This window comes from Levilactobacillus enshiensis, assembly GCF_007115095.1.
Taxonomy (GTDB): domain Bacteria; phylum Bacillota; class Bacilli; order Lactobacillales; family Lactobacillaceae; genus Levilactobacillus; species Levilactobacillus enshiensis.
The window spans coordinates 57,672-115,342 of the sequence record NZ_SULH01000009.1 but is presented as its reverse complement, the minus strand read 5'-3'; the positions used below and the strand labels follow the sequence as shown (position 1 = coordinate 115,342).

56 protein-coding genes and 2 other annotated features (2 of these 58 cut by a window edge) are annotated in these 57,671 nt (G+C 45.3%); of the genes, 52 read left to right on the top strand and 4 right to left on the bottom strand.

From position 1 onward, the window contains the following. The 26 genes from FAY32_RS10290 to FAY32_RS10160 all read left to right on the top strand — a co-directional run. Positions 1-223: the final stretch of a major capsid protein gene (locus tag FAY32_RS10290; protein ID WP_143463352.1), read on the top strand. Its footprint begins 893 nt before the window's first position; only the last 223 of its 1,116 coding nucleotides appear in the window; the start codon falls outside the window, past its left edge; its stop codon occupies positions 221-223. Positions 224-392: 169 nt separating this feature from the next. Further along, the gene (locus FAY32_RS10280) at positions 393-746 is read left to right on the top strand and encodes a DUF4054 domain-containing protein (RefSeq protein ID WP_143463351.1); all 354 of its coding nucleotides are present in this window, start codon (positions 393-395) and stop codon (positions 744-746) included. A gap of 56 nt (positions 747-802) precedes the next feature. Further along, the gene (locus FAY32_RS10275; RefSeq protein WP_143463350.1) at positions 803-1,252 is read left to right on the top strand and encodes a hypothetical protein; all 450 of its coding nucleotides are present in this window, start codon (positions 803-805) and stop codon (positions 1,250-1,252) included. A gap of 14 nt (positions 1,253-1,266) precedes the next feature. Beyond that, positions 1,267-1,563: a hypothetical protein gene (locus tag FAY32_RS10270; protein WP_143463349.1), complete on the top strand. Its 297-nt coding sequence runs from the start codon at positions 1,267-1,269 to the stop codon at positions 1,561-1,563. Positions 1,564-1,577: 14 nt separating this feature from the next. After that, positions 1,578-1,958 (top strand): hypothetical protein, encoded by a 381-nt coding sequence (locus tag FAY32_RS10265; RefSeq protein ID WP_143463348.1) that lies wholly within the window; start codon positions 1,578-1,580, stop codon positions 1,956-1,958. Beyond that, positions 1,942-2,448 (top strand): phage neck terminator protein, encoded by a 507-nt coding sequence (locus FAY32_RS10260; protein ID WP_143463347.1) that lies wholly within the window; start codon positions 1,942-1,944, stop codon positions 2,446-2,448. Before FAY32_RS10265 ends, FAY32_RS10260 begins: the two co-directional genes overlap by 17 nt. Beyond that, complete coding sequence (locus FAY32_RS10255; RefSeq protein WP_143463346.1) at positions 2,449-3,603, top strand: DUF3383 domain-containing protein; 1,155 nt, start codon at positions 2,449-2,451, stop codon at positions 3,601-3,603. It abuts the gene before it with no gap. A 16-nt stretch (positions 3,604-3,619) separates the two neighbouring features. Further along, positions 3,620-4,102, top strand: a complete 483-nt coding sequence (locus FAY32_RS10250; protein WP_143463345.1) for a hypothetical protein — start codon at positions 3,620-3,622, stop codon at positions 4,100-4,102. Between the two features lie 125 nt (positions 4,103-4,227). Beyond that, positions 4,228-4,851: a hypothetical protein gene (locus tag FAY32_RS10245; RefSeq protein ID WP_143463344.1), complete on the top strand. Its 624-nt coding sequence runs from the start codon at positions 4,228-4,230 to the stop codon at positions 4,849-4,851. A gap of 237 nt (positions 4,852-5,088) precedes the next feature. Further along, positions 5,089-10,812: a phage tail tape measure protein gene (locus FAY32_RS10240; protein WP_143463343.1), complete on the top strand. Its 5,724-nt coding sequence runs from the start codon at positions 5,089-5,091 to the stop codon at positions 10,810-10,812. Between the two features lie 11 nt (positions 10,813-10,823). Beyond that, positions 10,824-12,131, top strand: a complete 1,308-nt coding sequence (locus FAY32_RS10235; protein WP_143463342.1) for a LysM peptidoglycan-binding domain-containing protein — start codon at positions 10,824-10,826, stop codon at positions 12,129-12,131. 14 nt (positions 12,132-12,145) lie between these two features. Continuing rightward, positions 12,146-12,535, top strand: a complete 390-nt coding sequence (locus FAY32_RS10230) for a phage baseplate plug family protein (RefSeq protein WP_143463341.1) — start codon at positions 12,146-12,148, stop codon at positions 12,533-12,535. Further along, positions 12,468-13,496, top strand: coding sequence for a phage protein (locus FAY32_RS10225; protein ID WP_158727580.1), 1,029 nt, complete (start codon positions 12,468-12,470; stop codon positions 13,494-13,496). Before FAY32_RS10230 ends, FAY32_RS10225 begins: the two co-directional genes overlap by 68 nt. Further along, a complete protein-coding gene (locus tag FAY32_RS10220) occupies positions 13,493-13,867 on the top strand; it encodes a Gp138 family membrane-puncturing spike protein (RefSeq protein WP_143463339.1) in 375 nt (124 codons plus the stop codon). Before FAY32_RS10225 ends, FAY32_RS10220 begins: the two co-directional genes overlap by 4 nt. Further along, entirely contained in the window at positions 13,864-14,241 is a 378-nt protein-coding gene (locus FAY32_RS10215; protein WP_143463338.1) for a GPW/gp25 family protein, read from the top strand. Before FAY32_RS10220 ends, FAY32_RS10215 begins: the two co-directional genes overlap by 4 nt. Next, positions 14,241-15,401 carry a baseplate J/gp47 family protein gene (locus FAY32_RS10210; RefSeq protein WP_143463337.1) on the top strand — a complete coding sequence of 387 codons (1,161 nt, stop codon included), beginning with the start codon at positions 14,241-14,243 and terminating at the stop codon, positions 15,399-15,401. The genes FAY32_RS10215 and FAY32_RS10210 overlap by 1 nt, the downstream gene beginning before the upstream one ends. Continuing rightward, positions 15,391-15,996, top strand: a complete 606-nt coding sequence (locus FAY32_RS10205; RefSeq protein WP_143463336.1) for a DUF2612 domain-containing protein — start codon at positions 15,391-15,393, stop codon at positions 15,994-15,996. The genes FAY32_RS10210 and FAY32_RS10205 overlap by 11 nt, the downstream gene beginning before the upstream one ends. A gap of 1 nt (position 15,997) precedes the next feature. Beyond that, on the top strand, positions 15,998-18,055 hold the full coding sequence (locus FAY32_RS10200) for a hypothetical protein (protein WP_143463335.1): 2,058 nt from the start codon (positions 15,998-16,000) through the stop codon (positions 18,053-18,055). A 4-nt stretch (positions 18,056-18,059) separates the two neighbouring features. Further along, positions 18,060-18,713 (top strand): hypothetical protein, encoded by a 654-nt coding sequence (locus tag FAY32_RS10195; RefSeq protein WP_143463334.1) that lies wholly within the window; start codon positions 18,060-18,062, stop codon positions 18,711-18,713. Positions 18,714-18,808: 95 nt separating this feature from the next. Continuing rightward, positions 18,809-19,777 (top strand): outer membrane protein assembly factor BamB family protein, encoded by a 969-nt coding sequence (locus tag FAY32_RS10190; protein WP_143463333.1) that lies wholly within the window; start codon positions 18,809-18,811, stop codon positions 19,775-19,777. A 12-nt stretch (positions 19,778-19,789) separates the two neighbouring features. Further along, a complete protein-coding gene (locus FAY32_RS10185; protein WP_143463332.1) occupies positions 19,790-20,275 on the top strand; it encodes a hypothetical protein in 486 nt (161 codons plus the stop codon). Next, positions 20,275-20,451 (top strand): XkdX family protein, encoded by a 177-nt coding sequence (locus FAY32_RS10180; RefSeq protein ID WP_143463331.1) that lies wholly within the window; start codon positions 20,275-20,277, stop codon positions 20,449-20,451. Before FAY32_RS10185 ends, FAY32_RS10180 begins: the two co-directional genes overlap by 1 nt. A gap of 36 nt (positions 20,452-20,487) precedes the next feature. Then, entirely contained in the window at positions 20,488-20,925 is a 438-nt protein-coding gene (locus FAY32_RS10175) for a hypothetical protein (RefSeq protein WP_225428335.1), read from the top strand. Further along, positions 20,915-21,298, top strand: a complete 384-nt coding sequence (locus FAY32_RS10170; RefSeq protein WP_143463330.1) for a hypothetical protein — start codon at positions 20,915-20,917, stop codon at positions 21,296-21,298. The genes FAY32_RS10175 and FAY32_RS10170 overlap by 11 nt, the downstream gene beginning before the upstream one ends. A gap of 9 nt (positions 21,299-21,307) precedes the next feature. Beyond that, a complete protein-coding gene (locus FAY32_RS10165) occupies positions 21,308-21,823 on the top strand; it encodes a hypothetical protein (RefSeq protein ID WP_143463329.1) in 516 nt (171 codons plus the stop codon). Then, positions 21,823-22,875: a GH25 family lysozyme gene (locus FAY32_RS10160; protein WP_143463328.1), complete on the top strand. Its 1,053-nt coding sequence runs from the start codon at positions 21,823-21,825 to the stop codon at positions 22,873-22,875. The genes FAY32_RS10165 and FAY32_RS10160 overlap by 1 nt, the downstream gene beginning before the upstream one ends. A 335-nt stretch (positions 22,876-23,210) precedes the next feature. On the opposite strand, the gene rpsD is transcribed toward FAY32_RS10160, so the two are convergent. Beyond that, positions 23,211-23,816 (bottom strand): 30S ribosomal protein S4, encoded by a 606-nt coding sequence (rpsD, locus tag FAY32_RS10155; protein WP_143463327.1) that lies wholly within the window; start codon positions 23,814-23,816, stop codon positions 23,211-23,213. A gap of 198 nt (positions 23,817-24,014) precedes the next feature. Then, a complete protein-coding gene (locus tag FAY32_RS10150) occupies positions 24,015-24,482 on the bottom strand; it encodes a GAF domain-containing protein (protein ID WP_143463326.1) in 468 nt (155 codons plus the stop codon). Positions 24,483-24,668: 186 nt separating this feature from the next. Between FAY32_RS10150 and ezrA the strand changes: the two genes are divergently transcribed. The 3 genes from ezrA (at position 24,669) to thiI (ending at position 28,996) form a co-directional block, all read left to right on the top strand. Continuing rightward, entirely contained in the window at positions 24,669-26,396 is a 1,728-nt protein-coding gene (gene ezrA, locus FAY32_RS10145) for a septation ring formation regulator EzrA (RefSeq protein WP_143463325.1), read from the top strand. 206 nt (positions 26,397-26,602) lie between these two features. Continuing rightward, positions 26,603-27,748, top strand: coding sequence for a cysteine desulfurase family protein (locus FAY32_RS10140; protein WP_143463324.1), 1,146 nt, complete (start codon positions 26,603-26,605; stop codon positions 27,746-27,748). 30 nt (positions 27,749-27,778) lie between these two features. Beyond that, entirely contained in the window at positions 27,779-28,996 is a 1,218-nt protein-coding gene (gene thiI / locus FAY32_RS10135) for a tRNA uracil 4-sulfurtransferase ThiI (RefSeq protein ID WP_143463323.1), read from the top strand. 75 nt (positions 28,997-29,071) lie between these two features. On the opposite strand, the gene FAY32_RS10130 is transcribed toward thiI, so the two are convergent. Both FAY32_RS10130 and FAY32_RS10125 read right to left on the bottom strand, forming a co-directional pair. Continuing rightward, complete coding sequence (locus FAY32_RS10130; RefSeq protein ID WP_143463322.1) at positions 29,072-30,058, bottom strand: D-2-hydroxyacid dehydrogenase; 987 nt, start codon at positions 30,056-30,058, stop codon at positions 29,072-29,074. Positions 30,059-30,506: 448 nt separating this feature from the next. Continuing rightward, positions 30,507-32,135, bottom strand: a complete 1,629-nt coding sequence (locus FAY32_RS10125) for a helix-turn-helix domain-containing protein (RefSeq protein ID WP_143463321.1) — start codon at positions 32,133-32,135, stop codon at positions 30,507-30,509. 195 nt (positions 32,136-32,330) lie between these two features. Between FAY32_RS10125 and argF the strand changes: the two genes are divergently transcribed. The 23 genes from argF to FAY32_RS10010 form a co-directional block, all read left to right on the top strand. Next, a complete protein-coding gene (gene argF / locus FAY32_RS10120; RefSeq protein WP_143463320.1) occupies positions 32,331-33,269 on the top strand; it encodes an ornithine carbamoyltransferase in 939 nt (312 codons plus the stop codon). A gap of 33 nt (positions 33,270-33,302) precedes the next feature. Further along, on the top strand, positions 33,303-34,814 hold the full coding sequence (locus FAY32_RS10115; RefSeq protein WP_191988176.1) for a YfcC family protein: 1,512 nt from the start codon (positions 33,303-33,305) through the stop codon (positions 34,812-34,814). 20 nt (positions 34,815-34,834) lie between these two features. Next, positions 34,835-35,692: a dimethylarginine dimethylaminohydrolase family protein gene (locus FAY32_RS10110; RefSeq protein WP_143463318.1), complete on the top strand. Its 858-nt coding sequence runs from the start codon at positions 34,835-34,837 to the stop codon at positions 35,690-35,692. A gap of 51 nt (positions 35,693-35,743) precedes the next feature. Then, complete coding sequence (locus tag FAY32_RS10105) at positions 35,744-36,751, top strand: NAD(P)-dependent oxidoreductase (protein ID WP_143463317.1); 1,008 nt, start codon at positions 35,744-35,746, stop codon at positions 36,749-36,751. Between the two features lie 116 nt (positions 36,752-36,867). Continuing rightward, complete coding sequence (gene arcC, locus FAY32_RS10100; protein WP_143463316.1) at positions 36,868-37,833, top strand: carbamate kinase; 966 nt, start codon at positions 36,868-36,870, stop codon at positions 37,831-37,833. Positions 37,834-38,046: 213 nt separating this feature from the next. Continuing rightward, positions 38,047-39,105 carry a PTS sugar transporter subunit IIC gene (locus FAY32_RS10095; RefSeq protein WP_143463315.1) on the top strand — a complete coding sequence of 353 codons (1,059 nt, stop codon included), beginning with the start codon at positions 38,047-38,049 and terminating at the stop codon, positions 39,103-39,105. A gap of 480 nt (positions 39,106-39,585) precedes the next feature. Continuing rightward, positions 39,586-40,095: a thiol peroxidase gene (gene tpx / locus FAY32_RS10090; protein ID WP_143463314.1), complete on the top strand. Its 510-nt coding sequence runs from the start codon at positions 39,586-39,588 to the stop codon at positions 40,093-40,095. Between the two features lie 23 nt (positions 40,096-40,118). Continuing rightward, positions 40,119-40,334 (top strand) — a binding site (T-box leader). Positions 40,335-40,403: 69 nt separating this feature from the next. Then, positions 40,404-43,070 carry a valine--tRNA ligase gene (locus FAY32_RS10085; protein WP_143463313.1) on the top strand — a complete coding sequence of 889 codons (2,667 nt, stop codon included), beginning with the start codon at positions 40,404-40,406 and terminating at the stop codon, positions 43,068-43,070. Positions 43,071-43,264: 194 nt separating this feature from the next. Then, the gene (locus FAY32_RS10080; protein WP_143463312.1) at positions 43,265-44,587 is read left to right on the top strand and encodes a bifunctional folylpolyglutamate synthase/dihydrofolate synthase; all 1,323 of its coding nucleotides are present in this window, start codon (positions 43,265-43,267) and stop codon (positions 44,585-44,587) included. A gap of 41 nt (positions 44,588-44,628) precedes the next feature. Continuing rightward, entirely contained in the window at positions 44,629-45,294 is a 666-nt protein-coding gene (locus tag FAY32_RS10075; protein ID WP_143463311.1) for a JAB domain-containing protein, read from the top strand. A gap of 151 nt (positions 45,295-45,445) precedes the next feature. Next, on the top strand, positions 45,446-46,450 hold the full coding sequence (locus FAY32_RS10070; protein ID WP_048732126.1) for a rod shape-determining protein: 1,005 nt from the start codon (positions 45,446-45,448) through the stop codon (positions 46,448-46,450). 89 nt (positions 46,451-46,539) lie between these two features. Further along, positions 46,540-47,391, top strand: a complete 852-nt coding sequence (gene mreC, locus FAY32_RS10065) for a rod shape-determining protein MreC (protein ID WP_143463310.1) — start codon at positions 46,540-46,542, stop codon at positions 47,389-47,391. A gap of 12 nt (positions 47,392-47,403) precedes the next feature. Beyond that, on the top strand, positions 47,404-47,937 hold the full coding sequence (mreD, locus tag FAY32_RS10060; RefSeq protein ID WP_143463309.1) for a rod shape-determining protein MreD: 534 nt from the start codon (positions 47,404-47,406) through the stop codon (positions 47,935-47,937). Between the two features lie 18 nt (positions 47,938-47,955). Beyond that, positions 47,956-48,624 carry a septum site-determining protein MinC gene (locus FAY32_RS10055; RefSeq protein WP_143463308.1) on the top strand — a complete coding sequence of 223 codons (669 nt, stop codon included), beginning with the start codon at positions 47,956-47,958 and terminating at the stop codon, positions 48,622-48,624. 2 nt (positions 48,625-48,626) lie between these two features. After that, the gene (gene minD / locus FAY32_RS10050; protein WP_143463307.1) at positions 48,627-49,433 is read left to right on the top strand and encodes a septum site-determining protein MinD; all 807 of its coding nucleotides are present in this window, start codon (positions 48,627-48,629) and stop codon (positions 49,431-49,433) included. Between the two features lie 265 nt (positions 49,434-49,698). After that, positions 49,699-49,926 (top strand) — a binding site (T-box leader). Between the two features lie 211 nt (positions 49,927-50,137). After that, the gene (locus FAY32_RS10045; RefSeq protein WP_143463306.1) at positions 50,138-50,779 is read left to right on the top strand and encodes an amino acid ABC transporter permease; all 642 of its coding nucleotides are present in this window, start codon (positions 50,138-50,140) and stop codon (positions 50,777-50,779) included. A gap of 18 nt (positions 50,780-50,797) precedes the next feature. After that, positions 50,798-51,433 carry an amino acid ABC transporter ATP-binding protein gene (locus FAY32_RS10040; RefSeq protein ID WP_143463305.1) on the top strand — a complete coding sequence of 212 codons (636 nt, stop codon included), beginning with the start codon at positions 50,798-50,800 and terminating at the stop codon, positions 51,431-51,433. A gap of 12 nt (positions 51,434-51,445) precedes the next feature. Next, positions 51,446-52,294, top strand: a complete 849-nt coding sequence (locus tag FAY32_RS10035; RefSeq protein ID WP_143463304.1) for an amino acid ABC transporter substrate-binding protein — start codon at positions 51,446-51,448, stop codon at positions 52,292-52,294. A 362-nt stretch (positions 52,295-52,656) separates the two neighbouring features. Further along, a complete protein-coding gene (gene yfmF / locus FAY32_RS10030) occupies positions 52,657-53,937 on the top strand; it encodes an EF-P 5-aminopentanol modification-associated protein YfmF (RefSeq protein WP_143463303.1) in 1,281 nt (426 codons plus the stop codon). Then, entirely contained in the window at positions 53,930-55,216 is a 1,287-nt protein-coding gene (gene yfmH / locus FAY32_RS10025) for an EF-P 5-aminopentanol modification-associated protein YfmH (RefSeq protein ID WP_191988180.1), read from the top strand. The genes yfmF and yfmH overlap by 8 nt, the downstream gene beginning before the upstream one ends. A gap of 116 nt (positions 55,217-55,332) precedes the next feature. Continuing rightward, on the top strand, positions 55,333-56,271 hold the full coding sequence (locus tag FAY32_RS10020; protein WP_143463301.1) for a helix-turn-helix domain-containing protein: 939 nt from the start codon (positions 55,333-55,335) through the stop codon (positions 56,269-56,271). Positions 56,272-56,343: 72 nt separating this feature from the next. Beyond that, on the top strand, positions 56,344-56,931 hold the full coding sequence (gene pgsA / locus FAY32_RS10015) for a CDP-diacylglycerol--glycerol-3-phosphate 3-phosphatidyltransferase (protein ID WP_143463366.1): 588 nt from the start codon (positions 56,344-56,346) through the stop codon (positions 56,929-56,931). A 249-nt stretch (positions 56,932-57,180) separates the two neighbouring features. After that, positions 57,181-57,671 carry the 5' end (the start) of a competence/damage-inducible protein A gene (locus FAY32_RS10010; protein WP_143463300.1) on the top strand. 760 nt of this gene lie beyond the right edge of the window, so the window shows 491 of its 1,251 coding nt (coding positions 1-491); the start codon lies at positions 57,181-57,183; the stop codon falls past the right edge of the window.

Genomic DNA, 57,671 nt, shown 5'->3' with positions numbered 1-57,671 from the left:
AGCGACTGATGTTTCTATTGTTGATGAAGGTGTTGCAATTACGTCAACCATGACTAACGACCCCGTTAATAAGAAGATTAATGTTTCTCAAATGGTATTGCCTTCCTTTGAACAAATCGATGGCGTATATATCTTAGACACTGCTGGTGTGGCTGCAAAGGATCCAACCGATTTGGCTACTTCTGCTACGGTAACTACACCAACAGCTGACCCAAAAGCCTAGCCCCATCGGCTGATAATGGGGCTGATACGAGTGCGGGGGATGAAGCAGCCAAACCTACCTCTGCCAACACTATCGACCAAATCAAGGCTTATCTGGACGCTGAGGGTGTCAGTTACAGTGGCGTAACCGCCAAGGCCGACTTGCTAGCCTTAGTAAAGTAGGTGAGTAGATGACCAGTATTGAGGTATCTACCGTACAAGGAATGGACCAAAAATTCGCCAAATTGGAACCAGATATTATTCAGAACTGGATTGATCTAGCTAAGCCGGTAATCGATGTTTCTGGCTTACCTGAACAACCTGACAATGTGATTCCGCATGGTTGGGCATTGATGGCGGCCCATATTGGGACTCAAATTATGCGTCAGGGCAATAACAAAAGTAGCCAAACAATGGGCCCTCTAACCGAGAGTTTTTTTGACGTGGCTAACTTGGGACCTGACGTGTTCTTAAAGCTTTACAATGACTTGCTTAAAGCTAATGGTTTAGCTCCTATTGGCAGAAATCAGGTGCATTTCTATTGATAGATGAATTCAATTACATAGATAAAATTGAACATGAAATCACCGTGTTTAATTCAATGCAAATTGAAGTCGGCGTGCTTAAAGATGACTACTTACAGATGATTGCCGTGGTCAATAACGACGGTGCGGTTATTCGTGCTAAGAATGTACCCTACCTGGTAATCCCATACCGTAAGGATGGCGTTATGACGTACATCAAGAAGAAGTCTGTTAGCATACCTGCACGTCGGTTTATGGAACGTACTGTTTCGCGTCATGAGGGACGATGGCAGACCGTTGCCGAACAACAGCTGGCAAAGCTCATGAACGGGGATGGCTCCGCCATGATGGCACTAGAGATGATTGGGCACTTGGCTGTGGAGGCTATGAAGTCCGAAATAATCCGTTTTAAGGTGCCACATAACGCGGCACTAACCATTGCCAATAAGGGCTTTGACGACCCGTTAATTGATACCGGTGCCCTGAGAGACGCTATTGACTATCGGATTGTGCCTAAGTCTATTTGAGAGGAGGTGACAATATGGCAGATACGAGTTCTTTAACTCTGAATGTATATAAGAAGGACGATTTAAAGACGGTTGTAGCTTCTGGCGACGATGCCAAGGGGGCAGTTATTGCGAAGCTAGCTGCTGGTACGGTGGTGGCTGCTGGCGATTATGTGGCAACTCATACTAACCCAACTGGTACTTTGACCGAATCTGATCCAGCCAATGTACCTGGTTTCACGGTCCCAAAACAGAAGGCACCGGCTCCGACTAACTTGGTGGCAACGCCAACGGCTGACGGTGCAACTATCACCGCTAGTGATAATGCTTAGAGGAGGGATGACTAATGTTTGACTTCGATGACATGATAGACGAGTGGGGGATTCCTCTCGAAATTAAATTAAAGAGTGGCAACGACTCGGGCCATTATGAAGCCGGTGAGTGGGTCCCTGACGAAGGGGTACCACTTAAAGTCAAAGAACCATTACTCCCGCCTGGGACGAATGCTAGCCCTGGTACTTACTATGTAGGCAATCGGGGTGGCGAGGTCGAAGCATGGGATATGGACTGGTACTCTAAACAACCTAATATCCCTGACAATACTGTCGTTAACGATATCGAACGGAATATTAGTTTTAAGGTTGCAAAAAAGAGTGACTATCAACCCTATGCTGGTATCACAATCTATAATCTGGAGGCGGTGACTACTAATGGACAAGCCGTATGATTTTAAAGCGTTAATGATTAAAATCATTGCGTTAATTAAACAAGAAACGGGTATCGATTGCTTTATTGAGGGTGGAATGGGACCTCAGCAACCATACCCGTTTTTTACATATCAGGTTAAACCATATATTCCGATTGATATCACGGACAACGTGGATTATGAAGAATTTGAAGCTGAAATCAACTTTACGGCCCATTCGAAGAGCGCTAACGAGTCATACACCTTTGGTAACCAACTGAGAAAAATATTTGAAACTCAGTCCATGGATTACCTAGGGGATGAAAATGACTTTGGCGTTGTTGGAACCAGTGAAGTTGAGTCTTCGGATAATGTGATCACCATTCAGGTTGAACGGCGAACTGAGTTTACCGTGCGTCTCCGACTATTAGACACGTTTCAGGACAAAATTAATACGATTGATGACGTTGGTATCAACGGGACCAATCTATCCGAGAAAGACGATTATAAAAAAAGAATAGGAGGGATTTAATTGCCTGTAATTCCAAAGATTACTGACGCGTTCGTCACGATTGATGTAACGCACCCCCAACCAACCGTTGGTCTTAAAAACTCCAACGTGTTCGTCAAGGGTGACAAAGAATCCTATAAAGAATACACATATTTAGATGCTGTTGAAGCCGATTGGAATGCTGATACGAGTGTCTACAAGATTGCCGAACAGCAATTTGCTCAGAACCCTGCGCCTGAATTAGTTGCTGTAACTACCTTTACTGGTAATTCTGCTGTAACGACGGCACAAGCACCTGCTCCATCTGGGGTAACAGCTGACGCTACTAACGATGGGGCAACTGTTAAGGCTGAACCGGTTACCATCAATGAACCTGGTGATGATGTTCCTACCCAAGGTATTGCGAAGGCGGCCTTTGACTACTTCTACAACAACTGGGAATTTGCCTTGCTTGCCGACTACAACAAGGATGACGCGCTCGCTTTGTCCAATTTGATTGAGCACGGTGGCTACGACGCAAAGGGGTATCACATTCTATTCCTGCAATTCAATGCAGACAATAAGGATGATGCAACCGAATTTGCTAGTAACACGCGTACCTGGTGTTTCTACCACACTGACACGGATGAACTCTATGCAGCTGCATTAGCCGCTGCTGGGGCTCAACCAACTATCGGCCAAGTATCCTGGAAGTTTGTCAGCGATTTAGCAAACGTGACGCCAGAAACTCTTCCAGCTAGCGATATTATGGTTCTGGAAAAGAAAGGACTTATTTGCTACTTCACGAAAGGTAACCATTCTAATCAGACCGATGATATGAATGCAGCCGGCTTTTATATCGATGAAGTCCACGGACGGGATCAGGTCAAGGCAACCATTGAAACTAACCTGCAAAATACGTTGAATACAGCTGGAAAAACGCCGTTTGACGCAATTGGTTTAGGCATGATTGCAGCAAGCTTAGAGAGCTCACTGAGTTTATCTTATAACGCCGGAATTATTGCTACTGACCCTGATACGGGTAAGCCAATGTATACGACTCACGTTCCTTCAATCAAGGAAGTGGGCCGTTTTGCTATTGCTAGCCGTGTACTGAAGAACACCACGTTTGGGTACACACCGTCTAGCGCAATTAATAAAGTCTATGTTCGTGGCAACGAACAAATGTGGGCTTAGAAAGGGGGATACATAAATGGCAGTAGGAAATGCAGTTGACGATTTTACTGGTCGCAATTCAATCGATATTGGTGAAGGCCGGACACTTAACCTGTACAAGGCGAAGAATGTGTCTATTACCATTACTCGTCAAAGCGGAGATACAATTATTCTTCGTAACTTCCAAGATGGCGATATGGTGACGCCACAAAAGACCAACAACAAGGTTGACGCTATGTCTGATCCACAAGCGTCTTCGGCGGCCTCGGTTACATACGATGCTTTAGGGACGATGCAAACCACCGTGCAGCAAGGTTCTCCAACGAACAACTTACTATCTGAACTGTACAACGGGGATGAAGTTTTTGGCTTCCACGTCGCTTACGGGGATGAACGTGTCGGTGGTGACCATTGCATGATTCAAAAGGCGCCGGATGCACCTTATGGCAAGAACGTACCAACCCGTGCTTGGACGGCCGAAGTATTCGACTACAAGTATGATGGTGACGCTAACGCTTAGATAAATGCATAGATTTGAGTGAAGACTGCCGGTGCGGTCTATTTTTTTACTCAAATTTAGGTGATGGTGGGTGGTCCAACTCCGCTCGTCATCGTTATCCAAAAAATAAAAGGAGAGATTTACTTATGACTGAAAATAATGAAACACAAACGAACGAAACGGCAACTAAAACAACGACTCGTAAAAAGGCAACACCTAAGAAGAACTATTCAAAAACGATGAAGCAAGAAGTCTTTACGTCGAAGGCTGGCAATAAATATCGTTTTACCTATCCAGGTACCTTTTTCGTCCAACAAAATGTTATTGACGCTTCCATGGCCGCTGGCTATCAGTCTAAGCCGTTACTCTATGAAGCTTTAATGAAAAATATTCTCGAAGGTGACTATGACTGGGATTACTTTGACAAGCAAATCAAGGATGAAGACAAGACGAATACGGCTACTGCCAAAGACCATGATGGAACCAAGATTGAGTATACATACACTTACCCAGGCTTAAAGCGTCAATACCAAATGGTCGAAGAATCCAAAACGGTCAATGGAAGTATCTCTATGGCCGAATTCAACAAACAACTCATGCAACGCGTTATCACTAGTCCGCAAATTAAGTTTGATTACTGGGATCACCATGATGGTTACAACCCAATCATGACAGAAGGTAACTATTTCTTAGGCACTGTCGGTGGCGAGAGTGAATTTGAGGAGGTAATGAACGCCGCCAGCGATTTTGTAAATCGCATGTTTCGATAATCACTACGAACATAAGGAAGAAATTATAAAGCAAAAGGCACAATGCCTTCTGCAATACTATCGTCCTTCTATCTATGGAATTGCCACGGTTGATGAGGCCAAACGTATGACTACCGATGAATTGGCTGTTGCTAATGCAGTGGCTGATGAAATTGAGAATCAGCGTGAAATACGAGTATCCAATGCGATTGGCAGAGCATTCGACCCAGGTGAGTCCTAGAAGGGAGGTATACATAAATGGCTTTGAGAAAAAGCTTTATTGAAATTGGATATAAGGTTAATAAGTCAGGTTTAACAGCGGCAAATAGTGCTGTTGACCAGCTGATTAGAAAACAAGAACGTCTTCTAAATAACTTAGATGAGTATTCTCGTCGAACAAAGGCTGTTACTAATGGTCAGCGAGAGTCTAATGATGAATTAAGTAAAACTACAGCACTGCAATCCAAAGCTACTCAGGGAGCAACTGAAAACGCTCGTGCGCAGGGTAGGGTTACTGATTCCGTCGCCAAGACAAAAAACGAGCAGGAGAAACTAGCTACCTCTCAAGGTAAAACACGGCGTAAAGCTGTTGAGACTAGTGATGAGATTGTTCGCAGTAATGAGAAAAGTACAAAGGCTATTGATCGGACTCGCCACAGTACGGAAAGAACAACTAGTTCTTTTGACCGTTTACATGGTGCTGGTAACCGACTCATTAACATGGGTACCGGTATTTCAATGGCAATGTTGCCTGTTGCGGCTGCGTTTAAACAATCAGCTGAAGAGGCTACTAACCTAGAGAACAAATACACCACTATTCGAAATCTTTTACATACCGGTGGCGAGTCGGCTGCTGCTTCCGCCATGGAAACCCGTGATATGGAGCGAGAGAACAATAAATTTGCTTTGCAATACGGTGTTTCTCCTGTTGATATGTCAAAAGGTGGAGAAGAACTTATCCGTCGTGGGTATTCTGGTAATCAGGAACTTGCGTCGCATAAATATTTCTTACAAGCGGCACGGGCTTCTGGCGATGATTATGGCTCAGTAGTTGGCTATGGTGCTCCGGCGCTAGAACAATTTGGGTATAAGACTAAGGCTGGCGACAGTCAGAAGAAGATGGCCGCCTACACTAAGACAGTTCTTAACCAGATGGCTTATGGTGCCGACCTCAGTGCTACTGACTTCACCGGAATTGGGAATTCGCTTCGTTATGCAGGGGCCACAGCCCATTCAGCTAATCAGTCACTTGCTGGTACGATTGGTGCTATCGGTGTCCTTAGTAACAATGGACAAGACGGCACTGTTAGTGGGACCGGTCTTCGTAAGGATATTAACTCACTTTTAAATCCTACCAGTGGTCCTAAAGGACAAGGGGTTGCGGCGCTTAAATCGATTGGGTTAAAACCCGATGATTTACGTGATTCCAAAGACAATTTGCTCACACTAGACAAGGCATTTGAACTTCTGAATAATCACATGAAAGGCATGAATGACACCGAACGTGCCTCTGTCTTCCATGGACTATTTGGTACAACCGGGCAAGAGTCAGCATTGATTCTCGCAAAGAACGTTGACCAGATGAAGTCATTGACGGCCCAGGTTCAAAATGCTGAGAAAAAGGGCAACGGTCAAGGGTATATCGCTGATCTAGCCCAGAAGAACATGAAGTCTTGGAAAAACCAGATTGATGTCTTCAAGCAATACATAAATATTATGGGTCTTGGATTTACTAAGACAATCCTACCCGGATTCACACATATGCTTTCTGACACAAACAGTGTTCTGAAAGTCTTAATTAAGCTCCCACAACCGGCCAAAGAACTGACTGGACATATTGTTGCCCTTGGCAGTGCCATGGCCGTTGCCTATGCCGGGTCTAAGTTGTTACGTAAAGGCTTAGATTGGATGGGAACAAGTGGCTCTCGAAAGGTTAAGGGTCAAACCGCTCTAGTTAGAGACGTGGTTCAAAATAGTATCCCAGCTACCAATGCTCCAGTTGAAGCTGTTCCGGCGAATAGATCTGGTTCCACTCACTTTGTAACAGCTGCTGAAACACTTGGTTCTCGTTCAGGTTCAACTCATTATGCAGGCGGATTAGGCGCCGTTCGTAATGTTTGGGGTGGCATGTCAGGTTTAAGCAAGTTAGCTGTTGCGGGTGTCGGTATCGATGTTGGCTCACAAGCTGTCAACGCCTTTAAGCAGGGGATTAATACTAAATCCGGTGGGCAAAAGCTATGGGAGTCCGCCGGTACAGCTACTGGTGCCGCTATTGGCGGAGTATTAACTGGTGGCAATCCAGTTGGCATTATGATTGGTCAACAAATTGGCAAGTCATTTGCTAAAACGGTAAAGGCATCAGACTTCCTTAAGCCTGATAAGAATAATGACCAGAAGCATAACGCACATAAGGATGTTGATCCTAATCACACTCCTTCGTTACATGACGGTGGAGAAAATAGTTGGCAAGCTGATTCAGACCTTGTTGGATCATTATTTGGTCCCCAAAGCAGTTCTAAGAATAAATCGCGAAGCAGCAATAACAGGTCAAAGCCAGAAAAAAAGGTTAATCCTTTCGATTCCTTACCCAAGGATGCACGTAAGGCAACACAAACTGCTACTAAATTAGTTGGTACTGCTAATGAAAATTGGGCACGAACTGCTGCTGATTTTAGTATGAAGCAGACAAAGAGAATTACTTCTGATGAAAATCTACTAATGTCGAAGAATTCTTCAAAGTATGTCAAGGCTTATAATTCGCTATCAGATTATGTTAACAAGTCGACTAGTAAGAGTTCCAAAGCTGCTAGTTTACTTCAAAAGGTTGGTGCTCTTAGCGCAAGTGGAGCACAGTCTGCTCTGAGTTCCCAGAACTCTTATAATCAGCGCCGTTTATCATTAGTTAAACAAGACTATTCTGCGATTGAACGAGACGAACGTAACGGCGGCAAGAACCGGGTAGCGCTGATTCAGAAACTTAATAATGATATTCTGAGACTTACAGACAAAGGAAATCAACAGCAGTCGGCTCTTATCAAAAATTTGAATTTGCGTACTACTAGACTAACTTCTAGTCAATACAAATCAGTCATTTCTCAGTCTGATAAGGCATACAGTTTAACTAAGGCTAATGCTAAGAAGTCGTATAATTCAAGTGTTTCTGCTGCCGAAAAACAGTATAACCAGACATTAAAGGCTGCTAAACAGTTGTATGGTGTTCATAGCTCAGAGTACAAGCAGATTAAGAAATATGCCGATAAACAGTATGTAAGTACCACTAATAGGGCTTATGACCAATATCAAGGAACTCTGAAATGGGCTAAGAAGCAACATACTGACGTAGTTGCTGAGGCAAAAGCTGAAGCTAAAGAAGCGGCTGATGCTTGGTCTGATTCAGCTAAATCCGTAATTGATAGTATTCCGACGCTGTTTAAACAGAATAAATCAGCTGGTACCGGTACACAGCCAGCCAAGATGAAAAAGCATGGATTAGACAAGTCTTTGGCGCAAAAGAACAATGCGTTAAACACCACTAATACTGCAAATTCGTCATCTAAAGTTTCTGACAAAAAAGTAGGAATGCCATCTGTTTTTGGGGGTCATGCCACTGGTGGTCCTATCCGTGCTACTCAAATGGCAGCGGTCAATGAGGCTGGTACCGAAGTTGCTTATAATCCACGTACCGGTCGGTTCCGTCTGTTAGGCAATGGACCTGCTTTCGCCAAGCTGTATGCTGGTGAACATATCATCAATGCAAAGGATACTCGCAAGTTATTTGCTGGTGGTCTTGGCAAAGGTAAGACACTTAAGGGCTATGCAACAGGTACTACCTCACTTGGTAATTCTAGTATTGGTGGAACGATTAAGACTAAGGGTTTTGGTGATCCGTTAGCTAAGGCTACTAAGTCAACTAAAAAGTCGATGGCAACTATCTCTAAGACGGTTACTAGCGGCTATGACAAGTCGACGAAAAAGTCTAACCAATTAGTGTCTAAATTTAATACCAAGTCGAACCGTAACTGGAAAGGAATCCAGACTGATACGGGCCGTTTCACTGACAGAATTCAAAAGAACACTGTTGGCGATTACGACCAAATGCAAAAAGGTGCCGATAAGCAGCTTCTTCAAATGAAGGGGTCACAGCTTGCTACTATGAGTAAGATTCATAGTGGTATGAATTCGGAAACTAAGGCTATTGAGAGCGACTTTGACTCTATCATGGGTAAGTTACCGGGTGACGCCAAAAGTGCCATGAAAGGTGCTATTTCTTCACTTAACGGCGGGTTTACTGGCATTAACTCAACTCTTAGTCAATTTGGTGGTAACAAGAATGTTCTCAAACCAATCCATTATGCACAAGGTTCCCGTGGTCCAATTGACAGTGACCAACTAGCCGTCCTGAATGACGCAAACTTTGGTTCTCGTCAAGAATTGGTTGGACGTGGTACCCAGCTGCTAAAACCAGTCGGCGATAATGTCGCGGTTCATCTCCGAAAAGGGGATGAAGTCTTTAATGGTGACCAAGTCGAACGTGCTAAACCGTACCTTCCGCACTTTGCAAAGGGCACTGGTGCTAGTGATGACAAGCTTCGTAGTTTAGCTAGTGGAAATTCTGGTAATCCATCAAAGGCGTTTAGCCATGACTTCACTTCAAATGTGAAGGCTACTGGTGCTCCTTTACAACGAGGTGTAACCAATACGGCTAAGGCTGGAGCAAAGACAGTCGGTGTTCCTTGGACTGGTGCAATGTACGGGTACATCGAATCACTTATCAATTCTGGCGGTGGTGGCCCAGTCCTGAGCGCTCCAGGTCCAGGATGGTCAATTACTTCTGGTTTTGGTAATCGTGGCGCTGTGTCTGGCGGTTTTAGTTCTCATGATGGGAACGACTACAGTGGCGCTAAATTAGTCCGGTCTATGCAGGATTCTGTCGTCACAGGAATTGGTACCAAAGCTGGTTGGGAAGGCAATAATGGTATCGGTCAATACGTAAGTACTAAGGGCGGCAGTTTGTCTCTGATTTATCAAGAACTAAATGGTAAGGCGGGGTCCGGTGCTCAGATTCTGGTACACGTTGGTGATCATGTTAAGCAAGGACAGTCACTCGCTAAGCTTGGACCAGCTGGTACTCACGTCCATGTGGGTGCGTCGACGGAAGGGCTTTGGTCTCATGGCGGTGGGTCAACTAAAGGTTGGCTTGATGTCACGAAGCTAAAGGGGAACTTTGGTAACCCTGAATCCAAGAAGAAAAAGGCTACTCCAGCTTTAACCAAATTGGTTAAGTCTCAGCTTGGCTCAACAGCCATCAAGTGGATTGAAAATAATCTGCAAGATGCTGTTGGTGGCGGACAAGTCGGCGGCACTGTATCTACTAGTATGATTGAAAAAGCTGCTAAGGCTATGCACGTCAACCTAAGCGGTAGTGAACTATCCACTATCAAGGCAGTGATTCAGCATGAATCTGGCGGATCTTCTACAGCCGTCAATAACTGGGATGTGAATGCTAAAAACGGAACGCCTTCAAAAGGTATTCTGCAATTCATTGACCCCACTTTTAAAAATTATGCTGTAAAAGGTCATGAACAGATTCTCTCTGCTTATGACCAGTTACTAGCTATGTTTAATGACTCCGGTTGGCGGCATGACGTCCACACAGGAGGATGGGGGCCAACAGGTTCTCGTCGTTTTGCCACTGGTGGTCGTCCTAATGTGGGCGAATCCGTTGTTGTTGGTGAAAAGGGACCAGAGCTAGTTGATTTTGACCGTCCAGCTACAGTTCGTTCTGCTGATGCAACTCGTCAATTGATGAGTCGTGCGGGTGGTACAAAAGTTAAACCTAATATCACCAACACGTTTCATATCGATATTCACGTTGACGCTAAGGGTGGCGACGTTGATGAGATTGTGAAGAAGGTTGGAGCAAAACTTCGTGATGAACTTGATGAAATTGTTCATGCTGAAATGGATAATTTAGCGTACTAGGGGGAGTGTAAATGACCGTGTACACGAAAACGTGGAAGAAGAAAAAGGCTGCTGTTAAGTCGTCAGAGCACGTCTACAACAGTCTTTCTTCTACTCAAAAGAAACAAATTTCTCAAGCTAAAAGCTACAAGGCCACAGTTACTGCGGCTCAAAGTAGCATTGACGCGATCAACGATTCGCTTACTTATTACTATAAAAATGAGAAGACCAAAGCCAAGGGTAAAGATGGCAAGACTAAGACTAAAAAGGTTAAGGTCAAGCGTAAAACGCCAGCCAAACCCAGTAAAGTTCAACAGAAGCAGCTAAACGACTACAAGTCACAGATTACGTCTGCTAATAAGAAGTTGAATTCGTTAACTAGCTCGTCTTCCTATAAAAAATCGTCTAGTAAGCTGAAAAAGGCTAAGGAAAGTAAGAAGGACGCTACAGCCAAGTACAATGCGTATATGGCCAAGCGTCACAAAACGGCACTTAGTCGAATTGCTAAGCAACGCCAAGAAAATAAGAATAGATTTATGGCACCTCATGCCAGTCTTCATGCGACCAACTCGCTGACTGGACTTGAGGTGTTTTTGTTTGCAACGGATGAATCAGAAACTAATGATTCGAACGCGAATACATATTCAATCGACAAAGATGATCCCGTAGTTGACCACGTTCAACGGTCAGCCAAAACGATTACTGTCAATGGCTACTTGTACGACCAGAAGGCTGGTAAGCGTCTATGGCCTGGTGCTGAAAATGACGTTAGCGGTGCGGGCCTTCCCAAGAAGAGTTGTCGACAGCAGTATAACAACTTGAAGAAATGGCAATTCGATGGCACGGAGTTAGTCTATAAGTCCAATGCTGCTAATGATATTGGTGGTCACGTCATGAATAAGATCTACTATAAGCACCTATTTATGACGAATTTGACTAAAACCTTAGACGCACCACTGCTTGGTATGATGAAAATCTCTATGACATTTCAGTTTGCCTATAAGGCTAAGGTCACAACAACCTCAAAGGGAACTAAGAACAACAAAGGTAAGAAAACTACTGGTGGTAGCTATATTGGTGCTAAATACATAACTGTCAAAAAGGGTATGACTTACTGGGGTCTTGCCAAGAAATACGGAACGACTGTTGTGCAACTTCGTAAATGGAATGGTTCCGAAAAGGTAACCATGTATCCAGGTAAAAATGGCAAGTACCCGGTTAAACTGCGCGTTACGCAGGGAATGTCTACCACTGCTATGTCTAACTCACTAATTAAGAACAAAGCGTCGATAAAGGCTAACTCAACGCTGAATAAGATTGCTAAACAACTGAGTAAGTAAAGGAGGGATGAGACGTGCCAGTTAGACCATACATAGATTTTGATGTAGATGACTTGCCAGAGACCTTTGAACAGGTTTTAGATGGTACGACATATCTTATCTCCCTTGCTTACAACGATGAGGGGGATTTTTTTGTAATCACCCTGATGGACGATTACGAAACGGTTTTGGCTCATGAAAAGCTGATTTTAAATCAACCATTATTTCAATCTTTGCCAGCTGATGATCGATTGCCATCAACACCGCTAGTTCCTATGGACGAATCTGGGAAAGCCAAACGAGTCTCAATTGACAATTTCATGATAACCGTATTTCTAGTTGAGGATGTTCTTCCTGATGATGGAACTGATATTGGGGTACTTCCAATCAACGGAGACTGGACAGGAGGCGTTGACGATGGCTAGTGCCAAGTATCTCTATGGTCGTCGAGTCAAGCTGGTCCTGACAACACCACATGAGTCTGTGACACTGCTTTACTGGCAGACGTTAACGCACTCTCTAGGAATCCATTACAACGTTCCCTTTAGCGATTCAAGCACGCCACCGACTTGTACGGTGACTATCATGAATCTGGCTGAAAAGCATCGAAAATTGTTTAAAAAAGGATATGAAATCAAGCTCTATTCCGGGTATGCAGAAGACGGGGTAGGGCTTCTTTCTGCTGGAGTCATTCGACGAATCAGCCCGTTTACGTCAGACGGTACGAACAATACTTTCAGCTTCACATATCGTGAAGGGCAAGATTACTCGAAACTGCTCTCGTCTGCTGAACGAGCAAATAAAAAGCTGGAAGATGCTCGTAAAAAGAAGACCAAAGTGATTGGCAAAAAGGCAGCTGCTAACCTCCCTAAGATTAAGAAGCATAGTGCCTTGTCTTTCGGCAAAGGTGTTTCTGCTTCAACGATTATTCGCCGTGTAGCCAGTGACGCTGGTATTAAGCTAGACAAGGTCTACTTGGCTAAACCTAAAATCTATAAAAAGGGATATACGGCGCATGGCAAGCCTATTACTGTGATTAAAGAGATTGCTAAGGCGTGCGGTAGCAGAGTTTACTACCGTCGTGGTGCCATCATCATTGATGATTTATCCAAAATTAAGGGACATAACGAACACATTCTGATAACGGAACATGTAAAGGGACGGCATGGGGGTACTGGCCTTATCCAATATCCAACAACCGATTCTGATAACGAAGATGCCAAACATCAAACTTGGACAATAACAAGCTTGCTACGATATCAAGTGTCTACGGGTTCAGTGGTCACGGTTAAGAACCGATTCTTGAATGGGACTTTCCGCGTTAAATCTGGTGAGCACGTCTGTGATGATTCTACCTTTACAACAACGATGGAGGTGTATGTATGACAAAAAAAGGAAAACTGCAAGAAGACTTCCATAATTTGACCCAAGCCATGATGGGGAAATCTAGCTATGAAACCAATGTCAGTAATTTTTTTGAAGTCGTTAGTTATAACGCTTCTACACATATGGCCGACATTCAACCACAGATAGATGATGAAGGCGGTCAGGACGAAGTGGGAATTATCCATGAATGCCCGGTTTTGATGACTTGCTATGCGTTCGATGATGGTAAATCTATGCATAAGGGATCTATTGTCTTTGCAATTTATAACGATCGAGATTTGGACAACTTCGATGGCGGTAAGTATACAAAAGCTAGCGACCGAACACATAGTGTCAACGACGCAGTAGTAGTGGGGGTGTATAAAGCTTGAAAAGAGACTTTGAATTGAACTCTAATGGCGATGTCGTCATTGCAGACGGAGACATTTCGACTGTCAGTGCAAGTGATGAAATGAATCAACGTATCAGAACAACCCTACAAACCCGATTAGATGAATTCGAACCAGAGGATGGGCCAATGGGTTTAACACGCGAGAATGCGTTAGGAAAAGCATATAACGAAGACTTCTTACGTGAAGACATCGAAGACGTTATTACGGAACAAGTGGATGAACGAATCGATATTCGTGAGATTAATTTTGACAAAGACGAAGCCTTACGTACCTTAACCGTTGAAATAAAATACGTTCTCCCTAACGACGATGATGTTCAAACGGTAAGTACGAATTTGGGAGATGATGGCTAATGGAATTAGATAAAACAGGGCTGTCAATTCTTGATTTTCAGCAATTGTTAGACCAGCTTATTGCCAAGTCGCAAGAACTATTTGGCGACGATATCAATACGGAACAAAATTCTGTTCTAGGTATGTACCTCCGTGTGATTGCTTGGTTGCAGAATATCGTCAACCAAGATTTGGAAGCTGTCTACTATGCCAACTATGTTGACCAGGCGGAAGGAATCAATTTAGATCACCTTGGCAACAACTATTCCGTTAGTCGGAATCCAGCACAAGCGGCGACGGTCACTCTGGATTTTACTGGTACTGCTGGAACACTTATTCCAGAAGAAGCAGTGTATTCTACTGATTCTGGTGTTGAATTTGAGATGATTGACACAGTGACATTAACCGATAATGGAACTGGTTCAGGGCTTGCGGTTTGCACGGCTCAAGATGAAACAGGCAATGTGCTAGCAGGAACGATTGTTAATCAGGTTGAAAGCATTAGTGGCATTGAATCTGTAACTAACCCCAGAGCCGCAAGCGGTGGTGCTGAAGTTGAAGATGATGAAAGCTATCGTCAGCGTATCTATTTGTCAATGCAAGCACAGCCTGGTCCAACCTACTACGGACTATATACGGCGCTGTATTCGTTAGCTGGAGTTGAGCAAGTGCAAATTGTTCCTAACCTCACTATGGAAACAGATAAGTATGGTAATCCGCCCAAAACACTTCATTTCTACGTTCGTGGTGGACGTGAACAAGATATCGGTCAAGCAATTCTGGACAGTATAGCTGCTGGAATTCAGACGACAGGGTCAATTAAAACAACAGTAAAAGACATCGGCGGTCATTCGCACGATGTCTTTTTTGATACAGCAACGGTTGCTCCTATTTACGTCAAGATGACACTTAAGACTAATTCTGACTTCAATCCAGAAACTAGTCCGGCTGTAATCACACAAGCAATCAAGACGTATCTGAATAGCTTAATCATGGGTGACAAGGTGGTCTTCACACGCTTGTATCAGGCTATTTATAACGCTGACGGTGTTGAGTACGCACAGGTTACCATGGGACGTGATAAATCGTCTATGGGGATGAGTGATATTCAGCTGGACCAATTTGAATCGGCGATTATTGCAAATGATAGTGACGTGGAGGTGACTGTTGATGGCGACTAAGTATGAGCCGGAATATAGCCTAACGGATTTGCTGAATGAATTACCCGTGTCTCTCGACTACAGTGAAGGTTCAAATAACGCCAAGCTACTCTCTTTTTACTCAGACGGTATGGAGGATACGCTTAAAACCTTCCAAAAAATTAACGACTGGCGTGATATCAACAATGCGGAAGGGGCCGCTTTGGACTTAGCTGGAGCCGAGTGGGGCGTTTCACGGAATGGGCTTGACGACAATTTTTATCGATTTTTGATTAAAACAAAGCAACTTGCTCGTCAAACGGATGGCTCCTGTGACAGTTTAATTCGATTGGTTGCTGAGTCACTTGGCGCTAGCTACTCAGATATCAATATTTCACTGGTTGAAGGGGAACCGAATGCCATCGAGTTTACTAATCTTCCGGCTGAATACATAGATTCACAACGCAAAGAAACAATGGTTTTAGAACGTATCCGTGGCTCGGTTGTTGCTGGAGTTCGGGTAGTAAAAATTCAATTCCAGAAGATTGTAAAAACGAAAGTTTACTATGCGATGCATACACAAATTAGTCATGTCATTCAAACGACAATGACTGTACCGCAGAAAAAGGAGGTATAAGATGGCAGATAATTCAAGAACGATTATGACGGATGCTGGTTTCACACTAGAAGCACAGCTTCGCGCTAACAAGACAAATATGCAATTTACGCGGGCTTCAATCAGTACAAAAAATTACTTTGAAGTTGACGATGAAGTCTTAGCTAAACTTTCGACTTTAGATGATGTTCAACAAGACGGACAAGTAACAGAAGTCCAAGTTGTCGATGATTCAACTGTACATGTACAAGTTAATGTCGATCAGACACAGTCACCAAACGACTATCAAATGCTGTCAGCGGGATTGTATGCCAAGGATTCTGATGGAAACGAAATTCTATATGGTGTCACGGCTTTGCAAGACCCCGTTTTTGTCCATAAGGACGATGCTGGTTCTTACTTGGGATTCGGAATTGATACCAAGGTAGGTCGTGCTGCCAACGTCACTATAGTGGTCAATCCGGCCAATATGGTGACCAAGCAGGTCTTCGACACCGCTATGCAGAACTACTACACAAAAGCTGAGATGGATGCCAAGCTTCAAGACTTAGACGACTATGCCGGTTTGAGTGAAGCCAATAACTTCGAAAAGCAGCAGACGTTCTCCCAAGGTGCGGTAGACGGCGCGGGCAACGCGTACATCACGGCACCGGACGCACAGAAACAGGCGGACGCGGCACAGGTGGCGGCAAACAAACACACTGACGACGCGGTGGCACCGATGGTCAAGTCGGCTGACACTAGCAGCTGGCAAAAAAATAAAATCACCAACGATAATGGAGCGGCCGTCCTGAGTATCATGGCCGATGGTAAAACTGATACTAACTCAGTCTTACTAGGACTTAATCCTGGTGTCTATAGCACTTACATCCAATACGGAGCTATCAATTTCCCTGGAAAATCCTCTGCAAGGGGGCTTGTAATTGCAACTGGTGGTGGGTTCGGAAACGGAACATTCTTTACAAATCGAGATGATAAGTATTATGGCTATACTTTCGTAATGGACGGCGATGTAATTAAATGGAAACGGCTTAGTGACGATTCCGTGCCCTCCGGATTGAACTTGGTCTACAACTCGCGCTATACCAACAATGCTGCTGGCTGGAACATGCTTAGTGGGACGGGCTATCTATCAACGGTTCCATCTTCAATGCAAAATGGGCATCCAGGATTCGGCGTAAATATCTCAGGAAAGTCAACAATTGACACTACCATGTTTGGTTCCTCCAAGCCTATGCCAGTGCCGAGCACGAGTGTGGACTCTGTAGCCAATGCCTATTCTATACGGGCAGAAGCACTGCTTTATGCTGATTCGGCTGTCGAAGCCAAAATCATTGCCACAATGGCGTTCTTGGACAGTTCAGGTAATCGCGTTGGCTACAAGGAGAACTATGTTGACCAATCACATAAGGACGTGTTTGTACCAATCACAGCCGAGAACTACCCACTCCCTGCGGGTGCGACCCAAGTTCAGGTTCAGTACTATGCTTATGGATCACACGTCCACGGCGTGGTTATCGAGCCAATGATTGTCTGCGGACCGGTGGCACCATCTTACACGCCGGACACTATCGGAGAAGCAGAAGTTGCACCATTACTACAGGGTGCTCTCCACGATGGGGCTGATTTGAACAATGAGAAAACTGCTGGTTCATACTCCAACTCGACAACGTGGATAAAAAATGGGCCTTTTAAAGACGCCACGTATGTCGGTTGGGATGTTACTGTCTCTAACGGCGGCCGTGTAATCCATCAGCATGCGTATAGACAGTCGGGTGAGTCTGCGTACCGTACATTTTGGGATGGTGCGGGTTGGGGTGAATGGCAAATCACTACACCTAGTCGTTTTGCACTTGACGCCAACACTCTGCACCGCAATCCCGCCACAGGTGAAGTAGTCGAAAAACTGTATGCACCGGGTGGTATCACCCTTGCAAATGGCCACGTCTTGAATATCTCGAACACCGACGGGTTAACGATTGACGGTAAGCCACTCTTTATCAAGGTAGCTGATGAAACTACGGCTAAATCCAATTCGAACACCGACAAGCTTCACTACTACTACACGGAAGAGAGCTGATCTGATGGCAATCTTTAAGAGTAATTCAAAGCAAGTGAACATTGCTAGTCGGGGAGCAAAAGCAGAGCTGATTTCTGATAGCAACGCCATCATCTATCGCGACAAATGGGCAACGGGCACTGTCTTATATACTGAACGTAATCCAACGAGATATTTTGATAAGACGAGCTACCAGTACAATAACGCCACGATTCCAATGGATTTACCGCTGACTAAGGCGAAGAACGGAATCAAGATATATCTTTCCCAGATTGCCAACATGTCAGCACCGTACGGTTGGGGGTATATTCCGGTCCGTTCCGGAAGTTCTAAGTTTACTAATGCTAATCCAATTGTGATTCCAATCGCTAACCTGGTGGCAGGGTATACAACTCAAATCTCGGTTGATCTCAGCGATTACCACAATTTTGAGTGGTATTTTCAGTTTCCAACAACTTTCAAAGCGGATAGCAACGGGAACTTAGTTGTGTCAAATAATTCAACACTATCGTATCAAATTTCAACAATCATGGATGGAAACGGCACGCAGTTTAGCAGCGTGCCACAGAAGGGATTAACTATTGGCATGTTTCAATGGCTAGATATCGATAATGCTGGGCATACTGCACAGTTGGCTGGAACAGCTAATGCCATGATTGACCACATTGAAGCGTATTAGGAGGAATGAAAATGATTAACCCTATTTACGATTGGGGGGGGGGCAAAACCCCACCTAAACCACCGGTCTAAAGCACTTAAGGCAGGTGGTCAGTAATGGCTATCTATCATGGTGGTAAAGTCGCTAGTATTACTGGCACGGATAAGCGAAAGCTGTCGATGTTTGGCAAAAATGAGCGTATGTATGAGTTGATGCTGAGAAAGGTACAGGTATCGTGGACCGCTGAAGATGTTGCTAGTGATATGATTTCGACCGATATTAACTCACAGGGATTTGTGGTATCTGGAAATCAGAAAAACACGGTCTTTTGCTATGACAGTGCTGGCAAGCAACTCTGGAAGCATGAATTCCTTGATGAAATTCAGAAGCCTATCTTTGCTTTAAAAATTAGCGATGGTTTTGTCTACGGTACGCGGACGATGTATGCTTTCAAACTAAACTTGAAAACAGGTGCTCTGGTCTGGGACAAAAACATTGAGTCTTCTCCCTATGAGGATGGCAAGAACCTAGTCATGATGGAGGGATACCTATACATCGGGACGATATCCGCTTTGACAAAGATAGACACCAACGGCAACACAATTTGGGAAAAGACATTATCAAATTATGGTGCAGCGGCGATGTACACACACAACTCGTTGGTTTACTCAACAAATTCTATCGGTCGTACGTCTTGGCACGATGTTGACGGCAATCTGGTTGGTTCGATGAGATCTCTGCCCTACTATGGGCTGTCTTTAGCCGTCAGCAGGCTAAGTGATGTGATTGTCGGAAGTGCTCAAGGAACACTTGTCGTCTACAAGTCAGATGGTACCGTTAGATGGAAGTATGATATGGGGCAAGTACCGGTTCGAGCAGTTTCGATTGACTATAATGGCAACATTTATGCGGGATCAGATGCCAAAAAACTGTATAAATTTGACAAATCAGGGAATCTGATTTGGGCCGTGGATACTAGCACCCTAGCAACGCAAGGAATCGTCACCGACATCTCCATTCTAGGTGAGCAAGGTATAGCTTATGTCGATAACTATGGGAGCACCGTAATGTTGAAGCAAATTTAAAGGAGGGGTCACATGGAAACATATACACGCTACACGTACTATCTAAAGAAGGGCGACGACAATTTTGTCGCTGAGCAACCGGCAACGGAGGCGGCAGACGGCTTAGTTGCCGTTACACTGTATGGCTATGAGGCTGGGTATCTGTTGGAAAACTGGAAGAAATACTATTGGGACGCCAGTGGAGACTTCAGAGCTCCAGAAGGCCTGCCATCGCACTCTGAGGCCGTCTTGCGTATGAAGGTGGCTGACCAAGCTGGCACCATCAAGGACCAGCAAGACACCATCGACCAGCAGGATAAGACGATTGAGGGCTTACAGACGACTGCTGCTGTTGTTCCACAGCTACAGCAAATGCTTATTCAGGCTAGTCAGGCACAGGCTCAGTCGGCTTCCGACCAAACACAAATGAAACAAATGCTGGTTCAAATCTCGCAAGTTATGGCACAGAACCAAGCTAGTCAAGTCACATCCACAACTGATGCTAAGGAGGGAAAATAATGTTCTATCCAAATTTTGATGTGTTAAAGATGCAATATAGCTGGGGGAAATTGTTCATGACAGATTCATTCTTAGCCACCTACGTTCCACTAGGGACCATTACCGCTGATCAGTATAAGGAAATTACTGGCAAGGATTACGAAGCACCAACTACCGCGACAGATGCCGCCAAGTAGCAGGTGCTTTTAATTTGAAATGAAAGGGGTGATAAGATGCTGAAATTTCCTGATGATAGTAATCCTTGGCAAGAAATAACGAGACACTGGAATCATTTCTTCTTTGGGCTATTTTCACTCATCGGTGGGCTATACGTTTGGTTTCACCAAGGTTATCTTGATGATCCGAGGGTGACGCCGCCACCTCCACCACCACATCTGGAGCAAGTCATTTTTGGTTTTGCAGACGACTGGTGGTTTGCCTTGTGGTTGATTGGTTGCGGGGTAATCATCCTTTACGGCACGATGTTCTGTCATCGTAAGTTAAGAGATTGGGGAATGGTGGCTCTTTCTCCAGCATTCGGAGCCATTACAGTGGCGTTCTCAGTTCGGGGACTGTTTGATTCACGGTTCAACTTGACCTGGATTTTTGCACTTCTAACTTTGGTGCTTCTTTTCAGCACTTTGATGCGAGGTGACCATCGTGAGCGCTAGTAATTGGGTCGGATTTCTAGGTGCGATTGGTGCCTTGATTGTGGCTGTATTTTCCGCCATTCACGGACAACGGGTAGACAATCGAGAGGCTGGCAAAACTCAGCAGCAACTTGAAGCTTACATTATGGAACAAGTCAAGCAAGACAACGAGCAACTTCGTAGTGATCGGGAAGCCGACCGAAAAAAGTTCAGCGATGATTTAGCAGTACTTGGTGCGAAAAAGGATGCCATGGAGCAAGAACTCAATCAACAGATTGCTTTGAAGGTTCGTGAGAACGAACAGCTCAAACAACAGAACGAGCAACTTAATCAACGGAATGCAGCACTGGAAAAAGAAAATGAGGCTTATCGAAAACGGTATGGCCGCTTATAGGAGGAAAACATGAATAATTGGGTTAAAATTTTTAACTTATTGAATGACACTGGTCTGCTGGGAATTATCATTGTGGCATTCATTGGATGGTTCACTCGAATTAATCCCGCGTTGAAGCATAAGATCGAACTGCAAAAGACTTCTCGTCAACGTGAAGTATTGCTTTTACTCGATCAGTTGGCTATGAATGCAGTGTCAGAACTGTCTACAAAGTATGAGTTGCCAAATGACGAAAAACGCCAACGAGCTATTTCACAAGTGACTGGTCAGCTAGAAGTGTTTGGTCATGATATTGATCCTAATTTAGTTTCAGCTGGAATTGAAAAAGCTTATCAGCTGTTAAGCACTAAAAATACCGTCGCACAAGAAAAACAGGCTAAATATGATGATGCTCTGACGTCTACAGAAGAAGCGTTCGCCCAAAAGCAGGTACAGTTGGCCGCAAATGAATCTGAGAAGGGCGATAATCCAGCGCCTCTTGATGTTCCGGATACGACTATTCCAGTGGAGGGAGGTAACGCTTAATGCCACGTCTTGATATGGTCGACATTTCCAATAACAATGGGTATATGACTGTAGCCAACTACAAGTCAATGATAAAGTATGGTGTTAAGGCAATTGTTCAGAAAACATCTGAAGGTACCTACTTTACAGATAAAACTGCGAAGACCAACGTTGCAAATGCTGTTAAGGCCGGACTACACGTAAACGGATATCACTTTGCTCGGTTTACGACAGTAGCGGGTGCACGGGCAGAGGCTCAAATGGCAACTCGTTGTGCCTTGATGGCAGGACTAGGGAAGGATAGCGTAATCGTTTTGGATTTTGAATCCAATAACAAGGGTTGGGCAACTAACGCAGCCATTATCCATGCATGGGTAAAAGAGGTTAAGCGAATGGGCTATCCGAAGACCGATGTTTATACGATGGGAAGCTGGACGAATTCAATGCCACTAAATAATTCTGGCAGAGGCGGTTGGATTGCCAATTATCCCAGTAATCCTAGCGGTATGAATATGTACAAGTCCTATAATGGCTGGCAGTGGAGTTCTACACACAAGTTCCCCGGAGTCTATGGTGGAATTGATGTTAGCCAAATGTATTCAGATTATTACTATGGATCAGCTGCAAAAGTAGCTAAGCCAAAAAAGGCTGTCTATTATGACTACAATCCTAAAGTTATTTATGCTCGAACTGAGATTAAGCGGTATAAGGACAAAGAATTTAAACATCCAGTAGACAATTGGCCAGCGCACACCGTATTTGAAGTTGCATCACTGATTAAGTATGGAAAGGTGACACGGTTCAAACTTGCAAATGGTCTGTACATTACTGCAAATGAGGCCTACGTAAATCGTCTTTATTATGTTGCCGGTGGAAAAACGAAGCGAGTTAAGTCCGTTCGCGGCACACATCGGTATAAAGACAAGTCATTACATCATGTAGTCGACTGGTGGCCAGCAGGAACGACTTTTGATGTTCAAAAAGTTGTAAAGGATGGTAATGCTACACGAATCAAGTTAAGCAATGGCATGTACATCAGCGGAAACAAGTTGATTAACAGTTTTGTTAAGTAGAATAGAGACAACTTGGGTCACCTCGCGATTGTGCGGGGTGGCCCTTTTTATGTTGTCATTTTTTCGAGAAAAAGGCAAACTATTAACATCGCATGGGGGTGTTTACACTTTGTTGAAAAAGGTGTATTTCCGTCGATTTCTTTCTGAAGACAATAAAAAAGCACCTCCCGAAGGAGATGCTTTTTACTTCTATATATTTAGCACTGCCCTAAACTTACCACAAACTTACCACAGAATGGTGGAAAACAATGGAAATCGTGGGATTGACTAAATTTAAGAATGCCGTAATGACGCCGTTTGTAGACATCATAGGAAGAGGCAAAACCTCACCTTTTTTAACGGTTGTAGTATTCAACGATAAGAGAATCGTCGAGTTCTGCATCTAATTCTTCACGTTGTGGTAAGCGGGTAAGGGAACCTTCCAGCTTGTCAGCGTCGAATTGGACGTATTGTGGACGACCAACAACAGCTTCAACAGCGCCCTTGATGACAGTCATGTCCTTGGACTTTTCACGAACTGAGACAACTTGGCCAACTTCAACTTCGTATGAAGGAATGTCGACACGCTTGCCATCAACAGTGATGTGACCATGGTTAACCAATTGACGAGCTTGACGACGAGTCGTTGCCAAACCTAAACGGTAAACCACGTTGTCCAGACGACGTTCGAGTAAGATCATGAAGTTAGTACCATGGGTACCTTCCTTGATCTTGCCGGCACGCTTGAACAAGTTGTAGAATTGACGTTCAGTCATGCCGTAAGTGAACCGGAGCTTTTGCTTTTCACGCAATTGCGTACCGTATTCAGAAAGCTTCTTTTGACGACCTTGACCATGATCACCAGGTGCGTAAGGACGACGGTTTAATTCTTTACCAGTGCCGGAAAGGGATACCCCTAAACGACGGGAAATACGCCAGCTTGGGCCAGTGTAACGAGACATAGATAGTTCCTCCAATAAAATATTATTTGGAGTAAAATAAGCTGTATATAAGTTTAGTATTCGTGCAGGTTGCTTTGCAGGTTTCACCGTATGCAGCCGCAGGTTACTTCCTGAACCAATTGAACGGCAACAATCTGTTGACGAGCTTACCACTTATCGCTGCATTATTTTACACAAACACTAGTGTAACCTGAATGGCTAGTCTTTGTCAATGTGTTTCAACAAAACGCGGGCAAATTCCTCTAAAACGGCCTGGTCATCCGCCGAGAAACGGTCTTTGCTAGGGGAGTCGATATCCATGACCCCAAATTTACCAGTCGCCGTCGTTAAGGGGACGACTACCTCTGCATTACTGGCGGAGTCACACGCGATGTGGCCGGCAAACTGATGGACATCGGCTACGCGTTGGGTCTCTTGTGTGGCCAGAGCCGTGCCACAGACACCACGATTGTTTTCAATGTGCATGCAGGCAACATTACCTTGGAAGGGGCCTAAGATCAGATCATTAGTTTCCGGTTGGTACAAATAAAAGCCAGCCCAATTGACATCATCCAGGGTTTGTTTCAACAATGCTGATGCATTTGACAAGTTGGCAATGACGTTGGTTTCTCCGTGTAAGAGCGCGTCAAGTTGTTCGGTGATTAAAGGATTAATTGAATCACTCATTTAAAAAGACCTCCTGTGGATGATTTTAGTAATTGAATATAGGAAAAAAGGTTAAGGTAATCATGAAAACCTAGTGAAGCGTACGTGTGACTTATGCTATAATCGAAATTAGATTAAATTGTAAAATGAACCGAGTTATTTTGCAACTCGTTAAACGTTTAAAAGCGGATGAAGGATGGGGTCAAAATGTTAGGTGTTCTAATCGGAGTCGTCGTCGTGGCGATTATCATCTACGTCGGCGTACTCGTTTACCAGCAACGAATACGACAACAAGTGGCGGCGTTAACCGCTAAAAAAGAAACGATGGTGGCAATTCCACTAGCTGACGAGGTTAAGCTCGTCGGTCAATTAAGTCTGACCGGACAATCGTTGGAACAATACGAACAGTTGCAGGCGGACTTTACGGACATCACTGAGAACCGGTTTACCCGGATCGACCAGCAGTTGGCAAAGCTGACTGAAGATTCGCGGGGACTTAATTTGGTGGGCCTACGTCGTGACCTCAATAAGGTAGTTGAATTGGTTAACCAAACGGATGAACGTGTGCAAGCTGTTCAGGAAAAATTAGCTGCCTTACAAGAGGTCGACAAGCAACACCGGCAAGCGGTGCACGACCTGGAGCAAAAATACCAGGACCTGCGGAAGACGCTGTTGGCGAAGAACTTTGCGTTTGGCCCTAGCATTGATGGCCTCGAAGAGCGACTCAGTCAATTAGAAGATAACTTCGACACGTTTACGCGGTTGACCCAATCAGGGGACCACGAACGGGCCGCAGATGTGTTGAGCCAATTACAGGATGATACGGCCGATCTTGAAGACCTCATCAAGGCCATCCCGCCCCTGTACAAAGATTTGACCGTCATTTATCCCGATCAAGTTAAGGAATTAAAGGGTGGCTATCAACAGTTGACGGCTGATCACTATCAATTTGGTGATGAAAATATTCCCGAAATGATCCAACAGGTGGCCGACCACATCAGTGAAAACTTAGAAACGCTAAGCAAATTACGACCAGACGATGCAAAGGTCGTCAATGACCGAATTTCCGCCCAAATTGACCAGCTCTATGATCTGATGCAAACAGAGATTGATGCGAAGGATCCCGTCGAAGCGAATCTGGACGGCGTGGCTAAGTTTATTGCGCACGCGCAAAACCAGAGCCACACGTTGCTCAGTGAGTTAGATCGCCTTAGTCAAAATTATACGTTGGATCATCAAGAACTGGAGACAGCGCGTGAACTGAATGAACAGTTACGGGCTATCGATGGTATTTATCAACGTGATGTGCAAGACCTGACTGGGAAGACGGCGACTTACTCGCACGTTTTAGACCATCAAAAGCAACAGGAAAAAGACCTGAAACAAATTGAAGAACAACAAGCACAGATCTTAAACAGTGTGGCGGGGTTGGCTGATGAAGAACGCCAAGCACGTGATACCCTGCAACAATTCGATTTCAATCTACATAGTTTACGACGCCAAGTGGAGAATTTAAACCTTCCTGGGATTCCTCAGGATTACTTGGATTACTTCTTTGTGGTTCGCGATGAGGTGGCGCAACTAGCGACCGACATGGACCAACCACAGATTGATATGGAACGAATCACCAAGCAATTATTGATTATCCAAACGGATCTGGACACCTTGCAGGAAAAAACGGATGATTTGATGGACAGTGCGCAATTGGCAGAGCAACTGCTCCAGTACGCGAACCGCTACCAGACCAGCCACGAGAATGTTGCCGAGGCCAGCAAAAAGGCTGCGGATCTATTTGAAAAGGATCATCAGTATGCGCAGGCACTGGAAACCATCGCCACGGTTCTGGATGACGTCGAACCGGGTTCCTACAAACGGCTAGAAGATGCCTACTACCAACGCAAGGGCACGGCTAAACCCAAACGAGACGATGACTAGATTGAATTAAAAGTGAACACGGGCGTTACGTTAGGCAACTAGTCGCCTAACGTAACGCCCGTCTTAGTTTTTGAATGCAGGTGAAAATACGCCAGAAAACCATGAGATTTAGGTCGCGCCACTTGTGGTTCGTAAAGTTTGTGTTTATAATGAGAAAGAATTTCTATCGGAGTCGAACCAATAGAAAAGAGATAAGAGGGTTCTGTATGATTTATTTTGATAACAGTGCAACGACCAAGGCTGCGCCGGAAGTCGTTGATACTTATGCAAAGGTCAGTGCGAATTACTGGGGTAACCCTTCAAGCTTACATAAGTTTGGAGAACAAGCTTTTAACTTGCTTGAACAGTCTCGGCAACAGATCGCTGATTTATTAGGCGTCAAGCTCAGTGAAATCCTATTTACGAGTGGTGGTACTGAGGGTGACAACTGGGCCATCAAGGGAACGGCCATGGCTAAGCGGGAATTTGGCAATCACTTGATCACGACTGAAGTCGAACATCCGGCGGTCCACAATTCCATGGAGCAACTCAAGCAACTGGGATTTGAAGTCACTTATTTACCAGTTGATGAGAACGGCCGAGTTTCCGCAGAAGATTTGCGAGCTGCCATCAAACCATCGACGATTTTAGTATCCACGATGGCTGTGAATAACGAAATTGGCGCCGTTCAGCCACTTGATGAGATTGCGGCTGTTTTGCGTGACTACCCGCGGATTCATTGGCATATTGATGCTGTTCAGGGAATCGGCAAGGGATTAGCAGACAAGATTTTTAACGATCGGGTCGATTTTGTCACGTTCTCTGGTCACAAGTTCCACGCACCTCGGGGAATCGGTTTTATGTATAAACGTCAGGGGCGCAAGTTGGACCCACTGATGGCTGGTGGGGGTCAAGAGCGTAATCTCCGTTCCGGAACTGAAAACCTACCGGCCATTGCTGCGATGGCCAAGGCCTTACGCCTGTTGCTTGATAATGAAGCAGCCAAGGTCAACCGGCAACGTGAGATTCGCTTGGCGATTTTACATCACGTCGAAAAGTTTCCGAACGTTACGATTTTCTCCAAGGACTTACCGGTCTTTGCACCGCACATTCTGTGCTTTGCCATCGCTGGTGTCCGGGGAGAAACTATCGTGCACGCCTTTGAGGAACACGATATTTACATTTCTACAACGAGTGCTTGTTCCTCGAAGAAACATGTGGAATCCAGCACGTTACAAGCGATGAAAATCGATGATGGTATCGCCACGAGTGCCGTGCGCATCTCCTTAGATGAACACAATACCATGGCTGAAGCCGAAGAATTCAACCGCGTGTTTGACGAGTTATACACGCAATTTGCAAAATTAAACTAAAAGTAACTAGCAAACGAAAGGGGTCGCGCAATGGAATACAGCGAAATTATGGTCCGTTACGGCGAGCTGTCGACGAAGGGTAAGAATAAGAAAGACTTCATCAAGCAGTTGGGCCAAAACGTCCGCAAGGCGCTCAGTACTTTTGAGGGTATTGAAGTCAAAGCACAACACGACCGCTTACATGTGACATTAAATGGGGCAGATTCTGAAGCCGTTATGAACCGGTTGAAGGGTGTCTTTGGTATCGAAAACTTCTCGCCTTCGGTCAAGGTCGAAAAGGATATCGATGCAATCAAGGAAACGGCCGTGGCCATGGTCAAGGAAGCTTTCAAACCAGGTATGACCTTTAAAATCAACACGCGGCGACAAGACAAGGAATTCGAATATGACACTTACCAGATGAATGAAATCTTGGGAAGTACCCTACTCGAAAACATTCCTGAACTGACCGTTAAGATGAAGCATCCCAACTTGGAATTACGGGTCGAAGTGCGGATGAACGGAGTCTTCTTATCCGGTGAAACGGTTCAAGGTGCCGGCGGGTTACCCGTTGGGACTGGTGGCAAGGCAGTAATGATGCTCTCTGGTGGAATCGACTCACCGGTTGCGTCTTACTATGCTTTACGACGGGGCGTTAAAATTGATATGGTCCACTTCTTTAGTCCGCCATATACGTCTGAACAGGCGTTGGCCAAGGCGAAGGAATTGACCGCGCGTTTAGCCGGTTATTCCGGTGGGATTCAATTCATTCAAGTGCCATTCACTAAGATTCAGGAAACCATTAAGGAAAAAGTTCCCGAAGGCTACCTGATGACGGTGCAACGCCGCTTGATGCTACGGCTGACGGCAGCGATTGCGGAGAAGCGACATGCCAAAGGAATCTTCAACGGCGAATCACTGGGCCAAGTGGCATCACAAACGTTGGAGAGTATGGCGGCCATCAATGATGTGACGTCTATGCCAATTCTGCGGCCACTTTTGTCGATGGATAAGACGGAAATTATCAAAGTTGCCGAAAATATCGACACCTATGACTTGTCCATCTTGCCATACGAAGACTGTTGTACGATTTTCACGCCACCAGCACCCAAGACGCATCCAGACTTGGAAAAGTCGCGGAAGTATGAAGGTTACATTGATGTTGACGGGTTGATGAAGGAAGCACTCGATGGGATTACCATTACTGAAATCCGACCTGGGGACAACTACCTGAACCAAAATGAAGATGTGTTTGCAGAGTTGCTGTAGGTTATGACGGCAATAATCTAAATTACGAAAAAGGCCTGTGCAAAATTTTGCACAGGCCTTTTTGCATACTGAAATTTAGTTAACCGCGTGACGACTATGACCACCGTCAATGATGGTCTTGGCATCGTTAAGCGCAATTTCCAGGCCATTCTTGACGGCCAGCTTGGTAAAGAAGGCCACGTGAGGCGTGATGATCACGTTAGGCATGGCGTTTAGTTCTTGGAAGTCTTTCGGTGTTTCGGCATATGGTTTATTGCGATCAAAGAAGCCAACTTCATCAGCCAGCGTATCTAGTCTAGCACCGGCAATTTCCTTTGATTTGAGGGCATCGATGAGGGCCTGCGTGTCGATCAATTCACCACGAGCCATGTTAATTAGGATGGCGTTTGACTTCATCTTCTTCAGCGCAGCAGCATCAATGATGTTTTTAGTTGAAGGCAAGAGTGGGGTGTGCAGCGAAATAATGTCAGCTTCCTGCAGAATCGTGTCCAAGTCAGTATAGGTCGTATAAGGTTCCAAAGCCGCATCGTAGAAGGGGTCGTAGGTTAAAACCTTGGCGCCCAGTGCACTGTAAATTTGTGCGGTAGCCCCGCCAATGTGCCCGGCACCAATCAGCCCAACCGTGCAGTTGAAGATTTCAGTGCTAACGGTAGAGGCGTCCCAGGTAAAGTTGCCGGCGGTCATGCGCGTTTGATACTCACCAATGTGGCGCAACAGGTACATGGCTTGCGTCAACCCCATTTCGGCAATGGCGCGTGGGGAATAGGAGGCCACGTTGGTCAGTGTAATCCCGTGCTTGCTGGCAGCCTTGAGGTCTTGATTATCGACACCGACCTGACGAATGGCCAGTTGTTTAATGCCAAATTTTTCAAAGGTGGCGTAGGCCTCCTCAGTGACTGGTGAGATACCTTTGGAGGAGACACCGTCATACCCCTTCGCTAGGCCGGCAGTCGCTGCGGTGAGTGCTTCACTGGTAGTCCCGACTTCGACGTTATTGGCCTTACCCCAGGCCTTGGCATAGGGTTCCTCAACATTGATGACACCATAACAAAATAGTTTCAAAATAAAAGCCTCCTATTTAAAATTAAACCGCTTTCTTAACTTCAATTGAACTACAGGAGGGAGGAAAAACGCAAGTCACAAGGTAGATTTTGGTTAAATTCATTACTATCAGGCGTTATTAAGTCGGTTAATAGCCATAAGTGTGCGGACGTTCAGTCGGTGACAAGAAAACAAGCAGACGTTAGCGTTGCAATTGCTAAGGCAGTTGCGGCTGGATAAAGGATAACGTAAAAGCGGGGTCGGCAGTGGTTGGCGACCTCGCTTTTGATATTTGGATAGAAATTTCAATTTTGGTTAGAGAAATGGGCGTTAAGTATCAGTGATGAAATCTAAAGCTTGTGGGGGACAGAAAATATGGTATAACAGGAACTTTAAGCTGGTAGTTATTCTTTGGGTAGAACTTTCCAAGCTAATAATTAGTCGGTACAAGACTTGTATCATAGTATTTTTATTTTATGTTGATTCGTGATATTAATGCTGTTTCGCCAAGCCCCTGTTGGTATAAGCGATAGCTGATCTGAAGGTTTAACCAAAAATCGTCATGATTGCTACCAATTAATTCTTTGATTTTATTAATTCGGTTGCGTAGCGTATTTTTATGAATAAATAACTCAGCGCTAGTCTTAGTGAGTGAAAAATCATTGTTGATATAACAATCTAAGGTTTTTAGTAATTCAGAATGAAACTTAATATCATGCTGATGTAGTGGCTGAATGAACGTGCGAATCATGTTATTGACATAATATTCATTAAGCTGATAATCGTCATCTAAAAACAGTTGGTCAATACCTAATTCTGAGTAGTGCTTAATATCAGAGCGAAAATGATTGTTTTTTAAGTATTGTAATGCACCAACAGCTTCTTTAAAGCACCGATTTAAATTATTGGCTCTGTATTGCTGAGAGACACCGGCTTGAAAGCGGTACTTAGAATAACTTTGATCTAAATTTTTCAGTAATTTTGGCAATTGTGCCATCAACACACTTTTGGTTGCATCAGTAATAATAAACCAAGATTTATTACTGTAAGCTGTAATACCAGTGAACTGCTGGCTAATAGTATGATTGATTGCAGCTTGAATTTTAATAGCGTTATCATCCCAAATTGATTTTCGAGAAATATTGTTACTTAAAACAATAACTCGAAGTTCGTTACCAAGTCTATTGCCAGATAAGTATTGTAGTGCCGCCAAGCCTTCGGGATTTTCAAAATTATCATTGCGTAAATTTTGAAATAGTTCGTTCAATCGAAGTAGATGTTCAGAAAGTAGGTCCTGTTGTAATTCAGTTTTTTCGATAATAATTTTAGTTAGAATTTTTAATTTAGTAGCTATGGACTTAGAGATACGGTCGGTCTCCTTAGGGAGTATCAATAATACATAGTAAATCAGATGTTGTTTATAGAATAACGGATTAATCCAGACATCTTTTCTACTGGGCAATTCTGCTATGTGTTGAAGATACATCTGCTTATTGATGCCGTTCTCACTAATGAAGTTATGTTCGTTTAGTTTTTGAATAATTAGAGTCCAGTCAGTATCGGCAGACGCACTAATTAGGTTGCCGGCAGGATCAACGATAGCCAGTGAAGCACCCGTATCTTTTTGAAACATCGTGGCGACACCTAACTCAGATTTGTTGAACGATGTAATCACTTTTGCATGGAATTTTTCTTGGTCGTTTCTTTCTCGATTGTAAAGTTTAAATTGGGAATCTTGAAAGGCTTTGATAATGGCACTCCAAGCATAATTATCGGTTACGAAGATGAGTGGAATATCGTATTTATGAAATTGCTGAATGACTCTTTCCGTAAAATTTTTTTTGAATTTCTTTTTTGAAATTAGACAGGAAATTTCTCGAGTATGTAGTTTTTCGATAAAGTCGTCCGTTAAACAAGTATTGGTACGTTCGCCGACAATTACAGCTTCATTGGGATTTAACCAGTTCGCAATATTACCGATATCCATGATGGTACAAGTACTTATTTCACGTTGACCACCCGGTCGGGTAAGGTAAGTATCTGCATAGTTAAATACAGGATGGCGTAAAAAGAAGCTGACGTTAATGTTGTAGTTCACTAGAAATACCTCACTTATAGTTCTTAACAGGTTATGTGTCGCTTAAAACCGTGAAGATTATTTTTATAGATAGCAACTGTATTGTATCACAATGTAAGCGCTTGAATAGTGTGCTCAAGTACAGTACCTTGAAATGCCATTCCTTAGTATTATCTACTTGTAAGTTAAACAACCAATTCAAAAGGAGTGTTAGTTATGCGCAATCAGTTCAAAGGAAAAGATTTCTTAGCCTTTAAAGATCTAAACCGTGAAGAAATCGAATTTTTAACCGATTCATCGCTCAACTTCAAGCAGAAGTTCATTAATCGTGAACCTCATGACTATTTCAGAGGCCAGGTATGGGCAGCATTGTTCGAAAAGAACAGTACACGTACGCGGAATGCATTTCAACGCGCCGCGGCCGATTTAGGAATTACCGTTACTTATCTACGCCCAGATGAGCTTCAAATGAGCCGCGGCGAACCTTTAAAGGATACCTGTCGGGTTTTAGATCGTATGTATGATGGCTTGTTCATTCGAACCTTTGGACATGAGATTGTCGAAGAGTGCTCAAAGTGGATGAAAGCCCCAGTTATTAATGGCTTAACTGATATTGCTCACCCGACGCAAGGGATTGCCGATATGATGACGATCAAAGAGAAGTTTGGAAAATATGAGGGCTTAAAACTAACTTACGTTGGTAATCTTTACAACGTTTGCTACACGACTATGATTTTTGCAGCTACTTTGGGCATGGATATGTCTGTTGTTTGTCCAGCAGGTATTGAGCCTAATCAAATGATGGTCGATGAAGCTCAGAAGCGAGCAAAGGTCACCGGGGCACACATTGAAATTACACAAGACTTCGAAAGTGCCATGAAGGGCGCCGATATCGTTTATGGTAATGCCGAGTACAGTATGGGCCAAACTGATGAGGAGATTGCAACACTTAAAGCCGCTTTTAAACCATATCAGGTTAATACCGAAGCAATGAAATTAGCTAAACCAACAGCTATCTACATGCACTGTTTGCCAGCTCATCGTGGTGAAGAGGTAACTGATGAAGTACTTGAAAGCAAACAGTCTGTCATTTTTGATGAAGCTGAAAACCGTATGCACTCAATTAAGGGGATCATTGCAGCCTACGCGAACTGATTTCATTAATCTGTGTGAGATAGGAGCATGGACATGGATTCAGTAAAAAAAAGAAAAAAGTTTCAAATGCCCAACACATATGTGATTATCTTTCTGGTTTTAGTTTTTGTGGCAATCTTAACTTGGATCATTCCTGGTGGCGCCTATAAGCTTGATTCTTCTGGGAATGCTATTGCGCACACGTACCATGCTGTGAAGGCCAATCATCAAGGAATTTGGGACATTGTCGAAGCACCAATTATTGGAATGGTTGGTAATGCTAAAGTCACGGGAGCCATTACGATTTCCCTGAATGTGATGTTGTTCGGGAGCTTCCTTGAAATGATGGACAAAAGTAAAGCCGTCAATATAGCGCTTCGCGGTGTTGCCCAAAAATATAAAAATAACAGTTATGTGCTGATTACGGTACTTACCTGTATTATGGGAATTTTTGGGACGGTTCAAGGTGCCTATGAAGAAGGCTTTGTCTACCTTCTAATCTTCCTGCCCATTGTATTATCATTAGGACTTGATACAATTGTCGCATTAATGATTGTTATCTTTGGGACACAAGCTGGATGTGCGGCATCCGTCGTTAATCCGTTCTCAACAGGGATCGCATCAGGAATTGCTGGAATCAGTCCAGGGGCTGGTATCATTTTCCGATTTATGATCTTCATCGTTTTAATGGGGATGGTTTCTGCTTTGATTTGCTTGTACGCTAAGAAAATTGCAGCCCATCCAGAAAAATCACCACAGTTTTCGCGGCGTGATGAGGATATAAAACGGTTTACAGCTGATGATGGCGAGTCAGCACTAACTACGCAACAACGGAAAGTGTTCTACGTATTTGTGCTCACTTTTGTGATTATGATTATTTCACTAGTGCCTTGGAGCTCATTGAATAAGAATTGGATATTCTTCAATCAGTTAGCCGATTTTATCAACACGACCCCAGTGTTATCCTCAATTATCGGTAGTGATATTGTTCCCTTTGGTAACTGGTACTTTAATGAAATTAATGGGTTATTACTCATTATGACCTTTGTTGCTGGTAAGATTATGCATTACTCAACGGATGAAATTATCGATACAATCATTAAAGGTGCTGCTGGCTTAGTATCGACAGCGTTCATCATTCCGTTGGCTCGTGGGATTCAAGTCTTGATGACAAATGGGAATATTACAGCAACTGTATCTCATTTTTGCGAAACGACATTGGGAAGCTTACCCGCAATCATTTTTGTCATCGTTTGTTTGCTTGTTTATATTGTGCTTGCTAGTTTTATTCCAAGCTCAACGGGACTAGCTGCAGCGACGATGTCAATTATGGCACCATTAGCCACGTTTGCTGGCGTGTCAAAAGCCGTTATGGTAGTTATTTTCAACTTATCCCTGGGTATTGTAAAATCGATTATGCCAACTTCAATCATTGTAATGACTTGTATTCAGGCGGCTCACGTGAACTATGGCACCTGGGTTAAAGTAACTTGGAAAATGGTTCTGACTTACGTACTTGTTTCATGCGCAATTCTAGTATTTGCGGTCTTATTCAAGGTTTCATAACTTTAAGGAGGAATTTCATCATGACTGACGATCAAGTATTTGTTTCTAACGCAACTAATGATTTGAAAAAAGTTTTAGTTTGCTCTCCTAAGTATTATAAATTTAACGCCATCAATGAAATTACTAAAGGCTGGATGGACAAAGGCGAATCCGAAGAAAATAATCAGATGGTCAAAGAATGGCAGTCATTAGTTGACGCATACAAGGACAATGGTATTGAAGTTGTTGAAATGGAACCTTCAGCTGATATGGAAGTTGAAACATTTGCCCGTGATTTTGGTGGTATGGTCAAAGAGGGCGCTATCATGGGACGGTTCCGTCATCCAGTACGTCAAATTGAAAGCGCTGCCTACGAAAAGAAACTCAAGGAATTGGGTGTTCCAATTATTGCTAGATGTAATGCGGGTACCTTTGAAGGTGGCGACTTCTGGATGATCGATGAACATACTATTGCTTTTGGTGAAGTTGACCGTACTGATCAAGCCGGAGTGGATAATTTACGAGATCAATTGTCAAAATTTGGTTATACCGTTGTTGGTGTTCCCGCGGCACCAGCTAACCTTCATCTAGATATGATTTTTAACATTGTTGCCCCACAGGTTTGTTTGGCAGCTACTGACGAACTACCATACAACTTCCTTCAGATGTTGAAGCGTCGTCATTTTGATATTATCCATGTGCCAAGCGAACTTGTCTTTAAACATGGTTGTAACGTTGAAGCAATCGGTCATAACACGGTACTTGGAATTGAAAATAATAAGTCCGTCAATAAGGATCTGCGCGCTGCTGGCGTAAATGTCATTGAATTACCACTTCAGCAAATTCTTAAAGCCGGTGGTGGTCCTCACTGCATGACTTTCCCTATTTCACGGCCATAATAGTCTGCTACATCAGAATAAAGACTACCGAACCTAAGCGAGGGGATAAGCATGAAAGTTTTAATTACGGACTATAAAGAATCTATGATGCAAAGTCATGATATAGAAAAATCAATTTTAGAAAATGGACTTGAAAATTGTGAAGTCATTGTTTATGAGTATCGTGATGAGAAGCGTGCTGAATTCTTAAAGCTGATTGCAGATGTTGATGCAATTCTGACCGCATTTGTGAAAATCGACCGTGAAGTTTTCGAACACGCGCCCAAACTTCAACTGATCTCTATTAATGCAACTGGCTATGACAATGTAGATTTGAAACTAGCTGAAGAGTATGGTGTCGGTGTTTGCCCTGTCGGTGAATACTGCACACAAGATGTTGCTGAGTTTACAGTTACGGTTATGTTAGCACTGGTTCGTCAGCTTAAAAGTTATGTCACCGATGTTGATAAAAACCATGCTTGGCGTTATGACTTGAAACAACCTAACCCTCGAGTAGAGAGTATGACATTAGGGATTGTCGGACTTGGGAAAATTGGTCGTGCGGTCGCAATTCGAGCACATGGGTTAGGGATGCAAATTCTAGCGACGGATCCGTTCGTTAGTGATAATGATTATGAAAAAGTATCTGACTTTGTAGAATTGGTAGATCCCGACACACTGCTTGCTAATTCTGATGTGATAACTAACCATATGAACTCTAACGAGACCAATCAGCGTTATTTCAATGAAAGTAAGTTTGATAAAATGACGAAGCACCCATACTTTATTAACATGGGGCGTGGCGTTGAGCTACAAGAAGAGGCGTTGATTCAAGCCCTAGATGAGGGACAGATTCGGGGGACGGCGTTGGATGTATTGGAAACTGAAAATCCGGATCTTAAGCATCATCCATTAGTGGGCCGTGAGGATGTCTTGATTACACCGCATGTGGCATTTTATAGTCAAGACGCCATTGAAAACCTACAGCGGATTTCTTGTCAGAATATTGTCGATTATTTTACTGGACACAAAGATAAAGTATTCAAATTAGTTACTAAAAATAACGCGCGTAAAGTCTGAACATCCAATGACAATATATATTTAGGCAGGAACCGTTTTACAACGAGGTTATGAAGATTCGGCATTCTAAGCTCGGGTCTTCATAACCTTTTCAATTTATAGGGGAGCGATATTAAATGACCAAAAAGAGAATCGTTGTAGCACTTGGTGGAAATGCTATTCTATCTCAAGATGCTTCCGCTCAAGCACAGCAAGCAGCATTACGTAAAACAGCAGCTTATCTCGTGAAGTTTATTCAAAATGGAGATGAGTTAGTTATCTCTCATGGTAATGGTCCACAAGTGGGCAATCTGCTATTACAACAAGCAACTGGGAGTACTGAAAACAATCCAGCAATGCCCATTGATACTGCCGTTGCCATGACTCAAGGGAGCATTGGGTATTGGTTACAAAACGCTTTGAACGAAGAAATAAAAAAAGTGGGTTTGAAAAAAGAAACGGCGACAATCGTAACTCAAGTCGAAGTCGCTGAAACTGATCCTGCCTTTCAAAATCCAAGTAAGCCGATTGGTCCCTTTTATACCAAAGAGATTGCCGAAGCAAAACATCTTGAGCATCCTGAGTATAAATTTGTTGAAGATGCCGGGCGTGGCTATCGGCGGGTAGTACCATCACCACGACCAATCAATGTGATTGAATCAAACGTAGTGGAAACTTTAGTTAATAACGGCGTTGTTCCAATTTCGGTTGGTGGAGGCGGTGTGCCAGTAGTTCGCAACGGTAATCGTTTTGCGGGTCGAGAGGCAGTAATTGATAAAGACTTTGCCTCAGAAAAGTTGGCAGAGCAAATCAACGCTGATGTATTGATTATATTAACTGCAGTTGATCATGTATTTGTGAATTTCAATAAACCAACGCAAAAAGCATTGAAAAATGTGTCTGTTGAAGAGCTTCAACAGTATCTTGATGAAAATCAATTTGCAAAAGGTAGTATGTTGCCTAAAGTTCAAGCGGCAATGAACTTTGTCGAAAACACGCATAATGCCAAGGCAGTTATTACATCGCTTGAAAGTATCGGTGATTTCTTAGAGCAGGGAACAGGTACTGTTATTACTAAAGACTACGTATCCGTTAAAGAATAATTTTTTCAGTAAATACTTGCCACACTTTTGTCCACGTCAAACAATGAAAACGTTTAAACTCTGACATAATTAAAGTACTGGTAACGTCCATTGCTGTGCACCTATTTTAAGGGGAAAAGTGTACACAATCTACTATTTTCAAAGTACCACTGTGGACCTTCTGGTACATCCTGATCATTTTATTAATCAGCTCTATACAAAAAGGAGAAGAAAATGGACGAATCAGAAAAGGTACCCATCCGTGAATTTTGGGATCGAATTTTATCGGGTATGGCAATTGCTATCGTTGCGGCTGTGACGCCGAGTGCTTTAATTTCACCATTTATAAATGGGCTTGCTCCGGATAGTGTTTTCTGGGGAAATATTGATACGATTGCTAACTTAGGTGTCTATACAGTTCCAGTAGTCTCAGCGATATTGGCAGCTAACAAATTCAACTGCACGATGGTTGAAAAAGCGAGTATTTCATTAGCAGCATTAGCGGCTAGTGGTGCTGTGTCATATCAAGATGGTCAATTTGTTCTGCTAGGGATGGGAGATATCATTAATACGCTTTTAGTCATTGCGATTGCTATTTTTGTGGCCCGTAAGATCAGAAAGTATATTGGGAGCTTTGCCATCTTCTGGGACCCAATTATTTGTGGTGTTGTCGTTGGTGCAATTGGGACTTGGTTGTACACATATGTACATTTGATTTCAGTCGTTGTTGGCCAGACGCTAAAACTGTTTACAAGTTTGCAGCCGACATTGATGTGCATGCTGATTGCAATGACGTTCGCTGTGATTGTATCGACACCATTGTCGAGTGTGGGGTTAGGCGTCGCTATTGGCATTAGTGGGGTAGCCGGTGGTGCAGCTGCAGTCGGTGTAACTTCATGTTTTATTATGGTTGCTGTGGGCACCTTCACATCAAATAAGAAGGGGATACCGCTCGTCATGTTCTTTGGCGGAGTCAAAATGATGTTGGTTAATTTTGCCAAGCATCCGCGGATGCTGATTCCGATTGCACTTGTGGGTATGCTATCAGGGTTAACTGATTCGTTGGTCCGGTTGAAATGTGATTCACAATTTGCTGGGTTCGGATTTCCAGTGGGGCCTATCAATTCATTCTCGTATATGGATGGGTCGACAATGTCTCGTTTGGCAATGTTAGCGATTGTTTACTTTATCATGCCCATTATCTACTCGATGATTGTTTATAACGTCCTTCAAAAGATTCCTAGACTAAATCTATTGAAAAAGACCGATTGGGTAGTCTGTTTAGAAGACTGACCTCTAAAGAAGTTGTGACGTGTCTATTATTCTGATTAAAGATAAGGTGCAAGACCAAATTTTGGTTCTGCTTCTTATCTTTTTTATCGTTTATTTATTTTAAATCGTCATTACTGAGGCAAAAGATATTCAATGCCGTGGGTATTGAACGTTATCTTAGCTTTCTTGAGACTTGAAATATTCGTATACTTGTTGGATTTGAAAACAGGTTGAGTTTCGCTATGAATTGACAGTTATGATCGACCGATTGTTTTGCGTTAAATCTGCTTTTATCTGTCAAAATGCTATTTGGCACGATACAATGAGCTAATTAATTTCTGAATTTTATGATTGAGATGGCATCTGAACACCATTTTGCACGCTCCAATTAGTTTTTTAGTATTTTCTACCAAAAAGCTTGTCTTTCACCCGCTGAATGCGCGATAATTGAAGCAATTAATCGGTGAAGAGCCGATAAATATCTCGAAGGGGTTGATCTGCGTGGAAGTTACACGACTCGGCGATACATTCTCTCTTTCCGGCGACTTGCCAGAAGTAGGGGATCAGTTACCAAAGTTTAAGGTGTTTGATCAGGACAATGTCAAAGTTAAAACTGCTAATTTAATTGGTAAGGTGACTTTGATCAGTGTTGTTCCGGACCTCGATACGCCCGTTTGCACCATTCAGACGCGGAAGTTTACCCAGCAGGCAGACCATTATCCAGATGCTAAATTCTGTACGATTTCAAATAATTCAATTGCAGAACAAACTGGTTGGTGTGCCGCTCAGGGTGTGGAAAATGTTGACCTGTTGTCCGATGAAGAACTGTCATTTGGATATGAAATGGGCCTGTATGTTCCTAACCTGGGAAACCTGGCGCGTTCGATTTGGATCATTGATGACACTGGTAAGATTGTTTACCGGCAAATCGTCAAGGAACAATCGAGTGAACCAGATTACTTGGCTGCTATTAACGCCCTCGAAAAGTTAGTCCCACGTGTTGACCTTTAGGCTAAAATTGAGTAGACTATGTGAAAGTAGCGTTGAACAAGTCAGTAGCGTTAGTTAGATTGCCTAGAGAACCGGGATTGCTGGGAACCGGTGAATCAGACTAGCGTGAAAGTAGCTTGCGAGCTGCCGGACTGAACCCATAGTAAGTCCGGACCGGAGCACTCTCCGTTAACAAAGAAGTTAAGTGGGGCATGAACGCCCAATTTAGGTGGTACCGCGAAGAAATCTTCGTCCTAATTTTTTAGGATGGAGATTTTTTTGTGCCATCAAACGTAACTTCGTGCAGATAAGAAAGGAACTGATTACAAATGGCTGACAAGCAAATCGATATGCCAACCAAGTACGATCCCACCGCCGTTGAAGCGGGACGCTATCAAACTTGGCTTGACGAAGATGTTTTCAAACCTAGTGGTGACAAGAAAGCCACGCCGTATTCCATCGTTTTACCACCACCCAACGTTACCGGGAAGCTTCATTTAGGTCACGCTTGGGACACGACTTTACAAGACATGATCATTCGGCAAAAGCGGATGCAGGGCTTTGATACGCTCTGGATTCCCGGAATGGACCATGCCGGGATCGCCACACAAGCTAAGGTCGAAGCTCGACTACGCGAACAGGGGATTACCCGTTACGACCTAGGTCGTGAAAAGTTTGTCGACAAGGTTTGGGAATGGAAGGACGAATACGCCGCCACCATTCACAAACAGTGGGCCAAGATGGGCTTGTCTATGGACTACTCCCGTGAACGGTTCACTTTGGACAAAGGTTTGTCCGACGCCGTTAAGAAGGTCTTCGTCACGTTATACAAGAAGGGCTTGATTTACCGGGGTGAGTACATCATCAACTGGGATCCCCAAGCACGGACGGCGCTGTCTGACATCGAAGTTATTCACCAAGATGACAAGGGTGCGTTCTACCACGTAAAATACCCATTTGCAGATCCAGAGTATACGTTTAACGGCAAGCACTATATTGAAATCGCCACGACGCGTCCCGAAACCATGATGGGGGATACCGCCGTTGCGGTTAACCCTGATGATGACCGGTACAAGGACCTAGTTGGCAAGAAGATTATCCTGCCTTTGGCTAATCGTGAGATTCCAATCATCGCCGACCAATACGTTGATATCAACTTTGGGACTGGGATGGTTAAGATTACACCGGCCCATGACCCGAATGACTTCTTAGTTGGGAATCGTCACAACCTCGAACGGATTAACACCATGAACGAGGATGCTTCCATGAACGACCGTGCCGGCAAGTATGCTGGTATGGATCGGTTTGATGCTCGTAAGGCCATGGTTGCTGACTTGGACGAACAGGGGCTGATGATTAAGATTGACCCAATCGTCCACTCCGTAGGTCATTCCGAACGGACGGGGGTACAAGTTGAAGCCCGGCTGTCGACCCAATGGTTCGTAAAGATGAAGCCTCTTGCAGAAGCCGCCATCAAGAACCAAGAAGGCGACAACGCGGTTGACTTCGTGCCAGAGCGCTTTGAACATACCTTTACGCAATGGATGGAAAACGTCCATGACTGGGTTATTTCTCGTCAACTCTGGTGGGGCCACCGAATTCCAGCTTGGTACAACAAGAAGACCGGTGAAGTTTACGTCAATGAGGAAGCGCCTAAGGATATTGAAAATTGGGAACAAGACCCTGACGTCTTGGATACCTGGTTCTCCAGTGCCTTATGGCCATTCTCCACGATGGGCTGGCCGGATGAAGATAGCGCTGATTACAAGCGTTACTTCCCAACTGACACGCTGGTTACGGGTTACGATATCATCTTCTTCTGGGTTTCTCGAATGATCTTCCAAAGCCTTGAATTTACGGGAAAGAAGCCATTCAAACATGTCCTTCTACATGGCTTGATTCGGGCCGAAGACGGCCGCAAGATGAGTAAGTCGCTCGGCAACGGGATCGACCCCATGGACGTCATCGACAAGTATGGTGCTGATGCGTTACGTTGGTTCCTGTCGACTGGTTCAACGGCAGGTCAAGACGTTCGGTTCAGCTATGACAAGATGGACGCTGCCTGGAACTTTATCAACAAGATCTGGAACGCGAGCCGGTTTGTCATTATGAACTTGGGCGAAAACACGAAGCCAGTGGTGCCTGCTGCTGACAAATGGGATTTGACCGACAAGTGGATCTTAAGCCGCTTGAACGATACGGTTAAGCACGTGACGGAAATGTTTGACAAGTTCGAATTCGGTGAAGCCGGTCGGGCATTGTATAACTTCATCTGGAACGACTTCTGTGATTGGTATATCGAAATGAGTAAGGAAGTTTTGATGGGCGACGATGAAACGGCTAAGGCGAACAAGCAAGACCTCTTAGCCTACGTCTTGGATCAAACCTTGCGTTTGCTACAACCAATCATGCCATTCGTGACGGAAGCCATCTGGCAAGCGATGCCACATGACGGGCAATCGCTGGTAACGGCGGCTTACCCAGTCGACCACCCAGAATTTGATAACGCCACCGCAGAAGCCAATATGACTAGCCTGATTGACTTGATCAAAGCTGTCCGGAACATTCGGGCTGAAGCCAATGCGCCTATGTCTACGCCAATTGATTTACAGATCAAGACCAGCAACGACCAACTTCACAGTGTCTTTGAAAACAACCGCGACTATATCGACCGGTTCGTTCACCCAAAGAACTTGGAAATTGGTGCCGACTTGGTTGCACCTAAGTTAGCGATGACGGGGGTCATTACGGGGGCCGAAGTTTCCGTTCCGTTAGCTGAATTGGTCGACCTTCACGATGAAGTGAAACGCTTGGACAAGGAAGTTGACAAGTACACGGCCGAAGTTCAACGGGCAACTAAGAAGCTGGGCAACGAACGCTTCGTGGCCAACGCCCCAGAAGATGTGGTCAATGCTGAGCGGGAGAAGCAAGCAGATAATGAAAAGAAGTTAGCGGCCACGCAACAGCGGTTAGCTGACATCAAAGCACAACTTTAAGCAGATAGTTTTACTTGAAGGCGTCATTTAAATGATCCAGAAAATCAGTGATTGATTTTCTGGATCATTTTTGTGACTAAACCGTTCAACGTGCTGACCGGGAATGTGGGCTGCTGATAAAGCTGAAATAACACTTCACTAGCGGAAAAAATCTGCTAGACTGAGAAATAGCGATTAGTCGGGAGGTTTTAATTTTGGTAGAAACATATGCTGAGGCCTTGCAGTTTATTCATGGCAGAGACCGATTTAAGAAGAAGCCTACGTTGAAACGGATGCGCCAATTCATGCACATCTTGGGGGATCCACAGGAGCAGTTAAAAAATATGATTCACGTGGCTGGCACCAATGGCAAGGGGTCCACGGTTGCTTTCTTGCGTGATTTATTCATGGCGGAAGGGCAGACAGTCGGCACGTTTACGTCACCGTTTATTACGCGGTTTAACGAACGAATCAGTACCGATGGTCAACCCATCAGTGATGATGATCTGATTACGATGGTCAACCGGATTCAACCCGTGGTGGCGCGGTTAGATCAGGAGCTGGCCGAAGAGGGGCCAACGGAATTTGAAATTGATACGGCCTTAATGTTTTGTTACTTCGCTAGTCATCCCGTGGACGTGGTGGTCGTGGAAGTGGGGCTGGGGGGATTGTACGACTCAACCAACATCATTCAGCCGACCGTCTCTGTGATCACGACAATTGGTATGGATCACATGAAGGTTTTGGGGGATACGATTCCTAAGATTGCTGCACAGAAGGCGGGCATCATCAAACCCGGTGTACCAGTGGTTTGCGGTCGTTTGACGCCGGATGCCTTGGCAGTGATGGATCAAACGGCGGCCAAGAACCAGACAACGGTGCGGGCATTAGACCGCGATTTTCACGTTCAGAGCCAGCCCGAATCTGGATGGGGAGAACGGTTTGACTACGTCTGGGGCGATCGTCGTTGGCGTCATTTGGAGATCGACTTATTGGGTCAATATCAGATTGACAATGCGGCAACGGCGCTCACAGCATTTATCACGTATCATCAGTTGCGGGAATTACCTTATGATATTGTCGATATCCGTGCTGGATTGAAGCATACCGCTTGGCCGGGACGGTTTGAACGGTTAACGAACGAACCACTAATTGCCATTGATGGCGCTCATAACGAACCTGCCATGGTTGAACTGGTGCAGTTGTTGCGGCAACACTTTAAGCAGCACGACATTTATATCGTGTTGGCGGTGTTGGCTGACAAACAGTATGACAAGATGGTGCGGACCTTATTACAGGTCCCCAACGTGCACATCATCGTGACCCAATTTCAGGGGCCGGGCAAACGTGCGGCGGCGACACCACAAGCGCTAGAAGACGCAGTAGCTTCACACAAGCGAATGACGATGGCTCCCGATTGGCCGAGTGCCTTAAAAGAAGCGCTGGCGAACATTTCGGCCGATGATTTGGTCCTGCTGACGGGGTCACTCTACTTTATTTCGGAAGTTCGGCAATATTTTAAAGAAACTGACGAATAATTTGCCACCTTTTACGGAGTTAACCGTAAGGGGATGAGTTGATGCAACGAGTAAGGGTAACAAGTCGGACGGAACGCCAGTTGGTCGGGCAAGTCTTAGCGCAATTAGGGTTGACCAGCGTCAAAGAGACGGACCGCTTCTTTCAGTATTTTCATAGCGTGGCTGACCTCCGCTACGCGAGTCGTCGACAGACGCAGCGCTACGTTGCGGGTCATGGCAAGCGGCAGGCGTTACTGACAGCTATCGACCTAGGTCGTTGGGCGCAACGGGCACCGCGGCTGATTCTGGGAGAAATCCTGGCCAGTAGCCAGCTCGGCCAGCTTTTGATGGATGACTTGCGCTACGTGCCACAGGAGCGACTAGAGGTGTTGGTGGTTGATGCCAAGCATCAGATCATCGACCGACAGATTGTTTTTCAGGGGACATTAGATAGTTGTCCGGTCCATCCCCGCGAGATCTTTCGCGTCGCCGTGCTGGCGGGAGGAGCGGCCATTGTGATTGCCCACAACCACCCCAGTGGAGTCGCGGAACCGTCGACCAATGACCTGCGCTTTATGCGGCGATTAGCCCACTGTGGGGAATTGATGGGAATTCCATTATTAGATGGTTTTGTCATTGGGCTAACCACCTACTTTAGTCTCCGCGAGACCGGCCAGTTACCGGTTACTCAGGGGGTAAATGAGTCAGAACCTTTAAAAACTGATTAAAATCGTGCTTTGCTATTTCTTTCTCGTTAAAAGTTCGGTATTCTTGACATTGACGACGTGTTCTCACGTAGATAGGTATGTTATAATACGTCTATCAATGAATAAGACAAAGCATATTAATATTTTGTTGACAATGAAGGGATGAAACACAGTGTTCGGATTAGGAACGAAAAATATTGGGATCGATTTAGGTACCGCCAATACGATTGTGTACGTTGACGGTAAAGGAATCGTTCTTCGCGAACCTTCTGTTGTCGCCAAGAACACAAAGTCTGGGGAAATTGTGTCCGTTGGTGAAGACGCTCGAGCAATGATTGGCCGGACTCCGGCAAGCATTGTTGCCATTCGGCCCATGAAGGATGGGGTTATCGCCGATTACGATACAACGGTTGCCATGATGAAGTACTTCATCGACAAGACGGTTGGTCGTTCAGGCGGTAAGCCTTACGTTATGGTTTGTGTGCCAAGCGGTGTAACGGAAGTTGAAAAGCGGGCCGTCATTGACGCAACCCGTGTTGCTGGTGCTCGTGATGCGTACGTCATCGAAGAACCATTTGCTGCGGCCATTGGTGCCGGGTTGCCCGTTATGGACCCAACCGGTAGTATGGTGGTCGACATTGGTGGTGGGACGACCGACGTTGCCACGATTTCCTTAGGTGGGATCGTTTCTAGTCGTTCAATCCGAATGGCTGGCGACAAGTTGGATGACGCCATTTCGACGTACGTCCGCTCAAACTTTAATTTGTTAATCGGTGAACGGACGGCTGAAAAGCTGAAGATGGACATTGGTTCCGCTTCAGTTGAAGATGCCGCTAAGATCGAAGGCGCCACGATTCGGGGCCGCGACTTAGTTACTGGTTTGCCAAAAGCAATTGAAGTCTCAGCGGTCGACGTGGCGAAGGCCATCCAAGAACCCGTTCAGGCAGTTATTACGGCAATCAAAGAAACACTCGAAGAAACCTCACCAGAAATCGCCGCTGACGTGATTGATCACGGCATCGTGTTAACTGGTGGTGGTGCATTACTCAAAAACTTCTCAGAAGTGATTGCGGATGCAACCAAGGTTCCGGTCTCCATTGCAAATGATCCGCTGGATTGTGTGGCAGCTGGTACTGGTGAATCCTTAAAGAGTATCGATGTCATGAAGAAAAAATAGGGACTAGCGGGAAGGCAGCTTCCCGCTTCTTTATTGTGACGGTATGCTTATCGATTTAGATGACGTACCGAACAAGATGGAGGTCAAACATGCAGAAATTTTCTTTCAATCGGCGACTAGTCATTATCATTGTCTGCTTGATTGTTAGCTTTGCTTTGATGACGGTGTCCGTAACTATTCGTAATAAGAAGTCAACGCCACCACTGATTCAGCAATTTGGCAATGATATTGTCGGGCTGGTCGACCGGGTCGTTGCGTTTCCCGCTAACGGTCTGAGCGGTTCAGTTAGCTCCATTTCGGAGTTGTTGAATACGTATCAAGAAAACCAACAACTTAAGCAACAGGTCAGCGAACTGGCACAGACTAAGGTGCGGGACCAGACCCTTGCCAAAGAAAACAAACAATTGAAACAAGAACTCAAGCTCAACGCGTCATTGACGGATTATACGGCTGTTTCGGCCGCAGTGATCACGCGGACGCCATCGTCTTGGCAAAACCAAGTGGTGATCAACAAGGGTGCTGCTGCTGGTGTGAAGAAGAACATGCCAGTGATGTCGGGCTCCGGTCTGATCGGTCGAATCGCTGAAGTGAACAAGACCAACTCTAAAGTTGAATTGATCACGGATAACAACGATTCCGCCAATCGATTTGCTGTTCAGATTACCACCAAATCCGGTACCACGGTCAATGGTGTTCTGAGTGGCTACAAGTCAACGACTGGTCAGGTCACGATGGACAACATCACGACTAAGGCAAAGCTCAGTAAGGGTGATAAAGTCGTCACGAGTGGTCTCGGTGGTGTCACACCTAAGGGGCTATATGTTGGGACGGTCGCTAAGGCGTCAGGTTCTGATTATGGGTTAGCAACCAAACTTTACATCACACCTGCAACGGATCTGAGCAGCCTAAATGTTGTGACGGTTGCCGTTACGAAACAGTAGGGGGGATAAGTCGTGTATCGATTATCAAAGTTACGCTTCGGCTTTCCCATCGGTTTATTCTTACTGCTCCTGTTAGATGGTTCAATCAGTCAGAGCTTTAGCGTGCAGTTGTTCCGCTACCCATCGGCAATGGTCAGCCATCTGGTCGTGTTATGGCTGGTTTGTGGTGCCATCTTTGAGGCCGATCAAGGTGAAGCGTACCCGATGCCGTTAGCGGTGTGGGCAGCTATCGCGGGAGCAGTATTTGACTTGTACTATACCGGCATCTTCGGGGTATACGTCTTTGTTTTCCCCGTGGTCATTTACGTGACTCGGCGGTTGGTGCTGTACATTCGGCCTAATTTTTTGAGTGGCCTGTTGATTTACTTCATCGACATTACCATTGTGGAAGCGTTGGGGTACCTGGCGAGTCGGGCAATTCATTTGACGACGATGTCTGGAAGCTCATTTTTAGTGAACACTTTAGGGCCGACACTGGCCTTCAACTTGGCAATGTTTGTAATTTTATATTTCCCCATTCGATGGGTGTATAATTGGTTAAAATAGGTGAAGGGAACGAACGCTATGCAAGCTGCCGTATTACGGGGAACGCAAAACGGCTATGATTTGGTGCTCAAACAGTCGGCAAGTTTGGACCAAATCTTGGTCGATTTAAAAGCACTACTAGAAAATCTCAAGGTCGATCCACAGGTCATGGATACCAAAGTTTCTTTGGATGTCTTGACTGAGGACCGTATTTTGACGGCCGATGAGAAAACTAAAATTGAACAACTTGTGGCGGGTTATCCGCGATTTGAAATTCATAAGATTGCGGCGAACGTGATTACGGTGGCGGATGCGATTCAGCTTCGCGAACGAGAGAACGTTCACCTATTAAGCAAAGTCATTCGTAACGGTCAAGAAGTGGTCATGCAGGGGGACGTTTTGTTCTTAGGTACGATTCACGAAGGTGGTAAGCTCCGGACAAGTGGCAACATCTTTTCCATGGGAAACGTTGCTGGAATTCTTCAAGCGGGCTATCCCGATGATGAATCCAAGCTGATTATGGGAAATCTTCAGACGGCACAACAAGTCCGCATTGCAGAACAGTTTGACATCGTTGAACCAGCGCAAGTGACTGATTCGCGGCAAACCATCGCTTACGTTAACGACCTGCACGTTTTGTCGTACGGTAAGCTTGAGCAATTAAAGAAGATCAATCCAAAGTTGTATAACCAGATTGGAGGAATTTAGAAATGGGAAAAGCAATTGTGATCACCTCCGGTAAAGGTGGTGTGGGTAAAACCACAACGAGTGCCAACATTGGGACGGCGTTAGCCTTGATGGGTAAGCGCGTGTGTCTGATGGATCTCGATATTGGGTTACGGAACCTGGATGTGGTATTGGGCCTCGATAATCGAATCATCTATGATATCGTGGATGTTGCCGAAGGTCGGGCAAAGTTGCCACAGGCACTGGTCAAAGACAAACGTTTTGACGATAAGCTTTACCTGTTGCCAGCCGCACAGAATACCGATAAGACGGCCCTCCAACCTGAACAGGTCAAGGAAATCGTGGATGAACTAAAGCCGGATTACGACTACGTTCTGATCGATTGCCCGGCCGGAATTGAACAGGGATTCATGAACGCCGTTGCGGGTGCTGATGCCGCCATCGTGGTTACCACCCCAGAAATTTCAGCGGTCCGGGATGCCGACCGGGTTGTGGGATTGTTGGAGCAACATCCGTTGACTGAGGCGCCACGCCTGTTGATCAACCGGATTCGCCGGAACATGATGCAGGATGGGTCCATGATGGATATCGATGAGATCACCCATCATCTGGGCATCGAACTGCTCGGCATCATCTTTGATGACGACGCGGTAATTACCACGTCCAACAAGGGTGAACCCATTGTTATGCAGACTGACAATCCGGCTTCACAAGGCTACCGGAACGTTGCGCGCCGTCTAGAGGGCGAAACGGTTCCTCTGATGAAGCTTGAGGAACAAGAGGAGTCTGGTTTCTGGCACAAGGTCAGTGGCTGGTTCCACCGCGGTTAAGGATATAAAACGTTAAAATGTAGAGACTGGTAGATGGCGCTTGGCGCGGTTTACTGGTCTTTTTTTTGGTAATTTTAAAGATCGAAAGATGAAACCGAAATAACTACTTGCCCAGTATTGGTAAGCAGTCATGCCGGTAAATTGGTCTAACTTGGCTGCGCTGTGCGCCAGCTTACGAAGCGCCAGCTAAGACGACTTTTAACACCGGAATTAAAATAAAGACTTGACGCTGGTCAGAATTAATCGTAGTATATTGGCAATGAAAGAAAAGACGTTGAACAGAAGAGTAGAGTAGCTAAGGATCACCAGAAAGCCCCGCTGATGGAAACGGGCGATCTTAGTTAGTCGAACCACATCTGTGAGTTGACCATTTGAAGTGAGTAGGATGGTCCGGGGTAGCCCGTTATCGCTGGAGTTGCTTGCAACTCACTGAGGTCGTTTTAGTGATAGAACGACGAATCAGAGGTGGAACCACGATGTGATCGTCCTCTTAGGCTTTTGGGCCTAAGGGGACTTTTTTATTTAGTGGGGCCATGTTGCAAGCAACTCATTGAGTCGGCGTGGCGTGAGCCCGTCGAGTACATGAGGTGGCACCGCGTTGATACGCCCTCTTGAGATGAAAGTCTCAGGGGGCGTTTTTTGTCGTCTGGTTGTCAACTGATATCACGACTGTCGATTAGAGTTGTTAAAGGAGGAAGCGCACTATGCATTATTTTAGCGAGATTTTACCATCATTGATTTCCGGAACTGGCATGACGTTATCCATTTTCTTTTGGACCATCATCGTCTCCGTTCCTTTAGGTATCTTGGTTGGCTTGGGAATGAAGACCAGGTTTAAGCCCTTAACGTGGCTGATCGATATCTACGTCTGGTTGATGCGGGGGACACCGCTGTTACTGCAATTAATTTTCGTTTTTTATGGTCTACCAATCATCGGGATCGTTTTCCAGCGTTACGACGCCGCTTTGTTTGCCTTCATTTTGAACTACACGGCTTACTTTGCTGAAATCTTCCGAGGTGGGTTGCAAGCCATCCCCGTGGGTCAGTATGAGAGTGCTCGGGTTCTGCGGTTAACGCGGTGGCAGACACTGCGGAAGATTGTGATTCCACAAGTTGTCAAAATCGTACTCCCTTCGATTGGAAATGAAGTCATTAACTTAGTTAAAGATTCCTCGTTGGTTTATGTTATCGGCTTAGGGGACTTATTACGGGCCGGTAACGTCGCCATGGCCCGTGACGTGACGATTGCACCAATGCTATTGGTCGGGATTATTTATTTACTGTTAACGGCCGTCTGCACGTTGATCTTGCACCGGTTGGAGAAGCACTACAGCGCTTGGCGTTAGAGAAAGGATGGTCAACATATGTTAGAGCTTAAAGGAATTACGAAAAAATTTGGTGGCAAGACCATCTTGGACGATGTCAATCTCACCGTAGAGGATGGCAAGATTCTGACGATCGTTGGGCCGTCCGGTGCGGGAAAAACAACGCTCCTACGGTGTATCAGTGGGTTGGCGGAAGTCGACAGTGGCGAATTTATTTTGGACGGTCAGACATTTGACCCCGCCACTAATCGCGATAATGATTCCGTTATTGGGGTCGTTTTCCAGGATTATCAACTGTTTCCCAATCTGACGGTCTTACAAAATGTGACGTTGGCGCCAACCATGGTGTTGAAGCAAGCTACTAGCGATGCGAAAAAGGAAGCCAAGCGGTTGCTGGATCAATTGAACTTAGGAGATAAGGCAGACCTTTATCCGTACGAATTGTCTGGTGGTCAAAAGCAACGGGTCGCCATTGTCCGAGCATTGGCGATGCACCCGAAGTTATTGTGCTACGATGAACCGACGTCTGCGCTCGATCCTGATTTGCGGCGTGAAGTTCAACAGATTATTGTGAAGCTCCGTGACGAAGGCATTACACAAATCGTGGTGACGCATGATATTCCCTTTGCCGAAGCCATCGCCGATCAGATGATGCGGGTTGAACCCAAGGACTAGGAGGCAACACGGATGAAAAAATTAGGACGTATTTGGACACTAATTGCCGTGATGATTGGCCTCAGTGGCGTGTTAGCGGGGTGTACGACCGTCACGCAGCGGGCTAACAAGACGGACAAGTGGTCGCAGATCGAAAAGAAAAAGAAGGTCGTCGTCGGTCTGGATGATAGCTTTGTGCCAATGGGCTTTCGGCAAAAGAGTGGCAAACTGGTCGGCTACGATATTGACCTCGCCCGGGCCGTGTTTAAACTCTACGGTATCAAGGTCGACTTTCAAACGATCGATTGGTCGTTGAACGTGACGGAACTTCACAATGGCACGATCGACCTCATTTGGAATGGGTTCTCGATTACGCCACAACGGGCCAAACAGGTGGCATTTTCGGACACCTACCTCAACAATGACCAGGTCCTGGTCACGTTGAAGAAGAACAAGATTAAGTCGTTTGCAGACATGCAGGGGAAGGTGTTGGGTGCGCAAACTGGCTCATCTGGTGCCCAGGATATCGATGCTTACCCGAAGCTGTTGAAAGACCACATCAAGAATCACGAGGCCATCACGTACGATTCCTTCACGAACGCCTTTATCGACCTCAACGTCGGGCGAATCAAGGGATTACTGATTGACAGCACCTACGCCAACTATTATGTCAAACATCAGGCGCATCCGGAAGATTACCGCGTTACGGTTGGCAATTTCCCTAAGGAAAAGTTTGCCGTGGGTCTTCGAAAGGGTGATGTCACGATGCGCCGGAAAATCAATGCTGGTCTCAAGCGGTTAGCCGAGAATGGCACGCTAGAAAAGATCAATGAGAAATGGTTCGGTAAGAATGTGGATACGCCGCTACTAGATTCTAAGTAAATATTGGCAGCACGAGCTACCCTCACACTCTCGAAAAAGTTCGGCGGTGTAAGGGTAGTTTTCTGTTTAACACGACTAAGCATGAGCGTTATCACTTAAATATACCAACTGATCAAGGGCAAAATTTAGGATTGGCAACGGACCTAACCATACTGGCTCAGTAGAATCAGAGTTGGTAAGCGGCAATTTCGATCACGATGATCACCGTCAATAAATTCTAAGCGACTAGCGATAATTACCGTCAAACCGCGACATTGTGACCAGTCTAACCGTGTTTTTTTAGTGGTCGCCGCTTGTATTTAGGCCGTGGTTCCCTTAGAATTAAACACCGATTAGGTTTTTGCTGAAGGAGGCAATAGCGCGTGCATTTTCGCATTCGAGACGGGGTAACGTTAGACTTGTTACCCACTAAACAATTCAAGACTATTGGTATCAAGGTGGACTTTGTAGCGCCTCTGCAAGCAACAGCGATTACGGCGCGAGCACTGCTGGCACAGGTTTTAGAGACCAGTACGGCGGCTTATCCCACCCAGACGGCATTGGCACGACAATTGTCGCGGCTCTACGGGGCTAGTTTTGGCATTAGTGTCATTAAATTAGGGACTAAGCATGTCATTCGCTTGACGGTCTCCGTGGTTGATGAACAGTATTTGGACCAATTTATGGATAAAACACCGTTGTTTGAACAGGGGATGGCGCTCTTGCGGGCAGTCTTATTCGATCCCTTGCTCCCACAAGGTAACTTTGATCCGGCAACGTTTACGCAGCAACGACAGAATTTATTGACGGCGATTAAATCATTGGATGATGATAAACAATACCTCGCTAACCGGCGCTTACAGGAACTGCTATTCACCGGCCAACCGGCCCAAGCAATGAGTGCGTTAGGAGATATTACGACGCTAGGTGAGTTGTCAGCTACGGCGGTTTTACAGACGTACCACGATATGCTGGCTAATGATGCGGTCCACGTTGCCGTTATTGGTGACGTCACACCGGAACGCGTGCAGACGGCACTGGCTGACTGGCCATTGGCCGAGCGGACGGTAGCGGACCCATCGTTATACTACCGGTGGGAGAAGCGCGACCACGTCCAACAGGGAGACGATTTGGCGCCCGTTGTGCAGGCTAAGCTTAACTTAGGCTATCAACTGCCCGTTTACCGGGATGACGCAGACTTTTTGCCTGCCGTGGTCTTTAATGCGGCTTTTGGCGGGTCACCACTGTCCTTACTCTTTACGAATGTCCGGGAAAAGGCGAGTCTGGCTTATTATGCTAGTAGCGGTTACAGTCCATTCACTGGGACTTTGTCCGTTCAGGCCGGAATTCAAGCCGAAAATCAGGACCGCGTCGTGGCCATCATTGGTGATCAACTGCGGGCCTTACAACGCGGCGAACTAAGCGCTGAACTCTTGGCGGAAGTTAAGGCAGGATTGTTGAATGCCCGGTTAGCTGGGTTAGATAGCCCACAGCGGCGGTTGACGGGACTCTTAAATTCACAATTAACCCACTTGAATGAACCCTTAAAAGAATGGCAGGAAAGCCTGGCAGCTGTTACGGTTGCTGACGTGCAACGCGTAGCGCAAAAAGTGACGCTACAGGCGACCTACTGCTTACATGGAGGTGCCCAGCATGCTGAATAAACAAGTGTATGACCGGTTGGGCGAGACGATTTACCAAACCACGCTGACTAATGGACTAAAGGTCATTTTAATGCCTAAGGCTGGTTTTCATAAAACATTTGCGATTATGACGACCGACTATGGGTCAACCGATAATGAATTCGTTCCCCGTGGTCAGACGGAACCTATCCGCTTTCCAGATGGAATTGCTCACTTTTTGGAGCATAAGTTATTTGAGAAGAAGGATCACGACGCCTTTGACTTGTTTGGTCAGTATGGTGCTAGTGCCAATGCGTTTACTAGTTTTACCCAGACGAGTTACTTATTCTCAACGACCAGTCACTTAAAGGAAAACCTGGATATTCTCTTAGACTTTGTGCAGCAGCCTTACTTTACGGCGGCAACGGTGAACAAGGAAAAGGGGATTATCGGTCAGGAAATTCAGATGTATGACGATGATCCCGGCTGGCAAAGTTACTTTGGGATGATTGGGCAGTTGTATCCTAAAGAACCCTTGCACATTGATATTGCGGGGACCGTGGACACCATCGATAAGATTACAGCCGATGATCTTTACGCGGCGTACAACACGTTCTACCAGCCCAGCAACATGAGCTTAGTGGTCGTGGGTCAACTTGATCCAGAAGAGACGTTGGATTGGGTGACGGCCAATCAGGATAGCAAAGACTTTGGCCCCGCTGAACCGATCAAACGAATTCCGAGTCCGCAGGCGACACCGGCAGACATCGTTCCTGCGGTGACGCGCCACTTATCCGTCACCCGGCCTAAGGTCAGCATTGGCATTCGTGGCTTCAATCAAGTGCCACGTGGTCGGGCGGGATTAGCTTATAGCGTGGCATTGTCATTATTATTTGACTTGTTATTTAACGATACCAGTGACAATTATTTGCGACTGTACGACGCCAATGTGATCGATGATAGCTTCGGCTACGATTTTCAGGTACAACGAGGCGCTCAGTTTGCCCAACTCGCGGGTGATACGGACGACCCAGAGACCTTTATTAGTGAGTTAACGGCAATTCTGGACGATGCGCCAGCACAATTAAAGGCGGCTGAGAGTCAATTCGAGTTGGTCAAGCGCGAAGCTATTGGTCGGATAATTGGGGCCATCAACTCGGTTGAAGCAATCGCCAATCAGTACGATGGGCCGCTATTTGCGGGAGCCACGATTTTTGACGAGTTGGCAACACTTGAGGGGATGCAGTTTACCGACCTTAAAGATGTTACCCAAACTTTCTTAACCAACAGTCAGCGTACGACCTACACGATTTTGCCCTAAGTGGAGGTTAAGAAACCGTTAAATCCTGAAATCTGGGAGCAGTTGCTAAAAATGCGACGGCGCCTATGCTATACTTTGCATGATAGAGAAATTTTGAACAGGTGGAGAATTTAATCATGAGTGATAACAGTAAAATTACATTGGGAAAGACGCTAAAGGATGCGCGGATTGCCAAGGGCTTTACCCTAGACGATCTCCAACAGGCAACGAAGATTCAGAAACGCTATCTCATTGCAATCGAAGACCAAAACTTTGATGAACTTCCTGGCGATTTTTATGTCCGGGCCTTTATCAAACAATATGCGGACATGGTTGACTTGGATGGCGCAGAACTGTTGAAGCAATTTGACAGTGCTTTGCCAAGCACACAAACACAAGAGTACGTGGATAAAGTCAATGAAAATAATCCTGAGACGCGGTCACAACAACGACAAGTTGACGAACGTTACGTGAAGTTACGGCGGATGATTCCAATCGTCGGCATTGTCGTCGTCGTTTTGGTCGTGTTGATTGGGATCTGGGTCGCTGCTTCTCGTAATGGCGGTTCTTCAACTAAGAACAACGTGGATAGCAGTTCTGTAAGTGTATCTGGCAGTAGCAGTAGTAGCGTGAAGTCTAGTAGCTCTAGTAAGAAGTCTTCTTCTAAGAAGTCTTCATCGAAGAAGACAGCTAGCTTCAAGCAATTGAGTGCAACGACATCTGGCTCAACTTGGGAAATGAAGAATGCAACTTCCAAGCCGAAGATCAGTTTATCGGCAACTGGTAGTGCTTGGCTTTCCGTAACGGCCAATGGTGCGACGGTCTGGCAAGGAACCTTGTCTAGCTCGACCACGCATGCGTTGACATTACCAAGCTCTGCAACGAGTGTGACCTTTAAGTTTGGGAACGCACCGGCAACGAAGGTAAAGGTTGATGGCAAGAGCTTCGACTTTACGTCAACGACGGCGACGAGCAGTGCTTCTAGTTCTAGTGCGAGTGACACGACCACTACGACTTCTAGCAGTACTAGTACCACCACATCTCAAGTACAAAGCGTTACTTTGGAATTCAAATAGTCAAAGAGCGGGTCGGTCCGTGGCGACCGGCGCGCTTTTTGTATGAAGTGGGAATTTAAGGAGGAAATTTTTGTGAACTTGCCGAATCGGTTAACCATTATTCGAATTATTTTGATCCCCGTCTTTCTGTTATTACTGGTTCTGCCTTTGGATTGGGGAACCGTGACTTGGTTGGGAACGGCGATTCCCGTGACCCAGGTCTGGGGCGCCTTGATCTTTGCGGCGGCCTCCATTACGGACTTCTTGGACGGACAGATTGCCCGGCGCCAACACTTAGTCACGAATTTTGGGAAATTCGCTGATCCCTTAGCAGACAAGATGATCGTGATGACGGCCTTCATTCTGTTAGTCAACATGGGCGCCGTTCCGGCTTGGGGCGTGGCCATTATCGTTTGCCGAGAATTAGCTGTGACCGGATTACGGCTGATTGTGGTCGAGACTGGTGGCAAGGTGCTTGCAGCCGCTTGGCCAGGGAAGATCAAGACGACGACTCAGATGGTGGGGATTATCCTTCTGTTATTGAACAACATCGGCTTTGGGACGATTCACGTACCGATGGCGTTGATCTTCTTCTACATTTGCCTCTTCTTCACCATTTACTCTGGCATCGACTACTTCGTTCAGAATCGTGAAGTCTTTGCGGAGTCTTCAGCAGAATAAACATGTTATGATAACCTTCGTTGACTGACGGAGGTTATCTGTCGTTAGAGAGCTGTATGTCAGTTTGGTGTTGATTGATAACTGATAACCATCAGGAACAGTTGCGACCTGCTAGAGGGACGTGTATTTCGGGCGTCCTCCTGACGATGGTGTTACGGTCGATCACGGATTTCAAAAAGTTTTGTTAAATAAAAAAATATTCGCAGTCTTTTTGCGGAGATAACTATGTAACTGTAGGAGGGGTCACCAATGCAAGCGGAGATTATAGCCGTTGGAACGGAAATTTTATTGGGACAAGTCGTGGATACGAACTCAGCATTTATTGCGCGCGAGCTGGCGGAGGCAGGAATTGAAGTTTACTATCATTCGCTAGTGGGCGACAATGCCGATCGTTTAACGGCGGTACTGGAACAGGCGCGGTCGCGAAGTGATCTGGTCATCATCAGTGGGGGATTAGGGCCGACCAAAGACGATCTGACTAAACAGACTGTTGCGCAACTGTTAGGTGTCAAGCTGGTTGAAGATGAGCTGGCCATGGCCAAGATTCAACATCACTTTGCAGTTACCGGACGAAAATTGACGCCTAATAATCGCTTGCAGGCACTTTATCCTGCTGGGAGTCAATCCCTCAAGAATACAACGGGGATGGCTGTAGGTGCCTTCTACCAATCTCCTAGTGGCGCAGATATGATGTTGTTGCCCGGGCCACCAAGTGAATTGGAACCCATGTTTTTAAATGA

Excerpts from the sequence above, each read along its gene's own strand:
- FAY32_RS10240 (WP_143463343.1), top strand. The coding sequence starts at position 5,089 with ATGGCTTTGAGAAAAAGCTTTATTGAAATTGGATATAAGGTTAATAAG.
- FAY32_RS10260 (WP_143463347.1), top strand. The coding sequence starts at position 1,942 with ATGGACAAGCCGTATGATTTTAAAGCGTTAATGATTAAAATCATTGCG.
- FAY32_RS10280 (WP_143463351.1), top strand. The coding sequence starts at position 393 with ATGACCAGTATTGAGGTATCTACCGTACAAGGAATGGACCAAAAATTC.
- minD (WP_143463307.1), top strand. The coding sequence starts at position 48,627 with ATGGGAAAAGCAATTGTGATCACCTCCGGTAAAGGTGGTGTGGGTAAA.
- FAY32_RS10250 (WP_143463345.1), top strand. The coding sequence starts at position 3,620 with ATGGCAGTAGGAAATGCAGTTGACGATTTTACTGGTCGCAATTCAATC.
- FAY32_RS10040 (WP_143463305.1), top strand. The coding sequence starts at position 50,798 with ATGTTAGAGCTTAAAGGAATTACGAAAAAATTTGGTGGCAAGACCATC.
- FAY32_RS10205 (WP_143463336.1), top strand. The coding sequence starts at position 15,391 with ATGGCGACTAAGTATGAGCCGGAATATAGCCTAACGGATTTGCTGAAT.
- FAY32_RS10095 (WP_143463315.1), top strand. The coding sequence starts at position 38,047 with ATGGACGAATCAGAAAAGGTACCCATCCGTGAATTTTGGGATCGAATT.
- FAY32_RS10160 (WP_143463328.1), top strand. The coding sequence starts at position 21,823 with ATGCCACGTCTTGATATGGTCGACATTTCCAATAACAATGGGTATATG.
- FAY32_RS10035 (WP_143463304.1), top strand. The coding sequence starts at position 51,446 with ATGAAAAAATTAGGACGTATTTGGACACTAATTGCCGTGATGATTGGC.
- FAY32_RS10110 (WP_143463318.1), top strand. The coding sequence starts at position 34,835 with ATGACTGACGATCAAGTATTTGTTTCTAACGCAACTAATGATTTGAAA.
- FAY32_RS10165 (WP_143463329.1), top strand. The coding sequence starts at position 21,308 with ATGAATAATTGGGTTAAAATTTTTAACTTATTGAATGACACTGGTCTG.
- thiI (WP_143463323.1), top strand. The coding sequence starts at position 27,779 with ATGGAATACAGCGAAATTATGGTCCGTTACGGCGAGCTGTCGACGAAG.
- FAY32_RS10275 (WP_143463350.1), top strand. The coding sequence starts at position 803 with ATGCAAATTGAAGTCGGCGTGCTTAAAGATGACTACTTACAGATGATT.
- FAY32_RS10020 (WP_143463301.1), top strand. The coding sequence starts at position 55,333 with ATGAGTGATAACAGTAAAATTACATTGGGAAAGACGCTAAAGGATGCG.
- FAY32_RS10150 (WP_143463326.1), bottom strand. The coding sequence starts at position 24,482 with ATGAGTGATTCAATTAATCCTTTAATCACCGAACAACTTGACGCGCTC.
- FAY32_RS10085 (WP_143463313.1), top strand. The coding sequence starts at position 40,404 with ATGGCTGACAAGCAAATCGATATGCCAACCAAGTACGATCCCACCGCC.
- FAY32_RS10180 (WP_143463331.1), top strand. The coding sequence starts at position 20,275 with ATGTTCTATCCAAATTTTGATGTGTTAAAGATGCAATATAGCTGGGGG.
- FAY32_RS10235 (WP_143463342.1), top strand. The coding sequence starts at position 10,824 with ATGACCGTGTACACGAAAACGTGGAAGAAGAAAAAGGCTGCTGTTAAG.
- ezrA (WP_143463325.1), top strand. The coding sequence starts at position 24,669 with ATGTTAGGTGTTCTAATCGGAGTCGTCGTCGTGGCGATTATCATCTAC.
- FAY32_RS10045 (WP_143463306.1), top strand. The coding sequence starts at position 50,138 with ATGCATTATTTTAGCGAGATTTTACCATCATTGATTTCCGGAACTGGC.
- FAY32_RS10185 (WP_143463332.1), top strand. The coding sequence starts at position 19,790 with ATGGAAACATATACACGCTACACGTACTATCTAAAGAAGGGCGACGAC.
- argF (WP_143463320.1), top strand. The coding sequence starts at position 32,331 with ATGCGCAATCAGTTCAAAGGAAAAGATTTCTTAGCCTTTAAAGATCTA.
- rpsD (WP_143463327.1), bottom strand. The coding sequence starts at position 23,816 with ATGTCTCGTTACACTGGCCCAAGCTGGCGTATTTCCCGTCGTTTAGGG.
- FAY32_RS10190 (WP_143463333.1), top strand. The coding sequence starts at position 18,809 with ATGGCTATCTATCATGGTGGTAAAGTCGCTAGTATTACTGGCACGGAT.
- FAY32_RS10105 (WP_143463317.1), top strand. The coding sequence starts at position 35,744 with ATGAAAGTTTTAATTACGGACTATAAAGAATCTATGATGCAAAGTCAT.
- arcC (WP_143463316.1), top strand. The coding sequence starts at position 36,868 with ATGACCAAAAAGAGAATCGTTGTAGCACTTGGTGGAAATGCTATTCTA.
- FAY32_RS10200 (WP_143463335.1), top strand. The coding sequence starts at position 15,998 with ATGGCAGATAATTCAAGAACGATTATGACGGATGCTGGTTTCACACTA.
- mreC (WP_143463310.1), top strand. The coding sequence starts at position 46,540 with ATGCAGAAATTTTCTTTCAATCGGCGACTAGTCATTATCATTGTCTGC.
- FAY32_RS10270 (WP_143463349.1), top strand. The coding sequence starts at position 1,267 with ATGGCAGATACGAGTTCTTTAACTCTGAATGTATATAAGAAGGACGAT.
- FAY32_RS10115 (WP_191988176.1), top strand. The coding sequence starts at position 33,303 with ATGGATTCAGTAAAAAAAAGAAAAAAGTTTCAAATGCCCAACACATAT.
- FAY32_RS10225 (WP_158727580.1), top strand. The coding sequence starts at position 12,468 with ATGATGGAACTGATATTGGGGTACTTCCAATCAACGGAGACTGGACAG.
- FAY32_RS10245 (WP_143463344.1), top strand. The coding sequence starts at position 4,228 with ATGACTGAAAATAATGAAACACAAACGAACGAAACGGCAACTAAAACA.
- FAY32_RS10265 (WP_143463348.1), top strand. The coding sequence starts at position 1,578 with ATGTTTGACTTCGATGACATGATAGACGAGTGGGGGATTCCTCTCGAA.
- FAY32_RS10195 (WP_143463334.1), top strand. The coding sequence starts at position 18,060 with ATGGCAATCTTTAAGAGTAATTCAAAGCAAGTGAACATTGCTAGTCGG.
- FAY32_RS10175 (WP_225428335.1), top strand. The coding sequence starts at position 20,488 with ATGCTGAAATTTCCTGATGATAGTAATCCTTGGCAAGAAATAACGAGA.
- FAY32_RS10210 (WP_143463337.1), top strand. The coding sequence starts at position 14,241 with ATGGAATTAGATAAAACAGGGCTGTCAATTCTTGATTTTCAGCAATTG.
- FAY32_RS10075 (WP_143463311.1), top strand. The coding sequence starts at position 44,629 with ATGCAACGAGTAAGGGTAACAAGTCGGACGGAACGCCAGTTGGTCGGG.
- FAY32_RS10140 (WP_143463324.1), top strand. The coding sequence starts at position 26,603 with ATGATTTATTTTGATAACAGTGCAACGACCAAGGCTGCGCCGGAAGTC.
- FAY32_RS10055 (WP_143463308.1), top strand. The coding sequence starts at position 47,956 with ATGCAAGCTGCCGTATTACGGGGAACGCAAAACGGCTATGATTTGGTG.
- FAY32_RS10220 (WP_143463339.1), top strand. The coding sequence starts at position 13,493 with ATGACAAAAAAAGGAAAACTGCAAGAAGACTTCCATAATTTGACCCAA.